The 57,277-nt window shown below is 66.5% G+C and carries 50 protein-coding genes, 2 pseudogenes and 2 riboswitches (2 of these 54 only partly in view); of the genes and pseudogenes, 23 read left to right on the top strand and 29 right to left on the bottom strand.

Going from position 1 to position 57,277, the window contains the following annotated elements:
• Positions 1–403, bottom strand: partial view of a glycine cleavage system aminomethyltransferase GcvT gene (gene gcvT / locus AC1RQG_RS17625; protein ID WP_493133314.1) — the start only. The gene continues 719 nt to the left of window position 1, outside the view; 403 of the gene's 1,122 nt are visible here — the first part of the coding sequence; its start codon is at positions 401–403; its stop codon lies beyond the left edge, outside the window.
• Positions 404–479: 76 nt separating this feature from the next.
• Positions 480–584: riboswitch (glycine riboswitch) on the bottom strand.
• Positions 585–602: 18 nt separating this feature from the next.
• Positions 603–689: riboswitch (glycine riboswitch) on the bottom strand.
• A 165-nt stretch (positions 690–854) separates the two neighbouring features.
• Between gcvT and AC1RQG_RS17620 the strand changes: the two genes are divergently transcribed.
• Positions 855–1,415, top strand: a complete 561-nt coding sequence (locus AC1RQG_RS17620) for an ATP-dependent Clp protease proteolytic subunit (RefSeq protein ID WP_493133313.1) — start codon at positions 855–857, stop codon at positions 1,413–1,415.
• 449 nt (positions 1,416–1,864) lie between these two features.
• Positions 1,865–4,168, top strand: coding sequence for a DUF1631 family protein (locus tag AC1RQG_RS17615; protein WP_493133312.1), 2,304 nt, complete (start codon positions 1,865–1,867; stop codon positions 4,166–4,168).
• A gap of 105 nt (positions 4,169–4,273) precedes the next feature.
• Here the strand turns inward: AC1RQG_RS17615 and hmpA are convergent, their stop codons facing one another.
• Positions 4,274–5,455 carry an NO-inducible flavohemoprotein gene (hmpA, locus tag AC1RQG_RS17610; protein ID WP_493133311.1) on the bottom strand — a complete coding sequence of 394 codons (1,182 nt, stop codon included), beginning with the start codon at positions 5,453–5,455 and terminating at the stop codon, positions 4,274–4,276.
• Positions 5,456–5,649: 194 nt separating this feature from the next.
• Between hmpA and AC1RQG_RS17605 the strand changes: the two genes are divergently transcribed.
• The 7 genes from AC1RQG_RS17605 (at position 5,650) to AC1RQG_RS17575 (ending at position 15,956) form a co-directional block, all read left to right on the top strand.
• Positions 5,650–6,282 (top strand): phosphatase PAP2 family protein, encoded by a 633-nt coding sequence (locus AC1RQG_RS17605; RefSeq protein ID WP_493133310.1) that lies wholly within the window; start codon positions 5,650–5,652, stop codon positions 6,280–6,282.
• Between the two features lie 180 nt (positions 6,283–6,462).
• Positions 6,463–9,990, top strand: a complete 3,528-nt coding sequence (smc, locus tag AC1RQG_RS17600) for a chromosome segregation protein SMC (RefSeq protein ID WP_493133309.1) — start codon at positions 6,463–6,465, stop codon at positions 9,988–9,990.
• Entirely contained in the window at positions 9,987–11,129 is a 1,143-nt protein-coding gene (locus AC1RQG_RS17595; RefSeq protein WP_493133308.1) for a cell division protein ZipA C-terminal FtsZ-binding domain-containing protein, read from the top strand. Before smc ends, AC1RQG_RS17595 begins: the two co-directional genes overlap by 4 nt.
• Positions 11,130–11,139: 10 nt before the next feature.
• On the top strand, positions 11,140–13,545 hold the full coding sequence (gene ligA, locus AC1RQG_RS17590; RefSeq protein ID WP_493133307.1) for an NAD-dependent DNA ligase LigA: 2,406 nt from the start codon (positions 11,140–11,142) through the stop codon (positions 13,543–13,545).
• Positions 13,542–14,459 (top strand): UTP--glucose-1-phosphate uridylyltransferase GalU, encoded by a 918-nt coding sequence (galU, locus tag AC1RQG_RS17585; RefSeq protein WP_493133306.1) that lies wholly within the window; start codon positions 13,542–13,544, stop codon positions 14,457–14,459. The genes ligA and galU overlap by 4 nt, the downstream gene beginning before the upstream one ends.
• A complete protein-coding gene (gene def / locus AC1RQG_RS17580) occupies positions 14,456–14,992 on the top strand; it encodes a peptide deformylase (protein WP_493133305.1) in 537 nt (178 codons plus the stop codon). The genes galU and def overlap by 4 nt, the downstream gene beginning before the upstream one ends.
• Before the next feature lie 10 nt (positions 14,993–15,002).
• Entirely contained in the window at positions 15,003–15,956 is a 954-nt protein-coding gene (locus tag AC1RQG_RS17575; RefSeq protein ID WP_493133304.1) for an ion channel, read from the top strand.
• Between the two features lie 6 nt (positions 15,957–15,962).
• Here AC1RQG_RS17575 and AC1RQG_RS17570 read toward each other — a convergent pair whose 3' ends face one another.
• The 5 genes from AC1RQG_RS17570 to AC1RQG_RS17550 form a co-directional block, all read right to left on the bottom strand.
• Positions 15,963–18,176 (bottom strand): DUF3141 domain-containing protein, encoded by a 2,214-nt coding sequence (locus tag AC1RQG_RS17570; RefSeq protein ID WP_493133303.1) that lies wholly within the window; start codon positions 18,174–18,176, stop codon positions 15,963–15,965.
• A gap of 58 nt (positions 18,177–18,234) precedes the next feature.
• Positions 18,235–18,588, bottom strand: coding sequence for a phasin family protein (locus AC1RQG_RS17565; protein ID WP_493133302.1), 354 nt, complete (start codon positions 18,586–18,588; stop codon positions 18,235–18,237).
• Between the two features lie 109 nt (positions 18,589–18,697).
• Complete coding sequence (locus AC1RQG_RS17560; protein ID WP_493133301.1) at positions 18,698–19,117, bottom strand: hypothetical protein; 420 nt, start codon at positions 19,115–19,117, stop codon at positions 18,698–18,700.
• Positions 19,118–19,245: 128 nt separating this feature from the next.
• Positions 19,246–20,136: a pirin family protein gene (locus AC1RQG_RS17555; protein WP_493133300.1), complete on the bottom strand. Its 891-nt coding sequence runs from the start codon at positions 20,134–20,136 to the stop codon at positions 19,246–19,248.
• A 56-nt stretch (positions 20,137–20,192) separates the two neighbouring features.
• On the bottom strand, positions 20,193–20,792 hold the full coding sequence (locus tag AC1RQG_RS17550; protein ID WP_493133299.1) for an FMN-dependent NADH-azoreductase: 600 nt from the start codon (positions 20,790–20,792) through the stop codon (positions 20,193–20,195).
• A 113-nt stretch (positions 20,793–20,905) separates the two neighbouring features.
• Between AC1RQG_RS17550 and AC1RQG_RS17545 the strand changes: the two genes are divergently transcribed.
• Complete coding sequence (locus AC1RQG_RS17545; protein ID WP_493133298.1) at positions 20,906–21,811, top strand: LysR family transcriptional regulator; 906 nt, start codon at positions 20,906–20,908, stop codon at positions 21,809–21,811.
• 27 nt (positions 21,812–21,838) lie between these two features.
• Here AC1RQG_RS17545 and asd read toward each other — a convergent pair whose 3' ends face one another.
• Complete coding sequence (gene asd / locus AC1RQG_RS17540; RefSeq protein WP_493133297.1) at positions 21,839–22,684, bottom strand: archaetidylserine decarboxylase; 846 nt, start codon at positions 22,682–22,684, stop codon at positions 21,839–21,841.
• A gap of 412 nt (positions 22,685–23,096) precedes the next feature.
• On the opposite strand from asd, the gene AC1RQG_RS17535 reads away from it, so the two are divergent.
• Both AC1RQG_RS17535 and AC1RQG_RS17530 read left to right on the top strand, forming a co-directional pair.
• A complete protein-coding gene (locus tag AC1RQG_RS17535) occupies positions 23,097–23,387 on the top strand; it encodes an H-NS histone family protein (protein ID WP_493133296.1) in 291 nt (96 codons plus the stop codon).
• 285 nt (positions 23,388–23,672) lie between these two features.
• On the top strand, positions 23,673–24,293 hold the full coding sequence (locus tag AC1RQG_RS17530) for an LON peptidase substrate-binding domain-containing protein (protein ID WP_493133295.1): 621 nt from the start codon (positions 23,673–23,675) through the stop codon (positions 24,291–24,293).
• A 45-nt stretch (positions 24,294–24,338) separates the two neighbouring features.
• Here the strand turns inward: AC1RQG_RS17530 and AC1RQG_RS17525 are convergent, their stop codons facing one another.
• The 5 genes from AC1RQG_RS17525 to AC1RQG_RS17505 all read right to left on the bottom strand — a co-directional run bounded on the left by AC1RQG_RS17525 (position 24,339) and on the right by AC1RQG_RS17505 (position 29,317).
• Positions 24,339–25,286 (bottom strand): DMT family transporter, encoded by a 948-nt coding sequence (locus AC1RQG_RS17525; RefSeq protein ID WP_493133294.1) that lies wholly within the window; start codon positions 25,284–25,286, stop codon positions 24,339–24,341.
• A 44-nt stretch (positions 25,287–25,330) separates the two neighbouring features.
• Positions 25,331–25,732 (bottom strand): DUF1294 domain-containing protein, encoded by a 402-nt coding sequence (locus AC1RQG_RS17520; RefSeq protein WP_493133293.1) that lies wholly within the window; start codon positions 25,730–25,732, stop codon positions 25,331–25,333.
• A gap of 4 nt (positions 25,733–25,736) precedes the next feature.
• A complete protein-coding gene (gene trpS, locus AC1RQG_RS17515; protein WP_493133292.1) occupies positions 25,737–26,759 on the bottom strand; it encodes a tryptophan--tRNA ligase in 1,023 nt (340 codons plus the stop codon).
• A 462-nt stretch (positions 26,760–27,221) separates the two neighbouring features.
• Positions 27,222–28,049, bottom strand: coding sequence for a substrate-binding periplasmic protein (locus AC1RQG_RS17510; protein ID WP_493133291.1), 828 nt, complete (start codon positions 28,047–28,049; stop codon positions 27,222–27,224).
• 2 nt (positions 28,050–28,051) lie between these two features.
• Entirely contained in the window at positions 28,052–29,317 is a 1,266-nt protein-coding gene (locus AC1RQG_RS17505) for a TCR/Tet family MFS transporter (protein ID WP_493133290.1), read from the bottom strand.
• 223 nt (positions 29,318–29,540) lie between these two features.
• On the opposite strand from AC1RQG_RS17505, the gene AC1RQG_RS17500 reads away from it, so the two are divergent.
• Positions 29,541–29,840 carry a hypothetical protein gene (locus AC1RQG_RS17500; protein WP_493133289.1) on the top strand — a complete coding sequence of 100 codons (300 nt, stop codon included), beginning with the start codon at positions 29,541–29,543 and terminating at the stop codon, positions 29,838–29,840.
• Positions 29,841–30,003: 163 nt separating this feature from the next.
• A complete protein-coding gene (locus AC1RQG_RS17495) occupies positions 30,004–30,492 on the top strand; it encodes a chemotaxis protein CheW (RefSeq protein ID WP_493133288.1) in 489 nt (162 codons plus the stop codon).
• A 33-nt stretch (positions 30,493–30,525) separates the two neighbouring features.
• Here the strand turns inward: AC1RQG_RS17495 and AC1RQG_RS17490 are convergent, their stop codons facing one another.
• From AC1RQG_RS17490 to AC1RQG_RS17480, 3 genes are all read right to left on the bottom strand, one after another.
• The gene (locus AC1RQG_RS17490) at positions 30,526–31,230 is read right to left on the bottom strand and encodes a ribonuclease HI family protein (RefSeq protein ID WP_493133287.1); all 705 of its coding nucleotides are present in this window, start codon (positions 31,228–31,230) and stop codon (positions 30,526–30,528) included.
• An 80-nt stretch (positions 31,231–31,310) separates the two neighbouring features.
• Entirely contained in the window at positions 31,311–31,985 is a 675-nt protein-coding gene (locus tag AC1RQG_RS17485) for a YXWGXW repeat-containing protein (protein WP_493133286.1), read from the bottom strand.
• 182 nt (positions 31,986–32,167) lie between these two features.
• Entirely contained in the window at positions 32,168–32,428 is a 261-nt protein-coding gene (locus AC1RQG_RS17480; RefSeq protein ID WP_493133285.1) for a hypothetical protein, read from the bottom strand.
• A gap of 208 nt (positions 32,429–32,636) precedes the next feature.
• On the opposite strand from AC1RQG_RS17480, the gene AC1RQG_RS17475 reads away from it, so the two are divergent.
• From AC1RQG_RS17475 to AC1RQG_RS17435, 9 genes are all read left to right on the top strand, one after another.
• Positions 32,637–35,990, top strand: a complete 3,354-nt coding sequence (locus AC1RQG_RS17475) for a penicillin-binding transpeptidase domain-containing protein (protein WP_493133284.1) — start codon at positions 32,637–32,639, stop codon at positions 35,988–35,990.
• A gap of 115 nt (positions 35,991–36,105) precedes the next feature.
• Positions 36,106–37,470, top strand: a complete 1,365-nt coding sequence (locus AC1RQG_RS17470) for a hypothetical protein (protein WP_493133283.1) — start codon at positions 36,106–36,108, stop codon at positions 37,468–37,470.
• 11 nt (positions 37,471–37,481) lie between these two features.
• Positions 37,482–38,114 carry a hypothetical protein gene (locus tag AC1RQG_RS17465; RefSeq protein ID WP_493133282.1) on the top strand — a complete coding sequence of 211 codons (633 nt, stop codon included), beginning with the start codon at positions 37,482–37,484 and terminating at the stop codon, positions 38,112–38,114.
• Positions 38,115–38,117: 3 nt separating this feature from the next.
• Entirely contained in the window at positions 38,118–39,356 is a 1,239-nt protein-coding gene (locus AC1RQG_RS17460) for a hypothetical protein (protein WP_493133281.1), read from the top strand.
• Entirely contained in the window at positions 39,353–40,423 is a 1,071-nt protein-coding gene (locus AC1RQG_RS17455; RefSeq protein WP_493133280.1) for a hypothetical protein, read from the top strand. The genes AC1RQG_RS17460 and AC1RQG_RS17455 overlap by 4 nt, the downstream gene beginning before the upstream one ends.
• A gap of 91 nt (positions 40,424–40,514) precedes the next feature.
• A complete protein-coding gene (locus tag AC1RQG_RS17450; RefSeq protein ID WP_493133279.1) occupies positions 40,515–42,803 on the top strand; it encodes a hypothetical protein in 2,289 nt (762 codons plus the stop codon).
• 34 nt (positions 42,804–42,837) lie between these two features.
• On the top strand, positions 42,838–45,144 hold the full coding sequence (locus tag AC1RQG_RS17445; protein ID WP_493133278.1) for an SUMF1/EgtB/PvdO family nonheme iron enzyme: 2,307 nt from the start codon (positions 42,838–42,840) through the stop codon (positions 45,142–45,144).
• Between the two features lie 100 nt (positions 45,145–45,244).
• Positions 45,245–45,589 carry a zinc ribbon domain-containing protein YjdM gene (locus tag AC1RQG_RS17440; protein ID WP_493133277.1) on the top strand — a complete coding sequence of 115 codons (345 nt, stop codon included), beginning with the start codon at positions 45,245–45,247 and terminating at the stop codon, positions 45,587–45,589.
• A gap of 90 nt (positions 45,590–45,679) precedes the next feature.
• Positions 45,680–46,078, top strand: coding sequence for a DUF488 domain-containing protein (locus tag AC1RQG_RS17435; protein WP_493133276.1), 399 nt, complete (start codon positions 45,680–45,682; stop codon positions 46,076–46,078).
• Positions 46,079–46,113: 35 nt separating this feature from the next.
• Here AC1RQG_RS17435 and AC1RQG_RS17430 read toward each other — a convergent pair whose 3' ends face one another.
• The 13 genes and pseudogenes from AC1RQG_RS17430 to tssK all read right to left on the bottom strand — a co-directional run.
• Positions 46,114–46,734 carry a uracil-DNA glycosylase family protein gene (locus AC1RQG_RS17430; protein WP_493133275.1) on the bottom strand — a complete coding sequence of 207 codons (621 nt, stop codon included), beginning with the start codon at positions 46,732–46,734 and terminating at the stop codon, positions 46,114–46,116.
• Between the two features lie 4 nt (positions 46,735–46,738).
• Positions 46,739–47,365, bottom strand: a complete 627-nt coding sequence (locus AC1RQG_RS17425) for an FmdE family protein (RefSeq protein WP_493133274.1) — start codon at positions 47,363–47,365, stop codon at positions 46,739–46,741.
• A gap of 54 nt (positions 47,366–47,419) precedes the next feature.
• Positions 47,420–47,716, bottom strand: a complete 297-nt coding sequence (locus tag AC1RQG_RS17420) for a cupin domain-containing protein (protein ID WP_493133273.1) — start codon at positions 47,714–47,716, stop codon at positions 47,420–47,422.
• 193 nt (positions 47,717–47,909) lie between these two features.
• Complete coding sequence (locus AC1RQG_RS17415) at positions 47,910–48,593, bottom strand: hypothetical protein (protein WP_493133272.1); 684 nt, start codon at positions 48,591–48,593, stop codon at positions 47,910–47,912.
• Between the two features lie 159 nt (positions 48,594–48,752).
• Entirely contained in the window at positions 48,753–49,400 is a 648-nt protein-coding gene (locus AC1RQG_RS17410) for a M949_RS01915 family surface polysaccharide biosynthesis protein (RefSeq protein WP_493133333.1), read from the bottom strand.
• Between the two features lie 74 nt (positions 49,401–49,474).
• Positions 49,475–49,693 (bottom strand): annotated as a pseudogene (locus AC1RQG_RS17405) (phage baseplate assembly protein V); the annotation flags it as partial.
• Positions 49,694–49,818: 125 nt separating this feature from the next.
• On the bottom strand, positions 49,819–50,133 hold the full coding sequence (locus AC1RQG_RS17400) for an Imm72 family immunity protein (protein WP_493133271.1): 315 nt from the start codon (positions 50,131–50,133) through the stop codon (positions 49,819–49,821).
• Positions 50,134–50,155: 22 nt separating this feature from the next.
• Positions 50,156–50,281: pseudogene (locus tag AC1RQG_RS17395) on the bottom strand (DotU family type IV/VI secretion system protein); the annotation flags it as partial.
• A 116-nt stretch (positions 50,282–50,397) separates the two neighbouring features.
• Complete coding sequence (locus tag AC1RQG_RS17390; protein ID WP_493133270.1) at positions 50,398–51,519, bottom strand: hypothetical protein; 1,122 nt, start codon at positions 51,517–51,519, stop codon at positions 50,398–50,400.
• A gap of 2 nt (positions 51,520–51,521) precedes the next feature.
• Entirely contained in the window at positions 51,522–53,084 is a 1,563-nt protein-coding gene (locus tag AC1RQG_RS17385) for a hypothetical protein (protein WP_493133269.1), read from the bottom strand.
• Positions 53,085–53,107: 23 nt separating this feature from the next.
• Positions 53,108–55,918, bottom strand: a complete 2,811-nt coding sequence (locus AC1RQG_RS17380; RefSeq protein WP_493133268.1) for a type VI secretion system Vgr family protein — start codon at positions 55,916–55,918, stop codon at positions 53,108–53,110.
• Positions 55,918–56,682 carry a type IVB secretion system protein IcmH/DotU gene (gene icmH, locus AC1RQG_RS17375; protein WP_493133267.1) on the bottom strand — a complete coding sequence of 255 codons (765 nt, stop codon included), beginning with the start codon at positions 56,680–56,682 and terminating at the stop codon, positions 55,918–55,920. The genes AC1RQG_RS17380 and icmH overlap by 1 nt, the downstream gene beginning before the upstream one ends.
• A 16-nt stretch (positions 56,683–56,698) precedes the next feature.
• Positions 56,699–57,277 carry the end of a type VI secretion system baseplate subunit TssK gene (tssK, locus tag AC1RQG_RS17370; protein ID WP_493133266.1) on the bottom strand. 780 nt of this gene lie beyond the right edge of the window, so the window shows 579 of its 1,359 coding nt (coding positions 781–1,359); its start codon lies beyond the right edge, outside the window; it ends in the stop codon at positions 56,699–56,701.

The following is a 57,277-nucleotide window of genomic DNA, read 5'->3' as shown; positions in this document are numbered from 1 at the left end:
TGTTGGTGGCTTCATTTTGCGCCTGCATCCAGGCCACGTCCTTCTCGGCCGTGCCGGCGTTGACCACCAGGCGGAACCAGCTTTCGTTGATGAAGTAGACGATCAGGTCGTCGATCACTTTGCCTTGCGGGTTGAGCATGCACGAGTACAGGGCCTTGCCCGATACTTGCAGCTTGTCGACGTTGTTGGCCAGCAGACCGCGCAGGAAGGCGCGCACCTTGTCGCCCTTGATGTCGACCACGCACATGTGGGCCACGTCGAACATGCCGACGTCGGTGCGCACGGCATGGTGTTCTTCGATCTGCGAACCGTAGTTGACGGGCATGTCCCAGCCGCCGAAATCGACCATGCGGGCGCCCGCGTCGCGGTGGGCTTGATTGAGCGGGGTGGCTTTGAGCGTCATGTATTCCTCGGTCCAGAAGTGAAAGGGTTAACGGAGCAGACAAGGAAGAGCCATCGCAGCTTCTCCACGTGTGTTCGCAGACCCCTCTGTCCTTGGTACCTGAGAGATAACGGGATGGTTCCCGTGCGCCCCTTCGGTGGGCCGCCGGCGTGTGCCGCGGCCGCTCTCCAGAGTTGAGCCAGGGCGCTTGCGCGCGCCGGTCCCTTGATCAGTCCTTTTGCCTGAGAGTTTTTGGGTAGTGCCCCTTCGGCGGCTGCGCAGGTCAGCCCTCTCCCGATCAAGACTCGGGAATATATGCCAGAAGGGCCTTGCTGTCAATAAAACCAGTAGTCGCGCCGCCGGCGGTGTTGCGCTACCGGATGCGCTGCCGGGTGCGCACGAATGGCGGCCGGCGGCGGGCCGGAACGCCGCCGTTTTGCTAGAATTGCCCAAACAACCAGTGGGTGCGGCCATGAACGAACAGCACGACCAATTCGAAGGGCATGCCTGGTTCACCTTGTCCGGCGACGTCAACAGCGATATGGTGCGGCGCGTGTTCGACGCGGTGGCCGACATGACGGAGGACCGGATCGGCACGGCCCATATCCTGATCCAGTCCAACGGCGGCTACGTGAGCGACGGCATTTGCCTGTACAACTACCTGAGCAACCTGCCGATCCGCTTCATCACCTACAACGCCGGCGCCGTGGCCTCGATCGCCGTGATCGTGTTCCTGGCCGGCGAGCGGCGCTACGCCAGCGAGACGGCCCGCTTCATGGTGCACAAGTCGCACGCCAGCGCGCCGCACGGCGCCCGGCCCGATGCGCTGCGCATCATCGTGGAGGGCTTGCAGGCCGACGACGCGCGCACCGAGCAGATCATTCGCGAGCATGTGCGGCTGACGGACGAGCACTGGCAGATCCACGCCTACTCCGACCTGCATCTGACGGCCAGCGAGGCGCTGGCGGTGGGCCTGGTCGATCTGGTGCAGGACTTCGCCCCGCCCAAGGGACAGCGCGTGACCAATATCTGACCGCGATCGGACCGCGATCCGACCGCGATCAGCCCCCAGATCCGACCGCCATCAGCCCCCGATCCGACCCCGATCCGACCCCGCAGCTCCAAGTCACCGTCAACTTTCGGCGGGACCTGCCGTTATCTCTTTTGTCCTCCGTAATCATCTGTTGCGATTTTCGCATTAGGCGTGTGCGCCGGGCGGGCCGGCGCGGCGATCCCATGGGCCGTGGCAGAGTTGATACGGTTAGGAAAGTATCATGGGATAATGGACCCGGAATGGACGGCAGGCGTGAAAATGTGGGAAATATCTCCGATTATTTCAATTTGCCCATTGCCATGTGGCAATACTGTGCAAGAATATGGTAAAGCGGCAAAATCCCCGATCCGGTCGATTGGCGGGCAGCAAGCGCCGCGCAAGTCAACCCGTCAGCAGGCGAGCGAATGATGGCAACCTCAACAACCACTGTGGCACCGAAAAAGACGGTCTCGCCGCGGCATGCCTTGTTGGAGGAGCTGATCGGCATCGCCGTCAAGCAGGCGGGCGACCAGTTTCCGGACTTCGCCAACCGCCTGGCCGCCGCGCTGATCGACGCCACCCAGGGCGACGCGTCGCAGATGCAGCAGCGCATCAAGGCCGGCAACCTGCTGCACAACGGTAATGCCGCGTTCCAGCACCTGGCCACGACCACGCTGGAGAAAGCGCTGCGCAAGGAAATCGCGCTGCTGTCGCCGGCCGTCAAGCCCAAGGCCCGCAAGCAAACGGAAGCGCTGAGCCTCGTGCCCTACGAGGAAATGGACACCAAGGTGGCGCTGGGCAGCGTCAGCAAACCGTTCGAAACCCTGTACGCGGACGCGCTGCAGACGCTCAATGTGCGCCTCGCGTTCCTGCTGGACCGCGAGATCCTGCGCGGCAACCAGAATCCGTTCCGGCCGGAGGTATTCCTGTCCGCCTTGCAGCAAGCCTGGCTGGACTTCGACCCGTCGCCGGAATCGGCCGGGCTGTTGCAGCCGCTGCTCAAGCCGGGCATGTTCATCGAGCTGGGCCCGATGCTCGAAGCGCTCAACCTGACCTTGCAGCGCCAGGGCGTGCTGCCCGGTTCCGTCGATGGCTACAAGAGCCGCAAGGCCGACCGCGCCGCGCCCACGGCGCCGCCGCGCGTGCGCGCCAACCAGGCCGTGCTGGCCCAGCAGCTGCGCCAGTTCTTCGGCGCCGCCGAGCCGCAGGAGGACGTCGACCTCACCATTCCCGATCTGCCCAATGTGCCGATGGCGCCCGACAGCGCGTGGACGCAGGGCGCCGCGCAAGGCTTCCACGGGGCCATGCGCAATGAAAGCGCGCAGCGGCTGTCGCAGGTGGCGGCCAAGCGGCCCTTGCTCAATATCCTGGGCCAGTTGCAGAAGAAGGCGGTGCCGACCGGCCTGGCGCCGGCCGGCGTCGGCGTGGGCACGGCGGTGCCGGGCGGCGCCAGCGCGGCGGCCGGTTTTGCCGACATGCTGCACGGCTACGGTGACGCCGGACCCGGCAATGTCTTCTATCTGCCCGCCATCAAACAGACGCTGCCCCAGGGCAGCCTGTCGCGCACGGACGAAAGCACGATCGACTTGCTGTCGGCCGTCTTCGACACGGTGTTCCGCGACCAGAACATCTCGCAGGAGATCCGCGACCTGATCCGCTTCCTCCAGATTCCCGTGCTCAAGGCGGCGCTGGTGGACAAGAATTTCTTCTTCCAGGAAGCCCACCCGGCGCGGCGCCTGATCGACCTGTTGTCGCGCATGGGCTGGGAGCAGCGCAAGGGCCCCGACGATCCCTTGTTCCAGGCCATGCAGCGCAGCGTGGACCGGGTCGGGCGCGATTACGACCACGAGCTGTCCGTGTTCACGGAGGCGGTCAACGAACTGGAGGCATCGATCAAGGCCGAGGAGGCGGCGGCCGCCACCGCCATCGCCGAGCCGATCGCCGTCGCCCTCAAGCAGGAGCGCATGGCCGAGGCCAGCAAGTCGGCCAGGAATGCCGTGGCGTTGCGCATCGGCACCGGCGAAGTGATCGCCGTGGTGGAGGCGTTCCTGGAAAACAAATGGGTGTCGGTGCTGACCATCGCCTACAGCGTGGAGCAGGACAAGCCGGGCGCGGTGGAGAACGCCACGCGCACCATGGACGACCTGATCTGGAGCGTCAAGCCCAAGGTCAGCGCGGACGACCGCAAGCAACTGATCGCCAAGCTGCCCGGCCTGCTGTCGACGCTCAACAAGTGGCTCGACGTGATCAAGTGGCAGGACGCGGACCGGCTGCAATTTTTTGCCGAGCTGGCCGAGTGCCACGCGTCCATCGTGCGCGCGCCGCTGGAGCTGAGTCCGGAGCGTCAGGTGGAGATCGCCATGGAGGCGGCCCAGCGGGCCACCGAGCGCCGGCTCGAACTGCAGGCCAAGGCGGCCGCCGAACCGCCGCCGCCCGCGCCCGATGACGACGCCACGATCGAGGTGGACAGCCTGACGCGCGGCATGTGGCTGGGTTTCACGCAGGAGGACGGCAGCCAGCGCAAGGTCAAGCTGGCGTGGATCAGTCCCTTGCGCACGCTGTACATCTTCTCCACGGCCGCGCGGCAGGAAGCGTTTTCCATGTCGGGCGAACAACTGGTCAAGCATTTCCGCGACAACACTGTGCAACTGATCCGGGCCGATGGCGTGGTGTCGGTGGCGCTGTCGCAAGTGCTGGAGCAGGGCGCCGTCAACGACGAGGCGATGGAGGGCGCCGAGACGGCGGTTGCTTAGTGGATGGTCGCTGTACCTGAACTGCGAGCGTGAAAATACGAGAAGGCCGGCGGCGCCATGGGGGCGCCGCCGGCCTTCGTCGTTTCAGCGGTGGGCAGCGCCGCGTCAGTTCAGCGCGGCGGCCGGGCCGAAGAACTCATAGTGGGTCTGCGCTTCCGGCACGCCCAGTTCGCGCAGCGCGTGCTTGACCGTCTTCATGAACGGCGTGGGGCCGAGGAAGTAGGCGTCCACGTCGCGCGTTTCCGGCAGCCACTTGGCCAGCTGGGCGCTGTCGATCAGGCCCACGGCGTCCGGCGCCGGGTGGGCCTCGTGCGGTTCGGCGTACATGTAGTAGCGGCGCAGGTTGGCGTGCTGCTCGGCCAGCTGGTCCACCTGGTCGCGGAAGGCGTGCACGGCGCCGTTGCGGGCGGCGTGGATGAAGTGGATCGGACGGCCCGACTTGACGGCCTTGCCCAGCATGGCCAGGGTGGGGGTGATGCCCACGCCGCCACTGATCAGCACGATCGGGCGGGCGTTGTCGGCCAGCGTGAAGTTGCCCGATGGCGGGAACAGTTCGACCGTGTCGCCTTCCTGCACCTGCCCGTGCAGATAGCCCGACATCTTGCCGCCCGGTTCACGCTTGACGCTGATCTGGTAGTCGCGGCCATTGCTTTCGGCCGACAGCGAATACTGGCGGCGCTGCTCGCTGCCATCGACCATGGCGCGGATGCCGATGTACTGGCCCGGCTGGAATTCCATCACGGGCTGGCCGTCGGCCGGACGCAGCACGAAGGTGGTGATCTCGGCGCTTTCCACGCGCTTTTGCGCCACGATGAAGGCGCGCGCGCCTTCCCAGCCGCCCGGCGCGGCCGCCTGGGACTGGTAGGTCTGGCCCTCGATGCCGATCAGCAGTTCGGCCAGCTGGCCGTAGGCGGCGCCCCAGGCTTCGAGCACGGCGTCGGTGGCCGTCTCGGCGCCCAGCACTTCGCGGATCGCCTTGAGCAGGCTGGCGCCGACCATCGGATAGTGTTCGGGCAGGATGCGCAGCGCGACGTGCTTGCTGACGATGGTGTTGACCAGCGGTCCCAGCGCTTCGAGTTTCTCGATGTGCTTGGCGTACATGAGGATGCTGGTGGCCAGCGCGCGCTGCTGGTCGCCGCTGTGCTGGTGCGCCTGGTTGAAGAAGGGCAGCACTTCAGGGTAGTCCTGGAACAGCGTGCGGTAGAAGTGACGGGTCAGGGCTTCGCCGCCTTGTTCGAGAATGGGGACGGTGGCGGTGACGATGGCGCGGTGGGCCTGGGACAGCATGGTGACTCCTTTCAGTTAAACATGCATGTAGTATACCACTTCATTCTTGATCTGGGTCAAGAGAATCCGTATTTCATTTACTTCTATTTTTACGCAATATTGACGCACGGAAATATCCCGCGCGGCGGTGGCGATGTGGTTAAATGATGTTGCGCTGCAATGCGCATGCGACGATATTCTTTTTGGTGGTGTGAATGATCTTGTGGCAAAGCTTGAGCGTGTTGGGCAGTCTGGCCGTGACCGGCCCCATCGGCGTGGCCATCGCCGTCTGGCTGCTGGCCGGCAAGTCGTGGCGGCTCACGCTGTCGTGGTGTTTGTTGTTTGGCGCCGGCATGGCGCTGGTGGTGTTGACCAAGGTGGCCTTCATCGGCTGGGGCGTGGGGGTGCCGTCCGTGGAGTTCGCCGGCTTCAGCGGCCATGCGATGCGCGCCGCGGCCGTGTTCCCGGTCGCCTTCTACCTCGCGTTCCGGCGCCGGGACGCGCCGCACCGCCGGCTGGCGTTGACGATGGGCATACTGGTGGCGGTGCTGATCGCCGTGGCCCGGGTGTATGTGATGGCCCATTCCGTGTCCGAGGCCGTCACCGGCTGCCTGTTGGGCCTGATGGTGGCGGCCGCCTTCATCTGGCACGCCAGCACCGAGAACCATCTGGCCCTGAGCCGTGTGCTGATGGCGTTGTGCATCCCCATCCTGCTGGTGGCGCCGCGCGTCGAACCCATGCCCACCGAGCAATGGATGACGCAGCTGGCGCTGTTCCTGTCCGGCCACGACCGTCCCTACACCCGCAGCCAGTGGCGCCGGCCCGGCCCGCGTGGCGTGTTGCGCTGAGACGCGCCGCGTAGCGGGGCGGACCTAGTGTTTTTGGCCAGAATTGATGGCCGAAATGGTATGATAAGCCACTTTTCATTGGGGGTATGCACGTCGGCGGCCAGCGTGGCCACACTCCCCAACCCGACCAACCATCGTTTGCTTGATTAATGCCGCTGCCGGCCCAGAACAGTTCACAACGTGCGTCTATCTTCCATCAAATTGTCGGGATTTAAGTCTTTCGTCGATCCCACCAATTTCCAGGTCCCCGGCCAGCTGGTCGGCGTGGTCGGCCCCAACGGATGCGGCAAGTCGAACATCATCGACGCCGTGCGCTGGGTGCTGGGCGAGTCGAAGGCGTCGGAACTGCGCGGCGAGTCCATGCAGGACGTGATCTTCAACGGCTCCACCCACCGCAAGCCGGCCGGCCGCGCGTCGGTGGAGTTGGTATTCGACAACAATGACGGCAAGGCGTCCGGCCAGTGGGGCCAGTATGCGGAAATCGCCGTCAAGCGCACGCTCACGCGCGACGGCACCTCGACCTACTACATCAACGGCCAGCCCGTGCGGCGGCGCGACATCCAGGACATCTTCCTCGGCACGGGCCTGGGCCCGCGCGCCTACGCCATCATCGGCCAGGGCATGATCGCGCGCATCATCGAATCGCGCCCGGAGGAACTGCGCGTGTTCCTGGAGGAGGCGGCCGGCGTGTCCAAGTACAAGGAACGGCGCCGCGAGACGGAGAACCGGCTGCACGACACGCGCGAAAACCTGTTGCGGGTGGAGGACATCCTGCGCGAGCTGAACGCCAACCTGGAAAAGCTGGAAGCGCAGGCGGCCGTGGCCACCAAGTTCCACGCGCTGCAGGCGGACCAGGAGGAGAAGCAGAAACTGCTGTGGCTGCTGCGCAAGCTGGAAGCGGAGAACGAGCAGAAGAAATACTTCCGCGACATGGAGCAGGCCCAGACCGACCTGGAGGAACAGACGGCCAAGCTGCGCCATGTGGAATTGTCGCTCGAACAGATGCGCCAGGCCCACTTCGCCGTGGGCGACCGCCTGCACACGGCCCAGGGCCACCTGTACCAGACCAACGCCGAGATCGGCAGCCTGGAGGCGCAGATCAAGTTCGTGCTCGAATCGCGCACCCGCCTGCAGGCCCAGCTGGCGACATTGACGGCCCAGCGCGACCAGTGGCAAAGCCAGGCGCGCGAATACACGGAACAGATCGAGGAGGCGGAATTCAACCTCGAGGAATTGTCGGCCAAGGTCGAGCAGTCGCAGATGATGGCCGAGCAGAAGGCCGAAGCCTTGCCGGCCATGGAGCAGGCCTGGCGCGAAGCCCAGGGCAAGAGCACGGAATCGCGGGCCCGCATCATGCAGGCCCAGCAGCAGCTGGAGCTGGAGTCGGCGCACCAGCGCAACGCCTCCAACATCCTGTCGGGCCTGGCCACGCGACGCGAACGTCTGCAGCAGGAGAAAAACGGCCTGAGCCTGCCAGACAGCAGCCATCTGGCCAACCTGAAGATGCAGCTGGAGGAAAAGCAGCAGGCGCAGGAAGAACTGGGCTACCACCTGGAGGAGGCGCTGGAGCAGCAGCCGAGGCTGGAGGAGGAGCGCCAGGGCGCGCAGGCCCAGGTCAACACGGAAACGGCCGCCAACGCCCAGCTCGAAGCGCGCCTGAACGCGCTGCGCCAGATGCAGGAACGGGTGCAAACCCAGGGCAAGGTCCAGCCGTGGCTGCACAAGCACGAGCTCGACGCGTTGCCGCGCCTGTGGCAGAAGCTCAACATCGAAGCGGGCTGGGAAACGGCGCTCGAATCCGTGCTGCGCGAGCGCACGTCGGCGTTGCAGATGTCGAACATCGACTGGGCCAAGGCCTTCTTCAGCGACGCGCCACCGGCCAAGCTGGCCCTGTACGCGCCCTCGACGGCGGTGCCGCCGGCGCCGCTGGAGGTGCCCGGCCTGACGCCGTTCCTGAACCTGCTCAAGCTCAACGATCCCGGCCTGCGCGCCGTGTTGCAGGACTGGCTGCACAATGTCTTTTCGGCCGAGGACACGGCCAGCGCCTTCGCCGACCGCGCCAAACTGCCGGCCGGCGGCTGCTTCGTCACGCGCCAGGGCCATGTGATCACGCAGGGCAGCGTGCGCTTCTACGCGGCCGACGCCGAGCAGGACGGCATGCTGGGCCGCCAGCAGGAAATCGACAACATCACCAAGCAGTTGCGGGCCCAGCAGATGCTGGCCGACGAGGCGCGCGCGCGCGCCGTGCGGGCCGACGCGGCCGTGGCCAACCACGCGCGCCAGCTCACCGAGTACCGCGCCCGCAGCCAGAGCCTGACCCAGTCCGTGCACACGCTGCAACTGGAAGTGGTCAAGCTGTCCGAGGTCGAGGCGCGCTTCAACCAGCGCAGTGGCCAGATCGAGACGGACCTGGCCGAGATCGCGGCCCAGGAGGCCGAGCAGATGCAGGTCAAGCTGGAGTCGGAGGAGAAATTCGAGCAGCTCGACATGGCGCTGGGCACCCTGCAGGGCGAGCACGAGGATGGCCAGACGGCCTTCCTGCAGCAGGAGCAGCGGCTGGCCGACGCGCGCGAGCAGTTGCGCGACCTGGAGCGGGCCGCGCAGGAAGCCCAGTTCGCCGAGAAGTCGCAGCGCAGCAAGATCGAGGAATTGCGCCGCAATATCGCCACCGCCACCACGCAGGCGGCGCAGGTGGCGGCCAGCCTGGAGGCCGGACAGCAGGAGCTGGCCAGCCTGGAGTCGGGCGCGGCCAACGATGGCTTGCAGGACTTGCTGCAACGGCGCACCGAGCAGGAGAAGGCGTTGTCGGACGCGCGCCACGAACTGGACCAGATCACCCAGCAGCTGCGCTCGTCCGAGGAGCAGCGCATGCAGGCCGAACGCAGCCTGCAGCCGCAGCGCGACAAGATCATGGAGATGCAGCTCAAGGAACAGGCCGCGCGCCTGAACCAGGAGCAGTACGCGGCCCAGCTGGCCGAAGTGAACGCGGACGAGACGGCCCTGTCCGAGAAGCTGCATCCGGACATGAAACCATCGTACCTGCAAGGCGAGGTGACACGGCTGAGCAACGCCATCGCCGGCCTGGGCGCCGTCAACCTGGCCGCGCTCGACGAGCTGGCCCAGGCGTCCGAACGCAAGCAATTCCTGGACGCGCAGAACGCCGACCTGACCGAGGCCATCAACACGCTGGAAGATGCGATCCAAAAGATCGACAAGGAAACGCGCGAACTGCTGCAAGACACCTTCGACCGCGTCAACGGCCACTTCTCCGAGCTGTTCCCCATCCTGTTCGGCGGCGGCCAGGCCAAGCTGATCATGACGGGCGACGAGATCCTCGACGCCGGCGTGCAGGTGATGGCGCAGCCGCCGGGCAAGAAGAACGCCACCATCCACCTGCTGTCGGGCGGCGAGAAGGCGCTCACGGCCACGGCGCTGGTATTCTCCATGTTCCGCCTGAACCCGGCGCCATTCTGCCTGCTCGACGAGGTCGACGCGCCGCTGGACGACGCCAACACGGAACGTTTCTGCCGGATGGTCAAGCGCATGTCGGACCAGACCCAATTCCTCTTCATTTCGCACAACAAGATCGCGATGGAGATGGCCAATCAACTGATCGGTGTGACGATGCAAGAGCAGGGCGTATCGCGCATCGTGGCGGTGGATATGGAAGCCGCCGCCAATTTTGCTTCCGAGGCACAAGCAGCATGACAGATCTTCAACTGAGTTTAATCGGTGCCGGCGGCGTGTTCATCGTCGGCGTGTTCAGCTACAACAAGTGGCAGGAATACAAGGCCAAGAAAAGCGTGGAACGGGCGTTCGCGTCCGACCACGACGATGTGCTGATGCGCGCGGGCGATGCGCCCGTGGCGCGCCAGGAGCCGAGTTTCTCGCTCGACGGCGCCGCGCCCGGCGTGGCCGGCGGTGAAGCATCGGCCGCCGCCGCCGCGCTCAGTGCGGTGGCCGGCGACGCCCGGTACGGCGAAGGCCAGCCCGCGCCGGCGGCCGAGCAGGCCGCGTCCACGGCCGAGGCGGCCGCCAACCTGGCTGAGCAGGCCACCAACCTGGTCGATCCGCTGATCGACTGCCTGCTGCCGCTGGCGCTGGAAGGCCCGGCGCGCGGCGAGAAAATCCTGCCCGTGCTGCAGACCTTGCGTCTGGTGGGCAACAAGCCGGTGCACTTCATCGGCCTGGCCGTCAGCGGCGACTGGGAACCGATCGTGCACGGCGGGGTCTATACGAAATTGCAGGGCGGCGTGCAGCTGGCCAGCCGCACCACGGCCCTGAACGAACTCGAATATTCGGAACTGGTCACGCGCCTGCGCGCGATGGCCGACGAGATCGGCGCCGAGCCGGAAATCCCGGACATGATCGAGGTGATGGCCGAGGCCCGCAACCTGCACCGTTTCGTGGCCGGCCACGATGCGCAGCTGGGCGTGAACCTGCAAAGCAATGGCGCGCCATGGGCCATCGCCACGCTGCTGGGCGCGCTGGAGAAGAAAGGCTTCGACGTGCGCCCCGATGGCCGCTTCGTGATGCCGGACGGCGAGGGCGGTCATCTGTTCTCGCTGTCGACCAACGTGACGCTGGCCGAGGAAACCACGTCGCGCCTGACGCTGCTGCTGGACGTGCCATGCGTGGCGCCGGCCCGCGACGGCTTCGGCGCCATGGTGGCATGCGCCAAGTCGCTGGTGGCGCGGCTGGACGCGACCATCGTCGACGATTACAACACGCCGCTCAGCGACGCGGCACTGGAAGACATCAAAGGCCAGGTGCAGGAATTCTACGCCGAGATGGAAGCGTCCGACATACCGGCCGGCTCCTCGCGCGCGCTGCGCCTGTTCAGCTGAAAGCAGGACCATGAGCAACACGCAACACAACCCGGACATGACGGAAGCCGCGGCCCGGATGGCCGCCCTGGGCGCGGAGCTGAACAAGCATCTGCACGCCTATCATGTGCTGGACGCGCCCACCATCCCGGACGCGGAGTACGACAAGCTGTTCCTCGAGCTGCAACAACTGGAGGCGGCCCACCCCGAGCTGGCCCAGCCCGATTCGCCGACCCTGCGCGTGGGCGCGCCGCCGCTGCCGCAGTTCGAGCAGGTCACGCACGCCGTGCCCATGCTGTCGCTGAACAACGGCTTCAACGACGACGACATCGTCAACTTCGACCGCCGCGTGCGCGAAGGGCTGGACGCGGTGCAGGTCGACTACGCGGCCGAGGTCAAGTACGACGGCCTGGCCATCAACCTGCGTTATGTGGACGGCGTGCTGGTGCAGGCCGCCACGCGCGGCGACGGCTACACGGGCGAGGACGTGACGGCCAACGTCAAGACCATCCGCAGCATCCCGCTGCGGCTGGACACGCCGCACCCGCCGGCCGTGCTCGACGTGCGCGGCGAGGTGCTGATGTTCAAGGCCGATTTCGAACGGATGAACGAGCGTCAGCGCGCCGCCGGCCACAAGGAATTCGTCAACCCGCGCAACGCGGCGGCCGGCACCCTGCGCCAGCTCGATTCGCGCATCACCAGCCAGCGCAAGCTGAGCTTCTTCGCCTACGGCATCGGCGCGCTGGAAGGGGCGCCCATGCCCGAGTCGCACTCTGCGCTGCTGGACTGGTACCGCACGCTGGGCCTGCCCGTGGCGCGCGAGGCGTCCGTCGTGCGCGGCGTCGATGGGCTGCTCGGCTATTACCGCGCCATCGGCGCCAGCCGTCCGGATCTGCCGTACGAGATCGACGGCGTGGTGTACAAGGCCAACCGCCTGCAGGACCAGCGCGTGCTCGGCTACGTGTCGCGCGCGCCCCGTTTCGCGCTGGCCCACAAGTTTCCTGCCGAGGAGGCGCTGACGACGGTGCAGGCGATCGAAGTGCAGGTCGGCCGCACCGGCGCCATCACGCCGGTGGCGCGGCTGGCGTCCGTGTTCGTGGGCGGCGTCAACGTCACCAACGCCACGCTGCACAACGAGGACGAGGTGCGGCGCAAGGATGTGCGCGTGGGCGACACGGTGATCGTGCGCCGCGCCGGCGACGTGATTCCCGAAGTGCTGGCGGTGGTGTTCGACAAGCGCCCCGAACCGCCGCCGCCGCCGTATGAACTGCCCAAGCATTGCCCCGTGTGCGGCTCGCACGTGGTGCGCGAGGAGGACGAGGCCATCGCGCGCTGCTCGGGAGGCCTGTTCTGCTCGGCCCAGCGCAAGGAGGCGATCCGCCACTTCGCCGGCCGCCGCATGATGGACATCGAAGGCCTGGGCGACCGCTACATCGACAACCTGGTCGAGGCGGGCCTGGTGCATGGCGTGTCGGACCTGTACCGGCTGACGCTGGACGACCTGCTGAAGATGAAGCGCCTGGCCGACGAGCGCGACGGCACCACGCCCGAGACGGTCCAGCAAGGCAAGGTGGCCACCAAGTGGGCCGAGAACCTGCTGGAGGCGATCGCCGCCGCCAAGCGCCCGCCGCTGGAACGCTTGCTGTTCGCGCTCGGCATCCGCCACGTGGGCGAATCGACGGCCAAGACCCTGGCCGAATGGCTGGGCCGTTTCGAACTGGTGCGGCGCGCCCCGGTGGCGCTGCTGCGCGTGCTGCCCGACATCGGCGGCACGGTGGCCGAGTCCATCGCCGACTTTTTCGCCGAACCGAAGAACCAGCAGGCCATCGACGCGCTGCTGGCCGAGGGCGTGCAACCGCAAGGCGAGCACGCGCCCAGCGCCAAGCTGCGCGAGCGGCTCGACACGGTCAAGCTGCTGGCCGCGCTGGCCATCCCCAAATTGACGGAGCCGCGCAGCAAGCAGCTGGTGGAGCAGGGCGTCACGCTTGAGGCGCTGGCCTACCTGAAGATATTCGACGTGTTCGGCCTGCCGGCCGCCGTGGCCGACGCGTTGCGCGACTGGATGGAGCAGCCCGGCCACCGCGAGCAATTGCTGGCGCTGGACGCCCTGCGCAACGACCTGCTGGCCCAGTTGCCGGAAGCGGCGGCCGTGGTGGACGGCGCCCTGAGCGGCAAGACCTTCGTGTTGACGGGCACGCTGCCCAACCTGAGCCGCGACCAGGCGGCGGCCCTGATCGAGGCGGCCGGTGGCCGCGTGGCCGGTTCCGTGTCGAAGAAGACCGGCTACGTGGTGGCCGGCGCGGACGCCGGCAGCAAGCTGGCCAAGGCGCAGGAACTTGATCTGGCGATTCTCGACGAAGCGGGCTTGCTGGCACTATTGGCATTACACGGGCAGCCCGGCGCGGCTGCCGCAACAGACAACGGAAGTGTGGCATGACGAAGAAGATTACCAAGGCAGTATTCCCGGTGGCGGGACTGGGCAGCCGTTTCCTGCCCGCGACCAAGGCGCAGCCGAAGGAGATGCTGCCCATCGTGGACAAGCCGCTGATCCAGTACGCGGTGGAGGAGGCCGTGGCGGCCGGCATCACGGAGCTGATCTTCATCACGGGCCGCAACAAGCGCGCCATCGAGGACCACTTCGACACGGCCTACGAGCTGGAATCGGAACTGGAGGCTGCCGGCAAGACGCGGCTGCTCGAATTCGTCCAGAACGTGATCCCCAAGCACGTCAATTGCATTTACATCCGCCAGTCGGCGCCGCTGGGCCTGGGCCACGCCGTGCTGTGCGCGCGCCCCGTGGTGGGCGACGATCCGTTCGCCGTGCTGCTGGCCGACGACTTCATGGACACGCCCGACGGCGTCAAGCCCGTGCTGGCCCAGATGACGGACTTGTACGCCTACGAGCGCTGCAGCGTGCTGGCCGTGCAGAACGTGGCGCGCGCTGAAACCAAACAGTACGGCATCGTCAGCGCGTCGGCCTACCAGCCCAACCTGGAGCTGGTGCACGGCATCGTCGAGAAACCGCAGCCGGACGATGCGCCATCCACGCTGGCCGTGGTGGGGCGCTATGTGCTGTCGAGCCGCATCTTCGGCTACCTGGAGAACATCGGCGCCGGCACCGGCGGCGAAATCCAGCTCACCGACGGCATCGCCGCCCTGATGAAGGATGAGCGGGTGCTGGCCTATCGCTACCAGGGCCAGCGCTACGACTGCGGCTCCAAGCTTGGCTACCTGAAGGCCACCACGGCCATGGGTTTGAAGCACGCCGAAGTCGGCGACGCCTATTGCGCCTTCCTGCGCGAAGTACAGTGCCAGCTCACCACGGAGCGGGCGGCGGGGGACCAGCCATGACCGTGCGCGAGATCCTCAAGATGGGCGACCCGCGCTTGCTGCGCGTGGCCGAGCCGGTGCGCGAATTCGGCACGCCCGAGATGGAACGCCTGATCGCCGACATGTTCGACACCATGCACGCGGCCAACGGCGCCGGGCTGGCCGCGCCGCAGATCGGGGTCAACCTGCAACTGGTGATCTACGGCTTCAAGCAGAATCCGCGTTATCCGGACGCGCCGCAGGTGCCCGAGACGGTGTTGATCAATCCCGTGCTCACGCCGCTGTCGGACGAGAAGGAGGAGGGCTTCGAAGGCTGCCTGTCCGTGCCCGGCCTGCGCGGCAGCGTGCCGCGCTGGACCCGCCTGCGCTACGTGGGCGTGGACCAGTTCAACCAGCCCATCGTGCGCGAGGTGGACGGTTTCCACGCGCGCGTGGTGCAGCACGAGGTCGACCACCTGCACGGCATCCTGTACCCGATGCGCATCACGGACTTTTCCCGCTTCGGCTACACCGACGTGATGTTCCCCGAGCTCGATCCGAACGACGACGATTGAGCGGGACACAATGAGCGCAAAGCCAGTCAAGGGGCCGTTGCGGCCCAAGGTGGGCGCCGAACGCGGCACCTTCCGCATGGGGAATTCGCGCATCAAGCGCATCGGGCTGCCGCGCTGGTACTGGGCCGACATCTACCACTGGATGCTGACGCTGACATGGCTGCGCTTCTTCCTGCTGTTCTCCGCCATCTATGTGCTGACCAACCTGCTGTTCGCCAGCGCGTTCTACCTGGTGCCCGGTTCCGTCGCCAACGCGCGCCCGGACTCGTTCTTCGACGACGTGTTCTTCTCGATCGAGACGCTGGCCACGGTCGGCTATGGCTACATGAATCCGGGCAGCACCTACGGCCACGTGGTGGCGTCGCTCGAGATCATGCTCGGCATGGTGGAGGTGGCGGTGGTCACGGGCCTGTTGTTCGCGCGCTTCTCGCGGCCCACGTCGCGCATCATGTTCTCCGATTCGGCCGTCGTCACGCCCTTCAATGGCGTGCCCACGTTGATGCTGCGGGCCGGCAACGAGCGCTCCAACCTGATCCTGGAGGCGTCGGTGCGGGCCTCGCTGGTGCGGCGCGAGACGACCCAGGAGGGCCAGCTGTTCACGCGCTTCTACGACCTCAAGCTTGAACGCGAGCAGACCACCGTGTTCGCGCTCACGTGGACCATCATGCACCGCATCGACGAGAGCAGCCCGTTGTGGGGCAAGACGCGCCAGGACCTGATCAACGAAGGCACCACGCTGACGGTGGGCGTGTCCGGCACCGACGACACGCTCAACGATTTCGTCCACGCGCGCCAGAGCTATTCGGCCGAGCACATCTTCTTCGACCACCACTTCGCCGACATCCTGTCCGACAAGCTGGAGGGCGACATCCGCATCCTCGACTTCAGCAAGTTCCACGACATCCACCCGGACGGCAGCGACGGCGGCACCATGCCCGGCGCCGCCGTGGCCCATCCGGGCTGACGGGGCTCACATCTCCGGCCCCGGTTCGGCGGCGACCGGCGACGCCGTTTCATCGACCTGCAGGATGGCCGCCACGTGCTGCAGCCGCAGCCGCTTTTCCTCCTTGATCGGCCCGCTGCGCGCCAGCAGGCCGCGCGCCAGGTGCAGCGCCTCGCGCCGCTGGGCCAGCGTGGGCAGCAGCACGCGCAGGCCTTGCAGCGCGCGGTCCTCGTCCAGCCGCACCAGATAGGTTTGCAGGTTGACCGCGTGCTTGAGCTGGTTCAGCGTGATGGACTTGTCCAGGCCCCGTTCGCGCATCAGCTGGCGGATGCCGTCGTACGGCCGCTTGTCCACCACGCCCACGCCGCTGGCTACGTAGATCACCAGCCGCAGGAAGCCCGACTCCTGGCTGCCCCGTTCGAACCATGTCTCGCGTTCGGCGCGGCGCAGGCGCAGCAGCTCGTCCTGTTCGCGGCTGCGACCGCGCGGGCGGTTCAGGTGCGGCGCGGACGGCGACAGCCCCACCAGCGCCGCCGTCAGCGGCGATTCGTAGACGGCCTTGAACAGGTTCTCGCAGGCGCTGTCGCGCAGGTCGCGGTAGCTGTCCCACAGCTGGCCGATCATGGCGCTGGCCTGCCGCTCGGCCTGCAGCAGCGGGTTGTCCGGGGCCACCGGCCGGCGCTGCGCGCGCACGGCCTCGGCCAGCGGCGCCGCGGCCTTGACGAACGGGTTGCTGTCCGAGATCAGGTGCCGCTCCAGCCGCGCCGAGTTGAGGTTGCGGTACAGCGCGGCCGTCGTCTCGTTGGTGACGGCGCGCACGGCCGGCGACACGAAGCGGTCGTACATGGCCTGGTTGGCCTGGGCCACGCGGCGCACCACCTCGAACGCGCGCTCGTCGTCGCGGCCCTCGCCCAGGGCCAGGATGTCGCTCACCTCGCGCGGCTCGAAGCGGATCACGTAGCGCCCGCTGGCGAACTCCAGGCCCGGCATGTCGGGGTGGGTGTCGGTGATGATGGCCTCGTACAGGCCGGGCGGCAGCACGTCGATCAGGTCCAGCGCGTTGGCCAGTTCCGTGTGCTCGCGGTTGGCCACGCCGGCCGACACGAAGATGCCGAGGTGGCCCACGTGCTCGTGCAGGAAGTAGACGATGGTCTGCTCGTTGTCGCGGATTTCGCCGGCGTTGGCGTACAGGTCGGGGATCCAGTTCAGCGCCTGCTGCGGCGGCGTGATGTTGTCGCCCCAGGAGGCGAACACGATGATGGGCGAGCGGATGTGGCGCAGGTTGATCTGGCTGCGGCCGTCATCGTGGAAGATCTCGCCGGCGCTCAGGCGGTTGCCGACGAACAGGTTCTGGGTGATCCACTCCATCTCCTCCTTGTTGAGCAGGAAATGGCCGCCCCACCAGCGCTCGAATTCCAGGAAGCGCTGGCGTTCCGTGTCGACCTTGGCATACAGGCCGTAGGGCTTGTGCCAGTAGGTGTTGGCCGGGTCCAGTTGTTCGAAGTTGTTGACCAGGTGGGCGCCGTCGAACTTGCCGTTGCCCAGGTCGCCGGCCAGCGAGGCCGGCCAGGTGCCGCCCAGCAGGCCGCCCGTGTAGCGCATCGGGTATTTGCCGTGCACGCCCGACCAGTACGAGATGGGCGAGCCGGCCAGCAGGATGGGGCCCACCAGTTCCGGCTCCAGCGCGGCCAGCATCATCAGCGCCCAGCCGCCCTGGCAATTGCCGATCACGAAGGGCTTGCCGGCGTCGCCCGGGTGCAGCTGGTTGACCTTGGCCAGGAACACGCGTTCGGCCGCCGTCACGCATTCGATCGTCTGGCCCGGCACCGGCTGCGGGAAGAACATCACGAAATAGCACGGGTGGCCCTGGCGCAGCGCGATGCCGATCTCGCTGTCGATCTTGGAGCCGCCGATGCCGGGGCCGTGGCCGGCGCGCGGGTCGATCACCACGAACGGGCGCTTGTGCGGGTCGGTGGCCGGGCAGTCGGCTGGCGGCTTGATGGCGGCCAGCGCGTAGTTGGCCGGCCGTTCCAGCTTGCGGCCATCGACGATGATGTCGTAGTCGAACACCAGCACGGGCGGCTTGCCCGACTGCTCATGCTCGGCGTAGATGTTGCCGCGTTCGCGCAGCACGTCGAAGGTGAGGATGGCCCGTTGCCACGCGTCGACCCAGTAATCGAAGACGGACGAGGCAAGCGGGGGCATGGCCGGCGAGCCGGCTGGCGGGTCGGACAGGGACATGGGACACTCCCGGAAACGCGATCGGTGGCCGGTCAGCCGGCCGCAGGGGTTACTGCCGCTACTGCTTGTGGTTGCCGGCCCGCTGGGCCGCGCGGCTGAGCGCTGTTTGCGTCTCCAGCGTCAGTTCGGCCAGCTGGCGGCCGTAATCGGCGGCGCGCTCCAGCGTGGGCGCCACCTGGGCGCTGGCCGTGGCCAGCCATTCCTGCGGCGTGCTGGCCGCCAGCCGCTGGTGCATGGCTTTCGGGTATTCATCGAGCACGGCGCGGAGGGCGTCCATGTTGAGGGCGGTCAGCTTGGCCATGCTGTCGACCCCGCTCTGGGCCAGCGCGGTGACGAAATCGACCTGCGCTTCCACCTGGGCGCGGCTGGCCGCGGGGAGCTGCGCGGTGAACTGTTCTGTTGCTGAAACCATGGATGCCTCCTTGGTAATTTGCGGACAGTGTGTCGGAATGGAGCGTGGTCATTGTGGCATGCTGCGCGGGCGGGGGCAAGCGGCGCGCGCTATGCGGCATCAAGCCGGCTCAGGTCGCGCCCAGCAGGTCGCGCGCGTTCAGCAGCGCGTAGACGATGTCGGGATGGCGGTCCAGGCAGCGCCGGATGGCGGCCGGGATGGCCTGGCGCGTCTTGCGGCACAGGCCGGGGCGCTCGGCCAGTTCGATCGCCAGGCCGCGCACCGTGCGCACCCCGCGCACGCTCGGCGTGATGCTGACGGCCATGCCCAGCAGTTGGTCCATGCGCGTCGTCATGCGCTGCAGTTCCTCGTAGCTGGCGATGGCTTCGATGCGGGCGACCAGGCGCTTTTCCTCCTCGCGCGTGAGGCGCAGGATGCGCACGTCCGTCTCCGGCGCCGCCGCCAGCGCGTCGAGCAGCCCGTCGCGCCCGCAGACGCAGGCGCCGGGCGGACACTCCTGGCGTATCGGGAAGGGCAATGCTTGCGGCATGGCGGCACGGGCGAGAGCGGACGGAACCCGATTCTACCCCGATCACCGCAGATTCGAGAACCGGGGTCAGGTCATGAGTTCGGGCAAGTTGCCTGAACTCATGACCTGACCCCGGTTTGGCTGGCGCGTCAGCCTTGGGCTTCCTCGCCCAGGCGGCCGGCGCGGAAGTCTTCCACGGCCGCGAAGATCTCGGCCTGGGTGTTCATCACGAACGGGCCGTATTGCGCGATCGGCTCGTTCAGGGGCCGGCCCGACAACAGGATGGCCCGGCTGGCCTCGGCCGCACGCAGCGTCACGCCGTCGGCGCCGGCCGTGTTGGCGAGGATGGCCATCGCCTTCGACGGCACCGCCCGCTCGCCCACGCTGACCGCGCCCCGGTAGGTGTACAGGAAGGCGTTGTGGCCCTCGGGCAGCAACTGGCTGAAGCTGGCGCCGGCCGGGATCTCCAGGTCCAGGTACAGCGGTTCCGTCACCTCGCGCTGCACGGCGCCGTCCACGCCGTGGCTGCGGCCGGCGATCACGCGCACCGTCACCCCCTCGGGCGTGGTGAAAGCCGGGATGTCGGCGGCGTCGAAGTCGCGGTACCACGGCGCGCGCATCTTGTCGCGCGCGGGCAGGTTCAGCCACAGCTGGAAGCCTTCCATCACGCCTTCCTCCTGCTCCGGCATTTCCGAGTGGATCACGCCGCGCCCGGCCGTCATCCATTGCACGCCGCCGCTGGTGAGCAGGCCTTCATGGCCGGCGCTGTCCTTGTGCCGCATGCGCCCGGTCAGCATGTAGGACACGGTTTCGAAACCGCGGTGCGGGTGCGACGGGAAGCCGGCGATGTAGTCGTTGGCCTCGTCGCTGCCGAAGGCGTCGAGCATCAGGAACGGGTCGAGGCGGCGCTGCAGGGTCTGGGTCAGGACGCGGTTGATCTTCACGCCGGCCCCATCCATCACGGCCTGGCCGTGGATGATGCGCTCCACCGTGCGGTCTTGCCGCACTTGCTCGGGTACTGCGGTCGTAGTCTGACTCATTATGTTCTCCAGTCCGGACGCGCCGCCCCTTGGCGGGCGGCGTCGCGTTACAGGGTTTATACCAGCACGGCGTTGATTTCGGCGTCGGCCTGGGCTTGCGCCTTGGCGACCGCGTCGGGGCCCAGGCCCATGCCTTCAGCGTACACGAATTGCACGTCGGTCAGGCCCAGGAAGGCCAGGAAGGTCTTCAGGTGCGGCAGCTGGGTGTCGGACGGCGCGTCGCGGTGCATGCCGCCGCGCGCCACGGCCACGTACACCTTCTTGCCGGTCAGCAGGCCGACGGGGCCGGTGGCCGTGTACTTGAAGGTCACGCCGGCGCGGGCGATGGCGTCGAACCAGCTTTTCAGTTGCACGGTGATGCCGAAGTTGTACATGGGCGAGCCGATCACGATCACATCGGCGGCCTGCACCTGGGCGATCAGGGCGTCGTCGAGGGCCACGCGGGCGGCCTGCTCGGCGTTGCGCTGCTCGGCCGGGGTGAACAGGGCTTGCAGGGCCGCTTCGTCGAGCACCGGGTGGGGCTGGGACGCGAGGTCGCGGCGCGTCACGCTGACGTTGGCGGCGGTGGCGCTCAGCTTGGCGACCAGGGCGTCGGCCAGGCGGGTCGATTCGGAACCGATGCTGCGGGCGCTGGAGTTGATTTGCAGGATGTTCATGGTGTGCTCCGTTTCTGTGGGGTTGTTGTTACGATGGGAGAACTTTATCAGTTCCAAAATCGTGCCGGAAGCCGTTAAAATGGATAACATTAGTCCACCAATGGAACAATCACATGGAAATCGATCCCGCGGATCTACTGCTGTTCGCCCGCATCGTCGAATGCGGCAGCCTGAGCCTGGCGGCCGCGCGCGTGCAGTTGCCCAAGTCCACCGTCTCGCGTCGGCTGTCGCTGCTGGAAACGCAGCTGGGCGAGCGCTTGCTCCTGCGCACCACGCGCAAGCTGGTGCTGACCGAGTTCGGCGCCAGCCTGCTGGAGCACGCGCGCCGGGTCACCGAGGAGACCGAGGCGGCCGCCGCGCTGGCCCAGCACCGGCAGGGCGCGCCGAGCGGACTGCTGCGCGTGTCCATGCCGGCCGACTTCGCCAACCTCGTGATGGGCGCCTTGCTGGCCCGTTTCATGGCCGCGTATCCGGCCATCTCGCTGGAACTGGACTTGTCGCCGCGCCGGGTCGATCTGGTGGCCGAGAATTTCGATCTGGCCATCCGCATGGGCGCGCTGCCCGACGACGCCACGCTGGCGGCGCGCCGCATCACGCTGAGCACGCTGGGCCTGTACGCGGCGCCGGCCTACACGGGCTTGCGCGGCTTGCCCGAGCATCCGGACGACCTGTTCCAGCACGATCTGTTGAGTTTGCCGCCGCGCGTGAACGGCCTCACGCGCTGGACGCTGCAGCGCGGCAAGACCTTATGGGAGCGCGATTTGCCGGTGCGGATGATGGCCAATTCGCCGGACTTGCTGGTGCGCATGGCGCGCACGGGCGTGGGGATCGCGGCCAGCACCGAGCAGCTGGCGCAGCCTTATCTGCACACGGGGGAGCTGGTGCGGGTGTTGCCGGACTGGTGTTTTCCGACGGTGACGGGCTGGGCCGTGTTCCCCGGCCGCCGGCTGATGCCGGCCAAGACCCGGGTGTTTCTCGACATGCTGGAGGCGGGCTTCGCGGCCGATGCCGCCGTGTGACGGCGGGCGCTTAGCCGACCTTGCCCGTCATGTGACGTTGCCCATCATTTCGCCCAGCTGGATGGCGGCGGCCGGCTGCCAGCCGGGATTGAAGCGGATCGTGTCCTTGGGGAACAGCATGACGACCGTGGAGCCGAGCAGGAAGCGGCCCATTTCCTCGCCTTTTTTCAGCACGATGTTCTGGTCCGCGTAGGTCCACTCGCGCACGGTGGACGTGCGCGGCGGGTTGACCACGCCATGCCAGGTGGTGGCCATGCTGCCGACGATGGTGGCGCCCACCAGCGTCAGCACGAACGGGCCGTGCGCGCCCTCGAACACGCACACCACGCGTTCATTGCGCGCGAACAGGCCGGGGATGCCGCGCGCCGTGGTTGGATTGACGGAGAACAGGGCGCCGGGAATGTAGATCATGCGGGTCAGGCGGCCGTCGCAGGGCATGTGGATGCGGTGGTAGTCGCGCGGGCTCAGGTACAGGTTGGCGAAGCTGCCGTGGCGGAATTGCTCGGCCAGCGCGCGGTCGCCGCCGAGCAGGGCGGTGGTGCTGAACTGGTGGCCCTTGGCCTGGAAGATCTGGTCGTCCGCGATGGCGCCGAACTGGCTGATGCGGCCGTCGACGGGGCACACATAATCAGCCGGCGCCAGCGGGCGCGCGTCCGGGCGCAGCGCGCGCGTGAAGAAATCGTTGAAGCTGGCGTAATGGCTGATGTCGGGATCGAGCGCTTCGTCCATGTTCACGTCGTAGCGGCCCACGAACCAGCGGATCAGTCCGGTGGTGGCGGAGCCGCCCCTGGCGCCGGCCACCCGTCCCGCGAAATTGGTCAGCGCTCCCTTGGGAAGCAGGTATTGAGGCAGCACGGCAAGGCGGTCGGACACGATAGTCAATCCATGGCGAATAAAGGGTGACGCATTATAGCGTTGCCCCGCGAGAAAAATGCATCTCCCGCGCTAGGGCATCCCATCTAGTGCGCGCCGCGCCGCGCCGGCGGGATGGGCGCGCTTTAACTGGATTTAACTACTTGAGTATTGCGCCGAAACAAACTCGTGGGACGGGCGCTATCGCGTGCTATTCCCGCCGCGGATTGAAATACAATCAGATAGTTGTAGAAATTATTCCCAATTCTATTTATATTGGTATTTGTTGTGTATATCGCCATAAAATTTCGCCGATCTTATGGTAAATTGACACCTCGTGAATTCTCTCACATTGTAACAACGTGAGTTATGCCGAAGCGCCACGAAAGACGAGTTTAAACATTCGCTCTCAACCGATCAAAAGGATATTAATATGACGACGTACCAGGAATACAAAGCAAAGATCGCGGAATTGGAAAACCTGGCCGAAACCGCACGCAAGAATGAATTGCAGGCAGCCAAGGAGCAAATCGCCGCCATCATGCGTGATTATGGTCTGACGCTGGCCGACCTGGGCGCGGTGACGAAAGCCAAGCCGGTCAAGACGCGCGCCCCCGTGCCCACCAAATACCGTGACGACGCCACCGGCCAGACCTGGACCGGCCGCGGCCGCGCACCGAAATGGTTGGAAGGCAAAGACAAGGAACAATATCTGATCAAGTAATGGCGGACCGGGATCGCGCGCGCTGGCGAGAATAGCCGCCAGCCCGATCCCGTTGCGATTGCCGTCGATGTCGCCGGCGCGGGCGCGTGCAAGCGTGGCCGCCGGCGAGCGCCGGCATTATCCGTCTTAATGCCGGCGCGGTATATTCATGCCGCGTATTACCCGCTTTCCGTTACCTGCCTCGCTGTTGCTTTTGTGGTGAAAGCGAGTGCGCCGCCGCGCCTTTCTTGCGTTATCACTTGTTTAGGGCAATGCCGTTCGCGCCGATCTGTGCGATGATGCGGAATGCTTGCCATTTCACTATTCCCGCTGAATACAGTGTTATTCCCCGACGGACACCTGCCATTGCAGGTGTTCGAGGTGCGCTACCTGGACCTGATCAAACGCTGCATCGCCGAGGACGAGCCGTTCGGGGTGGTGCCGTTGCTGGAGGGGAGCGAGGTGCAGTTGCCGGAGCAGGAGCAGGTGCTGTCGAGCGCCGGCACCATGGCCCGCATCGTCGACTGGTCGGCGCCCATGCCGGGCCTGCTGCGCGTGTCGTGCGTGGGGACCACGCGCTTCCAGGTGTGCAGCGCCGAGCGGCTGCGCCACGGCTTGTGGGTGGCCGATGTGGAGCCGCTGGACGGCGACCGGGTCGTGCCCGTGCCGGAGGAGCAGCAGAACGTGGCCGACGCGCTCGGTTCCCTGATCCGCTCGCTGGAGAAGAAGCAGATTTCCACCGCCAATATGCACCTGGCGCCGCCGTACCGGCTCGACGAGGCGGGCTGGGTGGCCAACCGCTGGTGCGAGCTGCTGCGGCTGGACTTGCGCGACAAGCAGCGCCTGCTGCTACAGGATAACCCCGTGCTGCGGCTGGAACTGATCCAGGATCTGCTGAGCGAGAACGGATTGCTGGCCAGCCAGTAGGGCGGCCAGTATGGCGGCAAATGACGCGGCAATAAGCCGGCGTCGCTAGTGCGCCTCCTCCAGCGCATGCACGCGCACCGACCACACGACCCCCACGATCAGCAGCACGATGGCCGCCACCTCCAGCGGGCGCGGCAACTGCTGCTTGTAGATGAAGCCGTACAGCAGCGCGAACAGCGTTTCGAACAGGATCAGCTGGCCCGACAGCGTGACGGGCACGCGCCGGCTGGCCACGTTCCACAAGTGGTTGCCGATCACGGACGCGCCCAGCGCCAACGCCGCGTTGACGGCCCAGAACGTGCCCCAGTGGCGGCCGCTGGCCGCGCCGGCCGCGCCCGTCACGTCGGCATGGTGGAGCGCGAACGCGGCCAGACCGAGCGCCAGTGCGATCAGGCCGCTGGACAGGCCGTACAGGGCCGACCATTCGCCGCTGCTGAAGTGGGCATTGCGCTTGAGGTAGCGCGCGTTGTCGAGCGTGTACCAGCTCCAGCACAGCAGCGCGCCGGTGGCGCACAGCACGCCCACGACCTTCTGGCCGGCGGCGATGGCGGGGCCGCCGCTGTCATGGGTGAACACGTCGACGTTGATGCAGACGATGCCGGCCGCGACCACCAGCAGCGGCAAGGCCAGCCGGCGCAGCGGCACCGAGCCGTGGTCCTTGTGGCCCATCAGTGTGACGGAGATCGGCAGCACGCCGATGATGAGCGAGGTGGGCGCCACGCCCGCCAGTTTGACGCCCATCGACAGCAGCATGTAATAGACGATGTTGCCGGCCAGCGCGTGGCGCACCAGCGCCAGGTAGTCGGCCCGGTCGAGCCGGCGCAGCAGGCTGCCCAGGCGCGGCAGCATCAGGCCGGCCGCGATGGCGCCATAGGCCACGTAGCGGCCCACGGCCAGTTCCAGCGGCGAATAGGCCGCCATCAGTTCCGGCACGATGAACACCATGCCCCACATCGCGCCGGCCAGCAGGCCGCACAACACGCCATTCCACATCGGCCAGGAGTCTTTCTACGTTGAGGGGGACGGACGGGCGGCGGTCACACCGCTTGCCAGCGCGCCAGCCAGGTGAAGGCGGCCACGTTGGCCGCCACGGTGCACCAGAATACCGCGCGGAACGCCGTCTTGCTGGATTTGTGGCGCAGCCACTGCTGGGCCAGGATGGCGCCCGGCCAGCCGCAGGCCAGTCCCAGCAGCAACAGCGTGCGTTCCGGGGTGCGCCAGCGGCCGCGCACGGCGGCAGCCTTGTCGAGCGCGTAGAGGGCGAAGCACAGCAGGCTGGCCGCGCCATACACGAGCGCCACCCACGATGGCAGTCGCCACAACCACGTGGCGGCCAGGTAGAGCAGGGCGAAGGCGGCCAGGGGCAGATAGGCGGCGGCGCCGCCGGCCTGCGCGCTGGCGCGCCGGCCGGACTGGCGCGGCGCGCGCGCTTTGGCCATGGGCTTAGAAATAGCTGAGGCCCAGCGCGGCCTTCACTTCGTCGGCGGTGCGGGCCGCCACTTCGCGCGCGGCGGCCGTGCCATCCTTCAGCACCTGCATGATGTAGCCACGGTCCTTGGCCAGTTCCTCGCGGCGCGCGCGGATCGGGGCCAGCATTTCCTGCAGCACCAGTTCGAGGCGCTTCTTGACGATGCTGTCGCCCAGGCCGCCGCGCACGTAATGCGCTTTCATCTCGGCCAGCGCGGCCTTGTCGGGGTCGAATGCGTCCAGGTAGATGAAGGCCACGTTGCCCTCCAGGTGGCCGGGGTCTTCCACGCGCAGGTGCAGCGGGTCGGTGTAGACCTTCTTGACGGCGGCCGTGATCTCGGCGGCCGAGGCGCCCAGGTTGATGGTGTTGCCCAGCGATTTGCTCATCTTGGCCTTGCCGTCGATGCCGGGCAGGCGGCCGATCTCCGGCACCAGTGCCTTGCACTCGACCAGGATGTCCTGGTTGGCGAGGCGGTTGAAGCGGCGCACGATTTCGTTGGTCTGCTCGATCATCGGAATCTGGTCCTCGCCCACCGGCACCAGCGCGGCCTTGAAGGCCGTGATGTCGGCCGCCTGGCTGGCGGGGTAGGTCAGGAAGCCGGCCGGGATGTCGCGCTCGAAGCCGCGCAGCACGATCTCGGCCTTCACGGTCGGGTTGCGCTCGAGGCGGGCCACCGTCACCAGGTTCAGGTAGTAGAAGGTCAGTTCGGCCAGCTCGGGGATCTGCGACTGGATCAGGATGGTGGACTTGGTCGGGTCGATGCCGACGGCCAGGTAGTCGAGCGCCACCTCGACCACGTTGCGGTGCACCTTGCCGGTGTCGTCCATGTTGTCGGTCAGCGCTTGCGAGTCGGCCAGCATGATGTACTGCTTGTAGTCGTGCTGGTAGGCCACGCGGTTGCGCAGGCTGCCCACGAAATGGCCGAGGTGCAGGGGGCCGGTGGGACGGTCGCCGGTCAGGATCACGGCGGGGGAAGTGGACTTGGCTGGCAGACTCATCAGGGTTCCTTTACGTTACCCCCGTCCGGCGCGCCAATAAAAACGCCGCCTGGCGGAGGCGGCGTTGATAAAAACATCATTCACTATGGATAAACAGTGGCCGCTCGCTGTCAGCGGCACCACCAATTCACATTCGAACGAGGCATAGGGTTCAATTTCATGCGCGTATGGTTGCAGTTCGGCGCCGGTCTGTCAAGTTGTTGTGCCGGCTCAAACGTCAGACGCGGGCGGGCAACTCGCGGCCTGCTCCGGCGATCTACCAGATAGGACAGCGGCGAGGCACATTATGTCATTTCCATTATCCAACGATGATCTGTTTTCCCTGGAACAGCGCATTGACGACAAACTGGTAAATCTGAAAGTCGAGCTGATCATTTGGATCGTCTGTGTGAAGGTGGCGGAGACGGCGTTGCTGTGCGCCATGCTTATATCGTCGTGTTGATCGCGGCGTCTTCGGTATTTTCAGTGCGGTCGCACGCTCGCAGCCAGAATATCTGGCCGGTGATAACGTTTGAACCCTTCCATCACCGCCCCCGATTTGGCCGCCTGCTCCAGCATTTCGCGCAGCGCGCGCTGGTCTTCCGGCGTGAGCGACAGGCGCGAGATGTAGGCGCCGCTCTGGCCCCAGGGCAGCTCCGGTATCGGCTCCAGCCGCAGTTTGTCGAGCATGCCGCTCACGCGCGGCTCGTGGGCGATGGCGCCGGCCAGGATGGTCGGCCCCATGATGGTCATGTCGACCGCGCCCATGTTGAGCAGGCGCGCCACGGCGCTCACGTCCACCTCCGTGAACAGGCGTCCTTGCTTGGCCAGCTCCTTGACCAGCGCCGAGTACTGTTCGCCATGGTCGAAGCCGCGCACCACGGCCACCCGCAGTTCACGCCGTTCCAGCAATTCCTTGGCGCTGGTGATCGGTGGCCGGTCGCTGGCCAGCGAGATCAGCGTGGCGCGGTGGCCCATCATCGGGACGAAGATGCCGATCTTGTCGCGCGCCTCCGTGCGCGTGGCCGGCACCAGCATGTCGGCCTTGCCGGCCTCGAACATGGCCACCTGGCGCGCGCGCGGCACGATGGGGAACAGGATGGTGCAGCCGTTGCGCGGGCCGATGACGCGCAGCAGATCCGGATAGATCCCGCTCACGTTGCCCGCCTCGATGATGACGCTGGCGCCGGTGGGCGCGACCGGCGCGCTGATGTCGCGTGAGCAGGTGGCGCCGGCGGCGCCGGCCAGCAAGGCCAACAACCAGGCCAGGCCGGCGCGCAACGGGGACGGTGAACAAGGTAAGCGCATCATGTTCAGGCCTGCATCTGCGCTTGCTGGCGCAGCCGGGTCAGGTGGAAGTAGCGGCGCGCCACGAGGATGGCCAGTGCCTGCATGGCGGCGCAGGCGAAGAAGGTGGTGCCGATGCGCCAGTCGCGCGCCGGCAGGTCGCTCACCTTGGCCACGATGGTGTTGCCCAGCAGCGGCATGACGATGATGCCCAGGCTGCTGATCGATTGCAGCGATCCCATCAGCTCGCCCTGTTCCTGCGCCGGCGTGGCCTTGGAGATGATGCCCTGCAACGCCGGGCCGGCCGCGAACGCCAGCAGATTGCACAGGATGAACACGTACATCATCCAGCCCTCGGTGGCCAGTCCATACAGCATGTAGGTGATGCAGCCCGAACCGAGGCCCACCAGCATCAGCCGCACCTCGCCCAGGCGGCGGATCAGCACGCCCAGCAGGCCGGCCTGCACCACGGCCGCCGCCAGTCCCACGCAGAACAGCGCGATGCCGTTCTCGCGCGGGCTCCAGCCGAAGCGGAAGTGGGTGTACAGCACCCACGTCGAATGCAGCATCATCTGGGCGAACGTGACCAGCGCATAGACGATCACCAGGCCGCGGATGTCGGTGCGCCGCGCCAGCTTGACGACGGCGGCCAGCGGATTGACCTTGGCCAGCTTGAACGGCTGGCGCCGCGCCTGCGGCAGCGATTCCGGCACCACCAGGTAGCCATAGATGAAATTGGCGGCCGACAGCCCGGCGGCCACGTAGAACGGCAAGTGCAGGTTCACGCTGCCCAGCAGCCCGCCCAGCATGGGGCCGCAGATGAAGCCCAGTCCGAACGCGGCGCCGACCTTGCCGAAACTTTTGGCCCGGTTGTCCGGCGTGGAAATGTCGGACGCGTAGGCCGAGGCCACCGACATGCTGGCCGACGACATGCCGCCCACCACGCGGCCGATGAACAGGCAGGCCAGGTTGGGCGCCCAGGCCGTGGCCAGGAAGTTGAGGCACATGCCGGCCATCGAATAGAGCAGCACGGGGCGGCGGCCGATGCGGTCGCTGAGCGCGCCCAGCATGGGCATGAAGATGAACTGCATCAGGCCGAATGTGGAACTGAGCGCGCCGTACCACCACGCCTGGCCGGCGCGGCCGTGCACGAACTCGCCGACGAGGATGGGCAACACGGGCACCACCAGGCCAATGCCGAGCATGTCGATGAACACGCAGACGAGGATGAAATTGAGGTTGCCGGCGGGTACGACGGGTGGGGCAGGGGCGGTGGCGTTGGTGGTGGTCATAGGCAAAGAATGGGTAAGCGGAGCGGGACCGGCGGCGCGCTGCGTGCGGCCCGCTTCGTCGATGCAATTGTGGCATGAAACGGAGGCGCACCATAGAGGGCGACGGCAATTCGTTGTGGAGCCGCACAATCGCGGGTTTTGGCGAGGAGAAACCTTATTTGCTTGCTAATTTGTATTGTGTTGTGCAAAATACTACAACAAATAACAACATTGGGAGTCGTCGATGCGCACCATGTTAGCCGCCAGCCTGATCCTCGTCTGCGCCTGCGCCCAGGCGCTGGACGACACGCCGACCCAGAACGTGGTCATGGGCCCGCGCGCCGAGGATACGCGCACGCCGGCGCCGGCCCGCCTGCGGCAGGAGCGGCCGGCCGCGCATCGTGGCCACGTGGCGGGCGAGGACGAGCGCCGTGCCCGCCCCGCACCCGCTGCGGCCCCGGTGGCCACGTCGGGCCGGCAGGGCGTGCAGCCGTGGCTGACCATCCGCCAGGGCGTGCCCACCGAGCGCGGCGCGCAGCGCTGAGTGGGCGGGGCCGGCGCGTGAGGGACGGACCGGGTTTGACCGCCGGTCAGACGGCGAAGCTTTAATAGATGCAATTACAGTTGACTTGCGGTAACATTGCTCCCGTTAAAGTGTCGCCCACGCCTGGCTCGTCCGGGGTGCGGCCCCCAACCAAGGAACCGATATGTCCCTCATCACCAGCGACGCCCAGGTGGCGTCCCCTGCGGCCGAATACCTCGCCTTTACCCTGGGCCAGGAAGAGTACGGCATCGATATTCAGAAAGTGAGCGAGATCCGCAGCTACGAAACGCCGACCCGCATCGCCAACGCCCCGGAGTTCGTGCGCGGCGTGGTCAACCTGCGCGGCATCATCGTGCCCATCGTGGACATGCGCATCAAGTTCAAGCTCGGCACGCCCAGCTATGACCAGTTCACCGTGGTGATCATCCTCAACATCGGCCACCGTGTGGTGGGCATGGTGGTGGACCGTGTGTCGGACGTGACCACGCTCACGCCCGAGCAGCTCAAGCCGGCGCCGGACATCGGCTCGGCCCTCGATACCGATTACATCATCGGCCTGGGCACCATCGACGAGCGCATGCTCATCCTGGTCGATATCGACAAGCTGATGTCGAGCGCCGACATGGGCTTGCTGGACGCTGCGGCCGCCTGATCCCGCCGTCCGCCCCCGCGCGCGCCGGCGCGCTCAGCGCGCGCCCGCCGCGTCCGGCCCTTGTCCGGTCCAGGATGCGATGGCCTGCTGCGAAAGCCGGTCCGCGTCGCCGTTGCGGTGGCGCGGCACCCAACGCAGGCTGACCCCGCCCGTTTGCCTGAACTGTTGCAGCAGCGCCAGCACCCGCTGGCGGTGCGCTTCAAGTCCCTTGGCGCCGGCGGCCGGCGCCAGATTCACATCATCGATCACCACTTTGCTGTCGCCGTAGACCACCAGCTGCGCGATCCGCAACGGCAGCGCCGCTTCCAGCAGCGCGATCAGCGCCTGGTATTCGGCCTCGCCGCTGTTGCCATGGCCGGCCGGGCGGCTGATCTCCATTCTTTCCCCATCCGGCCCGCACAACAGGGCGCCTATGCCCAGCCGGCCCGGATTGGGATGGGCCGAGCCGTCGAACCACGCGCGCCATGCGTCGGCCGGTGGCGCACTGGCCGCGCGTTTGAGGGCGAGACGGGATTGCTGCAGGCGCAGACGCGCGTCGCGCGCCGCCAGCGCTGCGTCGCGCAGGCGGCTGCGCGTCGCCAGCAGCGCGGCCAGGCCTTCGGCGCCGGCCGCCTGCACCAGCGTCTGGCGCAAAGCGTCCAGTTCCGGCATGCCGGTGCGCGCGGCCAGCCGGCGACTGGCCGCGCGCTCGCCTTTGTAGGCCGCGGCGGTCAATTGTTCAAATTCGGATGGGTTCATGCGCGACGCGGATTGTGACCAGGGGCGCCAGCATAACCGATCCGGCGCCCGTCGCGTGGCGTGCGATACGGGTGGCGGTGTCAGTCGCGGTGGCGATTGTCGGGGTGGCGGTCGTAGCGATTGGGCACACCGTCGCCGTCGCGGTCATGGTCGTAGCGGTTGGGGATGCCGTCGTGATCGCGGTCGCCATGGCCATGGTGGCGCTCCCACCGGCCTTCCTCGCGGTACCAACGCCCCTCGCGCTCGATCCAGCGTGGCTGCGCGTACATGTAGCCCGGCCGTTCCGCCACCCAGCCGCCTGCGACCCATTCGTGGTGGTGGCCGCGCCACTCCCAATAGCCGGGAGCCCAGAAGTAGCCGGGACGCGGATGGGGGACGTGTTCATAACGGGGCGGAGGCGGCGCGACGGTCACGTAGTCGTAACCGACCTGCTCCGGCTCCACCATCACCCAGCCGCCGGGGTCGAGGCGCCAGGCGTCGCCATCGCGCAGCCAGACGGCGCCGCGATATTGGTAGCCCCGACGCTCGGGTTCCCAATGGCCGGCAAGCCAGGCGTGACGATAGCCATCCCAGTTCCAGTAGCCGGGCGCCCACACGTAACCGCGGCGGGGCGCGGGCACGCTTTCGAAGCGGGGCGGGGGCGGCGCATTGCCGATCACGATGCTGACGCCCACCTGCGCCGATGCGGCCGGGGGAAGGAAGGCGGCGGCGCTGATGGCGATCATCGCGGCGGCGTAAAAGGTGGGCTTGATCATGATGTTCTCCGTGGTGCGATCTGGCATACGGAAACTATATCAAGCGGGGCGGGACGCAAAAATGGTTGATGCAACTTCTTACAACTGACACAAACCGTGCGCGCGGGCGCGACGGCTGCGCTTCGCCTGTCACACCGCGCTGACTGTGCGGCGCCGGGGCAGGCGAAGGGGCGGGCGGGCCATCACATTTTGCCCGCGCTGTGGCCGGCGGCGATGGCGGCCTTGTTCTCGTCGAGCAGCGATTGCTTCTTCTCGTCGGCGGTCAGGCGCTTGGCGCTGACCACCACCACGGGCGTGTTGAGCGCCAGCGCGGGCGCGACGCTCGCCATGGCCACGGCCGGGGCGGGGGCGGCGGCTTCCTGCTTGTCGAGCACATAGTTGGCGGCGCAGGCCAGACCCAGCGTGGCGACGAACAGGGCTTCGAAGTTTTTGACGATCCTCATGGCGCTTCCTTTCGGTGTTCGGTGGAGTGAGTGTTGATGTGCTCACTGTATCCAGTCGGTCCTCGCGCCGCCACGGCCTTGCGACGAGCGGCGTGTTTTGCGGCGCGAACTGCAAAAAAAGGCGACCAGTTGTGCGCCGCAGCGGACGCGCTTTCCCCGGCCCTCCGCTAGAGAACCGCATACCTTCCACAGCCAGCGCGGGGGCCAGATGCGGCGCACCATCACTAATCTATTGCAAGCCATGGCGGCCTGGCGGCGCGCCCGGCGGCGGCAGACCAATCTGCGCGCCGGCGCCGGCCTCGGGGACGATCGGCGCCGGCAGGGCCGCCCGCCGGAGATGGCGGCGCCGCTGCGCGTGGTGTCGTCCCATCCGCAAGCTGGCCCGAGCGCGGCATTGGTGGCGAACACTGCGCGCCACGGCTACGCGCTGGCGGCCGGCGGCGCGCTGGCGTGCGTGGCCGGTGCGGCGCTGATCGCCGGCCACGCGCGCCATCTGGCGGCGGCCACACAGATAGTCGACAGCGTGGGCGCGGCGCATGTGTCGGCGGCTCTGCAACCGGCGTTGCCGGGAGCGCGCTTCCAGGTGCCGGACACGCCCGGTGTGCGCATGCAGTTGCAGGCCGATGGCGCGCTGCTGCTGGCCGTGGGCATGCAGGCGGCGGCGCCGGTGCGGGTTGACCTGTGCAGCCAGTTGCGCGCCGGCAGCGACGCGCGCATGGCGCCGCTGCGCCTCGGCTATCGCTTCGACGACGTGCGGCGTTGGGTCGAGCGCAGTGCCGATGCCGCGCCGGGTCTGCACAACGTGCTGCTGGTGGACGCGCCGGCGCCGGGCGCGGCGCCGATGCCGGAGCTGCAGCTGAGCGGCCAGTTGCGGGCCGACTTCGCCAACCCGGCCAGCGAGCCGCTGCAATTGCGCTGGCACAGCCTGCAGGGCGACGCGCGCTGGGTCAGCGATGCCTCGCTGGGTCAGATCGAGCAGGGCAAGGATGGGCTGGTGAGCGTGCGCGAGCAAGGCTGGCTGACCTGGGACAACGGCGCGGCGGCGCTACGGCTGGAGCGCCGCAACAACGCGCTATGCCCGCAGGCCGGCGAATTGCTGGTGCAGTTGTACCGGCTCCCGTCCGCTACCGCGCCCGCGCAGCCGCGCGCGGTGGTGACGGCCTTTCCGGCGCGCGCCCGCCCGCTCAGCATCGCGCTGCCGCCCGGCGATTACCTGGTGCCCGATGCGCCGCCACCGCCGTTTGAGGACCAGATGCTGTTCGAGCGCCTGCGCGAGCGCGGGCTGGTGCGGGTGCGCGCGGATGGCGCGATCGACCTCGCGCCGCGCGATTTGCCGCAATGGCTGGCCAGCCCGCCGCCTGCGCGCGCGGCCCGGCTGGCGGGCTGGGAGGACGTGGTCGCGGACGCGGCCACCGTCAAGCTGCTCAAGCGCCTGTATCACCAGGCCGACGGCGACTACGTCCGGCAGCAGATCGACATTTATAACGACGAGCGGCGTTTGCTTGCATGGCGCGTGCAGGATGGGACTGCGGGCGCGGCGCAATGGCGCGCCAGCGCACTGTCGGTGGCGGGCGAGGCGGATCTGGACGACGTCGCCACACCGTTGGCGCTCAGCGCGCAGATGCCGGCCGCCGCCGCGAACCTGTTCGCTGAACTGCCGCAAGGCTGGCAGCCTTGGACGCGCGTGGCGCGCTGGCCGCAGGGCGCTTCGGCGCGCACGATACGGCTGCAAGCGGCGTTGCCCAGTCCCGCGCGGGCGGGCGACACGCTCCAATTGCTGGTGATCGGCCAGGTGCAGGGTGTGGCCGGCGCGCGCGCGCGCACACAACCGGCCTGCACGGGACGGGCCTGTGCGGCGCCCGGCGATGTCGCGCTGGTGACGCTGGAGCCGGCGCCGGGCGCGCGCAGCGTGCAGCTGGAGGTGTCGGCGCACATGGTGCGGGCGCCGGAGGACCGCAAGTACCGGCGCCTTGGCGTTGTCGATGGTCGTCCCGTTTGGCAGCCATGGTCCGGGCCGGGCCGGATGGCGGCCTCCACACCGCCGGCGGCGATGCCGGTGCAGCTGCAGGACCGCAACGGCACGCCGCTGTGGGCCGATGGCGCGCCCACCCAGGCGGCGCTGGACGCGGGCATGGCCACGCTGCTCGGTGTGAACGCGGGCCAGGCCAGCGGCATCGCCGGCATGCTGGCCCGCCGTCCGGCCAACGGTGGCGCTTCCTCGCAGGCCCGGCTCACGCTGGATCTGCCGTTGCAGGCGCTGAGCCAGAATGTGCTCGACTGCGTGGCCATGCGGCGCGGCCATTGGGATGGCACGCGCTGCGCGGGCGGCGAGGCCGCGCCCGAGGGCCGTCATGCGGGCATCGTCATCCTCGACACGGAAACGGGCGATCTGCTGGCCGCCGCCGGCGCCGGCACCGGGACGGTCGACGCGGCCAACTGGGCCGAGGTGCGCGACTTCGACCGCGCCAATCCGGCCCGCAGCGCGCTGCGGCTGCCCGCTTTGCAGCATGACGGCGGCGCCCACCAGAGTCCCGGCTCCACGTTCAAGATCGTCAGCGCGCTGGGTCTGGAGCTGGCCGCCCAGCACGACGCGCGGTTGGACAGTCTGCTGGCGGGCCTGCCGCTGGCGGACATCAACCGCATGGCGGCGCAGCGTGGCTTCGGCTTCCAGACCGAGGCGGCGACCTATCCGTTCAACACCCGGCTGGCCCACATCACCAACTACAAGGAGCAAAGCGCCGCGCGCCGCGCACAGGACGGGCGCCTGGGGCTGGCGCAGGCGCTGACGTTCAGCCTCAACACCTGGTTCGCCTGGTCGGGTGAATTGAGCGACGCCAGCCTGTTCGGCCGGCCCGATGGCGGCGCGCCGGACCTGCAGGCGCTGGACGCCGATGCGCTGGACGCCGTGCGCCCGATTGTGGCGGCCGCGCACCGGCTCGGATTCGGCCAGCCGCTGCGACTCGATGGCGGCCTGCTGCCGCCCGATTTCAACTGGCAGCCGTGGGATGCGCTGCAGGCCACACCGGCCCACATCGACCCGATCCACACGCGCCATGAGCTGCGGCAGATGACGATAGGTTTGCGCATGCAGGCCACGCCGCTGCAGATGGCGCTGGCGGCGGGCGCCGTCGGGCAGGGCGCCGTGATCACGCCGCGCATGCTGCTGGCGCTGGACGGCCGGGACAGCCGCGTCGCGCCGGGGCGGCCGCTGGGCATACGGCTGGACCGCATCCGCGCCGGCATGAAGGGGGTGATCGACGTCGGCACGGCCGCGGGCGCGTTCGGCGGGCCGGCGCTGGCCGCGCTGCGGCCCCACCTGTACGGCAAGACCGGCACCGCCCCCACCGGCGACGGCACGGCCACGGTGTGGTTCGCCGGCTGGCTGGAGCCGGGCAGCCTGCCCGGACAGGCGCACCGGCTGGCGCTGGCCGTCTTCGCCAGCCACTCGGAAGCCACGGGCGGCGCGCACGCGGCGCCGGTGGCGGCCACCATTCTGGCCACCCTGGCGGGGCAGGACCGGCGACCGGGTCGGGAACAGAACCGGGAACAGAAGGGGAAATAGCCCTGTTCACGCAGCTTGGCGCCGGCCGATCTGTGGCATGATTTTGAAGCGACCGCCGGTGGCCGTTCATCCTGAAGCGGCCCGGCGCGCATTGACATTGAGTTGACAGGAAAGTATGCGCTTGCCAGGAACCCGGTACCAGGAGCATGGCTGGGAGCAGGTGCGCAAACTGCTGGGACACTGCTCGTTGCAGACGTTCCGGCAGATGGACATGCATCTGGTGCTCGATTCGGCGCAACACGACGCGCTGCGGGACGCCTACGTTGATACGTTGGCGGCCTGCCTGCGCGCGCGCGCGCGGCTGGCGCGCGCCGAGGCGCCCGGCAACAGCTACGGCGACAGCGTGTGCGAGCTGGCGCTGAGTCTCGCGTTCGAGCTGCACGCCCATCCATCGTACTGGCAAGCGTTCATGGCCACGCTGGTGGCCGAGCATGCGCGCGGCGGCGCGCGCTGGGACGATCCGGCGGCGGAAGCGGCGCTGCGCAAGAAGGTCAACGATATGTACGCGGGACTGCGCGACAAGGTCGATGCCGACAACTATATCGTGGCCACGGGCCGCGACTGCTCGCCCAACCGCATCTACACCTACCGCATGCTCGACACGGCCTGGCACGCGCTGGCGCAGTTGTTGGCGGACGTTGCGTCGCACCGCGAGCGGCTGGCCGTGATCCTCGACCGCGCACCCGGTGCCCTGCCGGCGGACGCACGACACTTGAAGATCGGCGCCTGCCAAGGGGAATGGATCATCCGCTGGAGTGCCACCGAGGAGCGCTTTGGCGGCGCGCCGGGACCGCTGCACACGCGCTCCAAGCGTTTCTCCAGCCTCAAAAACAACCCGGCCCGGATCGCCGCCATGCTGGCTGAAATCGGCGCCTACGAGGAGTTGTCGTCCAATCAGGATCGCGGCGACCCATGGCAGGACGATGCCGGCGAGGCTGCGCTGTGGCTGGAAGACTATTGGCGTGTGATCGGCGAGTCGGAAGCCGAAGAAGGGCGCGACGGCGCAAACGGCGTGACGGACCGGATCCTGCCGGAGCCGCAGCCGGACGACGCCGAGCTTGCGGGGGCGCAGGAGCCGCAGGAGGGCGACGCCGACGATACCAACGGCGACGCCGACGCCGACGACGCGGTGACGCTGGCGGACGAAGCGGCGCAGCTGGCAGCGGAACAGTCCACGGCCACCGCGCTTTCCCTGCCCCCCCGCTATCTGGAAATGGCACGGGCGGCGCAGGATGCGGGTAGCTGGGCCCTGCGCGTGTTGCGCGAGACGACGCTGCCGATCCGGCTGGCCGTGTATCACAAGCTGCTGGGATCTGACGACGACAGCTATCCCGATGCCTGGCTGGACGCGGCCACCGGCGCGCTGCCCACCTTGCAGCAACTGGCGGCGCTGGACGGCATTTCCATGCCCACCTTGCGCAAACGGCGCGACGAGGCGATCGCCAGGCTGCACGCGGCCAGCACCGGAGCCGCGCGATGAAGGAGAACGATATGCATAACACACCACTGGATGACCGCTTGCGCGAGCGTCTGCTACTGTCGCGGGCCGTGCCCGGCGACCGGCTGATGCTGGCCGACGCCACCTTGCTCGCGGCGCTGGATGGCAGCCGTCCGCTCACCGCGAACGAGCGCGCGGCCCTGCAGCAATCGCCGCTGACCATGCGCCGTTTCCGGCAACTGGCCCTGGTGCGTCGCGCGGCGTCAACGGGCGTGGCGGCCAGCGAGGCGGTCGCCGCAGCGCCGGAAGTGACCGGGGCACGGGCGGGCAACGCCGCCGCCAACGACGCCAGTTGGTATGGCAGTCCCGGCATGCTGCGCGCCGCCGCCAGCGACGACAGGCTCGACATGCTAAGCACCGACGATGGTTACTGGACCCTGCATTTCCTGTCCGAAGGCGGCGGCTGGCAAGTGGTGCTCAAGCTGGCGGGCGAAGCGCCGTTCGCGGCGCGTTTGCTGCGCGAGCAGACCATGCTGCGCGTGGTGGACGGCGGCGGCGCCATCGTGCTGCAGGGCCGCCTGGACGCGGACGGGGAATGCGAAAGAACCTGGCCATTCGCCACCGCGCCGGCGCCGCATTTCCACCTGTACGGCGCCCGATTCGCCGTCGAACCGGTCGCGCCCTGAACCATGCGACTGTTCCGACGCCGCCGCCATCAGCCCGCCGATACGAGCGCGCTGGGCCGGCATGCGATCGCCCGGCGTCTCGATGCCGGCGATATTGCGCCGGCTGCGTGCCGGGTCGTCATCTTCAACCCGGGCGGCCAGGCGCGCCGGGGGAGCGCCGGCAAGATCAACTGCGCGGAAGGCGAGACGGTGTTCTGTTTCCACCCCGGCCCGTACAGTGTGGACCTGACGCCGTTCGCCGCTGCGCCGGAGCTGGGCCTGCGGCTGCGATTCGTGATCGACGCGGCCGATCCGCGCGTCAGCCAGCAGCGCTTCGACCTGTTCCTGTACAGCGAGGCGGAGCCGGTGCTGGCGCTGGACGACATGCGCGCACGCATAGACAAGGCGTTGCAGACAGAACTGGCGCAAGGTGCGCTGGAGCTGCCGCCATGCACCACGCTGGACGAGTGGCAGGCCTTCCGCGCCGGCCTCAATCAACTGCTGTACACGCGCTTCGGCATCACTGTGGACGACTGTGTTCCGGTCGACCTTGGCGACCATGTCGATTACGCCGACATACTCACGGAACGGGCATTGCAGGCCGCCACGGTGGCAGAGGCAAGCCGCGACGTGCCCGCCGCCACGGATGCCGATACCGCCACCGATGCCGGCGCAGGTGCCGGTGCACTTGCAGGCGCCTGTGCTGCTGCCAGTGCAGGTGCAGGTGCAGGTGAGCATCCGCCTGCCGCGCAGCTGCCGCCGAAGCCGGGGATGGCGTCATCAGCCGGGCTGCCGCCGGCGGTGTGCGACGCCAAGGCGTTGCGCCGTCTGTTCCTCGAGCTGCCGGCGCTGGCCACCGCCATCCGCTTGCTGACCTTACCAGCGGGCCAAGCGCCATTCCAGGCCCAGCAAGCCTTGTTGCGGCGGCTCGCACTGCTCAAACTGAGCGTGGACACCATGCCGTCGCTCGCGTGGGCCGCACCGGATCAGCCGCTGCCGGTGGACCAGCAAGCTCGCCGCAGCCGTAACAGTACAGCCGCCGTGGCTGCGCTCGATGAAGCATGGGCACTGTTGGCCCGGCTGCAATTGGCCGTGCCGGTACAGTGGGCTGAACTGTCCGATGAGGCGGACCGCATCTGCGCCAATCTCGACTATGAACTGGCCCTGCGCCGCGCGCCGTACGAGCCGATCCACGAGGACGAACTGGTCGACGGACCAGATGACGCGTCCGCGCAGACCAACCGTCGGGAGCCCTCGCTATGACCTTGCCAACGACCGCGCGATGCCTGGCCCTGTTGGCCGATGGCCGTCTGCTGACCATCACGGCCAGCCGTCGCCCGCGGGCCAATCGCGCCGATGTGAAGTGTGTGGTGGCCGGTGCGCCCGCCGTGTGCGAACGCATGCAGGAAGTGGTACGCCTGGCCCGCCACACGGAGGCGAGCTTCGACAGCCGCGACCAGGTGGTGCTCAGCATGGACACCGTGCCGGAGCCGGACGAGCGCGACTGGGAACTGGCCGCCGTGCTGGCCGACCGCATGGTGCGTGGACTGTACCGGCACAGCGGCGGCGCCGTACTGGCACACGGCCGGTCGGACGCCTGGCATCTGGGCAGGGTGCAGGCCGGCGCGCCGCTTGCAATCGAGCACGTCCGCCACCATCTGCCCCTTGCTTCCGCGCTGGTGGTGGGCGCCGGCACCGACTTGGCACCTGCGGCGGCGCCCGATGTTGCCTGCCTGTCCATTTCCCACCTTGGCGGCCTGCATGGCCACCCGGATCCCGCCGCCGCCGTGTCCAGCGCCACGGCCTGGTTCCCGCTGCACAGCGGCGGCGTGAACGACAGCCTGGATTGGGTGGAGGTGAGCGTCTATCCAATCGGGCAGGGTGGGGCGGACGAGGAGGAGACGATCACCGCGCCGGGCCTGGACCTGAGCGCGCATCTGGCCGTGCGGCGCGCGCTGGCCGGTGCCCGTCATTACGACGGCCGGGGACTGGGGCGCTGGCGCACCGTGGTGCGTTTCGGCCAACCCCGTTTCCAGGGGGCGTCGTACGAACTGGCGCTGGTGATGGCGGACCGCCTCGCGCGCGGGCGCGAGTGCGTGCCGCGCGGGCGCGTCATCGCCACCGGCTGCTCCAGCGCCTGGCATGCGGGCCAGGTCGACGCGGTGGACGGCCACGCGCCCAAGCTGGCGTTGATAATGAAGCAAGCCGTGGCCGGCGACCGGGTACTGTTGCCCGCCGCCTGGCAGCGGCACTTGCCGGAAGGCTTAGCCGCCGCGCTGCGGGCGCGTGGCGCCAGCCTCGCTTGCATAGAACGAATTGGCATGATCTGAATCGTGCGCAAAATGCGTACCGGCGCGCCCCTGCTAAAATCGTTGGCGGGCTGGGGCGGTTCCGGAAGTTGAACCCAAGAAGGAGTCTGGCATGTTCCAAATGTTTGGTTTTGGCGGCGTCAAATGTCCGCGCTGCGGGCACAAGAATGACGAGCAGTCCGGCTATTGCGCCGATTGCGGCCTGACGCTGGGCGCCCCGCGCAACGAGCCTGTGCTGCGCGACAACCGCTGGATACCGGGCGATGACGAACTGGCCGTCTATTTCGGCGTGCGCGCCCTGTCCGGCATCTTCACCAAGACGCTGCGCGTGCCCGCCACCGCCCGCGCCTACATCCTGCAGGCCGACAAGGCGACGGAAGTGCCGCAGGGTGAATACGAGATCGAAGGCTTCTTCACGCGCCTCAACCACTTGCTGCGCAACCAGCACGCGGAAATCCTCATCACCCGCAGCGCGCCGCTGCCGGTGGAATTCGCGTTCGACGATCTGCACACGGCCGAGCATCTGAAGATCGCGGCCCGCTTCACGGTCGGCATCCGCATCGAGAACGTGCCGGCCTTCGCCCAGCACTTCATGACCACGCCGGGCACCGTCACCACACGCCATCTGCACGACTTGCTGGCGCCATCGGTGCGTCAGCTGGCCGTCGAATTCGTCGGTGCGCGCTCGATGCGCGACATGGCCCACAATCCCGACCTGCGCGCCCAGCTCGACGAACGGCTGCAGGCGGCGCTCAAGCTGCGCCTGGCCGAATACGGCCTGGCCGTGGCGCAGGTCGAAACGGCCGCCTTGCGGCACGACAAATTCGACCACAACCGCGAACGCATCGGCACTCTGTGGCTGGTGGCCGACGAGCGCCATGTGCAGCTCGAACACGTCAAGCAGCTCGACCAGATTTATGACGACGAGGAGTGGCAGGCCATCTGGCGCGAAGAACAGAAGATGCGCACCCAGTACCGGCGCGCGGAACTGCGGCAGGACGCCAGCGTGGAAAAGGCCGAACTGACGCTGCAGGAAGCGGAGCGGGTGCAGGCCATCCGCGCCCGTGAAGTGGATCTGTATGCCCGCATCATGGAGTCCAAGACGCGCAAGGTGGCGCTGGAGAAGGGCGCCGGCACCACGCTGGCGGAGCTGGAGCACGAGCTGGCCCGGAACCGCGCCGGGCGTGCGGGAGACGAGGCCGAGTGGGAGCACGTGCGCGAACTGGCCCAGATCAAGATGCGCACCGAGCTGGAAATCGCCCAGCAGGAGGCGGCCGAACAGCGGCAGCTGGCGCAGCAGCGCTTCTCGCATAAGCTGCACCAGCAGGCCATCGAAAACCAGATCGCGCAGGCGCTGGCCATCGAGGACGAGTCGCGTCGCCGCGCCGAACTAACCCGCTTGCGCCAGCGCGAGGCGGAGGACAAGCAGCGCGAGGCGCAACTGGAGGCCGAACACCATCTGGCCCGCCATCAGGGGCTGGTGCTGGCCAATCTCGCGCGCCGGCGCGAGGCCGAGCGCATCCAGGAGTGGGAAGACCAGATGCAGCTGGCGCGCCAGCGCGAACTGCTGCGGGGCGACGCCGTCAAGGATGCGTCGAACGCCGTGCAGGTGGCCGAGATCAGCCAGAAGATCGAGGATTTGCGCCGCGCCGGCGCGCAGGCGGACGCCATCGCCCAGCACGAAAAGCTGCTGCGTACGATAGAGGCGGACAGCCTTCACACCCGCAACAACCAGGCCAACGCGCGCCAGGCCATGCTCGACCAGCTGGCCGTCGATGAGCAGCGTCAGGTGCTGCAGGAACGCGAGCGCGAGGCCCAGTGGCAGCGCGAACTGAAGGCCATGGCCCATGAGCGCGACGAAAAATTCGCGCGCTGGAAGGGCGAGTACGACATGCTGCTGGCGCGCCAGGCGCACGAGATCGCCCACGTGGAGGCGATCGGCAAGTTGAGCGAGATGGGCATGGTGGCCACGGCCGCCGCGTCCAACGCGGAAGCCGTGGCCCGCGTCATGCAGTTGCAGATACAGGGCGGTATGACGCCCGAGCAGATCCAGTCGCTGGCCGCCGTGGTGGCGGCCGAACACAGCGTCACCCCGGCAGAGGCGTTGCGGCGGGCGCGCGAACAGGTGCTGGAGGAGCGTGCCCACCGCGATGCCGACATGGACAAGGACCGGCGCCACCAGCTCGACCTGCTCAATTTGCAAAACGCGGCCAGCGCCGTCGCGTTGACGACCCAAAGCCAGCTTGGCGTGGGTGTGGCGCGCGCCGGCGCATCGGCGCCGGCCCAGGCGGCCATGGCCCCGGCGGCGTCCGTGCGTTGCTGCCGCAACGGCCATCCGGTGCGCCAGGACTCCCCGCATGACAAATTCTGCGCCGAATGCGGCGTGCCGCTGACACCGTGACGGAGCAGATGATGGAGCAGGAACGCCACCTACAATGATGCAAACCGCAAGAGAAAAGATTCGCGAACTGCGTGCACTGCACGAGGACGGCCTGTTAAGCCTGCAGGAGTTCGATCGCCGCAAGAACGCCATCCTGGACGCCGAGTATGCGCCGCCCGGCGGCAGCGCTACGCCCGTGCTGGCGCGCCAGGGCACGGAGCTTGGGCTGATGGGCGGCCAGGAAATCGGGCCGCAGAACCGCCGCTACCGGCTGGAGCGGTTGATCGGCATGGGCGGCATGGGCCAGGTGTGGCTGGCCACGGACCTCGCCACGCATGCCGAATTGGGCCACAGCGATCAGGTGGCCCTGAAGATCCTGCCGCCGCAGCTGACCCAGAGCGCCACCCACGCCAAGCTGCTGATCGAGGAAGCCACCCAGGCCCGCAAACTGGCGCATGAAAACATCGTGCGCGTGTACGAATGGGCGCAGGATCCGGCCACGTCCAGCTATTTCATCATCATGGAATACCTGGAAGGCCAGGATCTGGACGCCATTCTCGCCCGCGAAGGCCCGATGGCGCTGGAGCGCGTATGCCAGTTGCTGCAGCCGGTGGGCGAGGCGTTGCACTACGCGTGGGACAAGCACAAGCTGGTCCACCGCGACATCAAACCCGGCAATGTGTTCCTGACCCAGCGCGGCGAGATCAAGCTGCTGGACTTCGGCATCGCCTCGCGCGCGCGCAGCGCCGGCAGCAGCCTGGGACTGGAGGTGCCCAACGCCGGCACGGCCGGCTACCGGGCGCCCGAGGCGGGTACCCATCAGCGCCAGCCCAGTCCCAGGCTGGACGTGTACGCCGTGGCCGTGATGATCTACCAGCTGCTGGAAGGACGGATGCCTTTCGAGGACGTGCGCAGCGCCGACTTTCATCCATCGGCGCCGGCCGCGCTCAACCTGCGCCAGTGGCAGGTGTTGCAGGCGGGTTTCGCGTTCGCGCAGGAGCGCCGCCCGGCCAGCGTGGCCGAATTGCTGGAGGCGTTGCGGCGCGCGGCCGGTCCCAGCGACGAGGAACTGGCGGCGCAGGCCGCCGCCGCCGAGCAGGCGCGCGCGCGCGAGGCGCAGCGCCAGCGGGAGCTGGCGGCCCAGGCCGAACAGGCCCGCCTGGCCGAGCAGCAGCGCCAGGCGGAGCTGGCCGCCAAACGGCAGGCCGAGGTGCAGGCGGCGGCCCAGGCGGCGGCCCACGCGGCCGCGCTGGAGAAGATACGGCTCGATAAGCTGCGCCGCGAACAGGAGGCGCGCCAGCGCGCCGAGGCCGAAGCGGCCGCAAAAATACGCAAGCAGCAGCTGCGCGAGCAATTGCTGGCGCGGCGCGAGGCCGACGCCGCCGCCGCCCGCGCCGCGCGCGAGGAGCAGCAGCGCAAGGCCATGCAGCTCAAGGCCGAAGCGGCTTATCGCGCCGAGCAGGAGCGGCACCGCAAACAGCAGGCCGAGCGCAACGCGGCCGAACTGGCGGCGCTGCTGCCCACGGCCGGCAGCCCCGTGGCCGATCCCAGCGGCGTGCTGCGCGACCGCTTCCTCGACGGCACCGGCGTCGGCCCCGAGCTGGTGCTGATTCCCACAGGGCGCTTCCAGATGGGTTCTCCCGAGCACGAGCGCGCGGCCGCCGTCAAGGCGGGCGCCCAGCAGGCATGGCTGGAACGCGAACAGCCGCAGCACTGGGTCGGCATCGAGCATTCGTTCGCGCTGGGGCGTTATCCCGTCACGGTGGGGCAGTGGAAGCTGTTCGCGCGCGCCACGGGTTGGGAATCGCTGTCCGACACCGACTGGCGCCAGCCCGGTTTCGTCCAGACGGACGAGCATCCGGTGGTGGGCGTGAGCTGGAACGACGCGCAGCGCTACGTGCAGTGGCTGTCCGAACGCACGGGGCGGTTGTACCGCCTGCCCAGCGAGTCGGAATGGGAATACGCGTGCCGCGCCGGCACCAAAACGGCGTTTTCGTTCGGCGACGAGATCAGCACCGAGCAAGCCAACTACGACGGCAATTACACCTACAATGGCAGCCCGCGCGGCGAGTTCCGCCAGGGCACGACCAAGTGCGGCAGCTTCGCGCCCAACCCGTGGGGCTTGTTCGACATGCACGGCAACGTGTGGGAGTGGGTGCAGGACGTGGTGCACGACAATTACCAGGACGCGCCGGCCGACGGCTCGGCGTGGGAGCAGGGCGGCGACCAGGTGCGGCGCGTGCTGCGCGGCGGCTCATGGCTGTACAACCCGCGCTATCTGCGTTCGGCCGTGCGCAATGGCTATTCGGCGGTGCTGGCGAACGACATCGTGGGCTTCCGCGTTGCGCGCAAATTGACGTAGATGACGGCCGTTGGTTGGGAATTTGGGTGATGAAGCTGTATAATGCTGGTTTTTGCCAGCAGTTGCCCACGCAGTTGCCCCATTCTTCAGGAAAAATACGATGAGCGCCTTACCTCCATGCCCCAAATGCCATTCCGAATTCACCTACGAGGACGGCGGCCAGTACGTGTGCCCGGAATGCGCGCACGAGTGGAGCGCGCAAGCGGCCGAGGTGGCTGAGGAAGGCGCCAAGGTGTACCGCGACGCCGTCGGCAACGTCCTGCAGGATGGCGACACCGTCACCGTCATCAAGGATCTGAAATTGAAGGGCGGCGGCGGCACCGTCAAGGTTGGCACCAAGGTCAAGAACATCCGCCTGGTGGACAGCGACCACGACATCGACTGCAAGATCGACGGTTTCGGCGCCATGAGCCTGAAGTCGGAGTTCGTCAAGAAAGTGGTGTGATGTGCGGGCGGCCCGGTGCCGCCCACGTGCAATGACGGCGGCCTGCGGGAAGCCGTTAATGAGATGGTCACCATTGGGGCGGAGCGGATTATGTTGAATGATCGTCCAGGACTCAAGCATAAGCCGCCGACCATCGTGATCAAGCGGGCATATGACGACCCCAGCCCGGACGACGGCTACCGGGTGCTGGTCGATCGCGTCTGGCCACGCGGGCGCAGCCGGGAGACACTCGCATTGGCGCAGTGGCTGCGTGAGGTCGCGCCGAGCGACGCGTTGCGCAAATGGTTCGGCCACGATCCGCAGCGTTGGGAAGAGTTCCAGCAACGCTATCTGGCCGAATTGCAAACCGACGAACAATTGGCGCGCATGCGCAGCCTGCTGGCCGACGCCGCTGGCCAGCCCATTACGCTGGTGTATGGCGCGAAGGACCCGGAACACAATCAGGCACTGGTGTTGCGAGACGCGTTATTGCGGCTGCGGCAAGGCTGAGCCCATTTCCATGCGCATCGCATGCGCGGACGTGGTCAGGTTGCAGTAAGCGATGCGATCCGTTCGCGCAGCGTGGGCAACAGTTCGCCCTCGAACCAGGGGTGGCGCTGGAACCACGGTGTGTTGCGCGGCGAGGGATGGGGCAACGGCAGGTAGCGCGGGCCGAACTCGCGCCAAGCCCGCACCGTCTCCGTCAATGAAGACTTGCGGCGATTGCCCAGAAAATGCCGTTGCGCATGCAGGCCGATCAGCAGGGTCAGTTCTATCGCGGGCAGGGCCGCCAACAGCTGATCGAGCCACAGCGTCGCGCATTCCCGCCGCGGCGGCAGGTCGCCGCTGTTTCCCCGGCCCGGATAACAATACCCCATCGGGATGATCGCAATGGTCGAGGCGTCATAAAAGGCGGTCGCATCGAGACCCAGCCACCGGCGCAGGCGCTCGCCGCTCGGGTCATCCCACGGGATGCCCGAGGCGTGCACGCGCGCGCCGGGCGCCTGTCCCACGATGAGGATGCGCGCCGATGCGCCGGCCTGCAACACGGGCCGGGGCCCGAGCGGAAGGTGGGCTTCGCAGGCGCGGCATTGACGGACGGCCGTCAAGAGCTGGTCCAGCCCGGCGTACGCCGGTGTTGCCGATGGACTGCGCTGCCCGTTCATGCCGTCACTGCGCCGCCGGTGGCGCGACGGGGGTGACGGCGAACAAATCAGGGTCGTCCGCATGATCGATCAGGATGCGCTTGACGCGACCCTGCCACAAGGCGGCGAATGCGCGCCGGTCGTCCGGCGTGGCGAGGCCGTCGAGAATCTTCCTCAACAGGACACTCATGCCCGGGTCGGCCGGAACCCGGTGCATGTGCATGCTGAGCCGGACAGCCGCACCGTTGTCGCCACGTTCGAACACCACCTCGCCCTCGTCGCCGGTGGCAAATTGCAGCAGATGCTGGCGCTGGAAATGGCCGCCGATACCCTTGAAGCCGCCGATGCCCGCCGCGCCCGTGATCAGGCCGACGACGCTGCCGATGACGCCGCTCACGCCTTCGTCCTGCGCCGCCGCGAAGCGCACCCGCAGCGCGCCGCGCTCCGGGGTACCGTCGGGGTACAACGCGCTCAAGGCACGCCGCGTCATGAGGTAGGCGCCGGCAACCGTCGGGCACGAGTGCCCGGCCAGCTTGACGGCGTCGATATAGCGGTAGGTGATCATGCCGTCGGTGCAAGCACCGAGCAACTCGGCCAGGCCGTCATGCACGGTGATGGTGGGGGCCTGGTCGAAGAAATCAGGGAAGCTCATGGTACGTCTGCCTTTCGGGATAGGACGGCGCGGGCCGCAAACGGGGAGGGGGCGCTAGCGCGGTCCGCTGGCTGCGGCGTCCTTGACCCAGAACACGATGACCGAAGTCTTGTCGGTGAAGCGCTCCGCATGCTCGGCGCCGGCGGGAATCACGCACCATTCGCCGGGCCGCACCGGCCGCTCGGCGCCATCCAGGGTCAGGTAGAGCGTTCCTTCGCTGACTGTCACGTAGTTGGTCGTTGGGTGCGTATGGAGCGGAGAACTGATGTGCTCGCGGGTGGCGACGGTGACGTCGCAATTTGCGTCGCTGAGCTTGCCCAGACCAAGCAGGGCCTCGGGGATGTGTGCCATGAAGAATTCTTTGTAAAGTGGGGGCGGATACGGGCATGCACTGCCAGCTTGTCATTGTAAGGCAGATGGGCTGTACCACACGTCATACTGGGATGTGTCAGATCAACTCGAAACCACTACGAATGACAGCCCCGACACGCAGTCGCACGTTCTCGCTTCCCGGGGACACCGTGGCTATGTGTACATATAGCCGTTAGTCCAATTTGAATTTTCCATCTGAAATACTGATGGCATGGTCCTTGTCGTCGGGATTCGTCAACCATCGGAACTTGATCGAATATTTTTGCAGATTAATGGTCAGAGCCTTTGAGATGTCATCGCCAGCTTCAGTGTCGAGTGCAATGGACTTCAAGCAGCTTTGCAGGAGAAAGTCATCTTGCATGGACACTCTTTTTCCATCATATTCAAGTAGCACCAAATGGTCTTCGTGCCCGGCGCCGCAGTAACTGGCAGATTGTGTCATCTTGGATGGAACTCGGCTGATGAAGACGAGGTGTTGGTGATCTCTTGCCGGCTGTGAAAAGATAGGCACGACTTGGTCGCTTCGGTTCAGAATCTGTTTAGTCAGCTTGTCGAGGGATTTTTCCTCAATCACCTGGTCGCACCTTGGCCCAGCGTGGCTCTTGTTTTTTCCGATGCAAATAGTCTCTTTTCGTTCAAGCTGGAACGCCATCGGATTGCCGGCAGGGGCGGCCGCAGACACCATAAGTGGGAATGCAAGCGCAATAAGGCTCGGCAGCCTACTTACTGTTGACATAATCCGCAAAGCAGACTCCTGAATACATCCAAAGCACATCCAAAGTGTCAGGTCCGTCATTTGGGCACTAACACAAAGCTCTTGAGTTAAATCAAATTGTTTCCGGGGCAGGCGTTGCATGGGGCATCGCAATCAAATCGACTGGCAATATACTGACCTGACAAGCTGTCGTGGCACGCAGTCCGACGGGTGCTCATCAGACTTGACCTGCCATTCTCGCGGACCGTGCATTGCGTCCGCTCTCTATCCGGACCAATTGACTAGTATCGCAACTGCCGCTCATTTGCGTGAATCAAACGACACCTTCTTCCATATTTGTTCCATGTGCCGCTTATACGCTGAGTATCTAGGCAGCAAGAGCGGTTTGTCGAGCTGATGCTCACCGCCGATTGGATCTGCTCCTTGAATTTTCAGCTCTGATTCGCCACGAATTGCGAGTTTGAGCGATCCGTCCCGCATTATTACTTTTACAGTGTATGGATCAATCCCACCCCCACAGAATAGTTTGTAAGGGATAGTTATTTCAGCTTTTCCGTCGCCGTTGACATCGCTAATGCTGACAGCTGCCGTGAAGAAGTCCGCAGCAGCGTCGAGACCGGGGCATTCGACAAAATCATACACGGTCCATTCTTCGCTCCAACTGCTTTGTCGTTGCGAGTAATAGACCGCGTGCAGTTCAATATGTTCGATTCGGCCCGATTTTGGATTAGAAGGCGAAGGGCCAGCTTTTCGGCTCAAAGCCAGGATATGCTCGCCGTCCCGGTCACGCACACGTCGCGCCATGGCCAGTTTGCCGCTGACAGGGATGTGCTGCGAGGCTAGATATACTGAGTCTTCTGGCTCACTGTCGGGGGCGCGGGCATCGCAGGCAGTGCTCGCGCCCAAGAGGAGCCAGATTGACAGCGTGGATTTCAAAATTTTCTTCATCATTCATCGCATCAACGCAGAGCGTTGCCTTTCTTTTTCTTGACTGGAATCCCGAAAGCACTATTGAGTTCATCGGACAGCGTGCCCGCGTGGTTGACGCCGGAGTCGACGCCGGCCGCATACGGCGGCTGGTCCGATCCGGTGTACAGCTGCGCCACCACCAGCGGGCGGTCCATGTCGTTGTCGATGAAGTCGACCGGCACTTCGGTGCCGATGCGGGGCGTGAATTGCGAGCCCCAGTTCGGCCCGGCCAGCGCTTCGGCCACCCGCACCCAGGTGCCGCCGCTGATGTCGTTCTCGCCTAATTCTTTAAGCTCGAGCATTCGAGATTAGTGACTAAACATGCGCCCTTGCCATGACGGATTTGCCCGTTGGCGTCGAGTTTGAAGAGCCGCTGATCCCCTCCGTTTGGGGCGCGTCAGTCTTCGGCTAGAACCCAGCGCACTTCGCGGCCTTGATGGAGTGGCAGTTGATCACCTTTTTGCAACGTGACACTTGCTTGCAGATAAGTCTCAACCAGCCATTTTCCGCTAGCGCGTGCGATGCTTCCACTCTCTGCCCAGACCAACTGCCCTGTTTCTGTAATTGCGGGATGCTCCTTCGGCAGCGCTGCTGGCATGTTAAAGCGGTAGTACGCCTCTTCTTCTGGGATCGTGCCGTCGCTGTAGCGGTCATCTGGCCACAGCAGGCGCCAGGTTGTATCGACAGCAAAGCTATCATCCAACGTCTCCATGGTTATTTGTGGTGCCTTCGAGCTGCACGTGCACGCTGCCGCGCGCGCGCAGCGCTTCCAGCCGGTGGAAGAAGTTTTCGCCGGCCAGCTGTTCGCCGAACAGGGCCAGCTGCAGCGGGCGCCGTTCCCAGGCGTCGCGGATCGCGAATGTAAGCGTCTGCTCAGCAACGTCTTGAGTTGAGTCTCCACGCAAAAGCAAGCGCCACGTCGCATCAAAAGACAAATTGTCATCGGTGTCTTCGACCTTGATCTGTGAGCGCCCGTCTAACGCGATTGCGTTTGATTTGTGTCCCATTGCCAGATGGTTGCTCCATAGTCGCCCTCGATGTTTGGCATCATTTCATCCTTAGCGAAATAACGGCGCGAGCCGCGCTTTGCGGGAGTGAAATAGTAGCCAGGTTGCAAGCAGACAGATCCCCCTTGGATACGTTGCTGCCCAATGGGAAACGATGGCAGGACATTGTTTTCCGACCAGTCCATCGCCTCGCCATGAACCTGTTCGACGTAGAGCCAACTGCACGGCCGGCTAGTGAAAGCGTTGCGTGCAACTAAGCTTGGGGTCAAGTCAACTTTGGATGCGCTCTTCGTGAAGAAAGGATCCTTCGTTAGCCGCGAGTCGTTTAGATGGTTTTGCACAAAGGCGTGCATGCGATTGTTATTGATCCAGAGGTCGCTGCGACCCACCGCTGCTAAGGCTTCGAGTCCCAGGTCGTTGAATGTATTGCACTCCAGTAGTTCACCTGCGGGTGTACCCGTCCAGCAAAACTGGGGGGTGCCATGTGGATCGTCCACCGGCAAATACACGCCGGTACGTGCGGGTACTGCGCCGCTTTCCCCTGTAATATCGTCGCGCAGTCGGAGTAAGGGAGCGTTCGTCAACACCTGAGAAAATTTGAGATAGTGGCATGTCAGTCTGAAATCGTTCCAACGGCTGCTGATTCCGTGCTGGTACATGGTTTGGTCAATATTTCCGGCGTAGAGAGAGATTTGCTCGAAGCGGGATTCGAAGTCATCCTGTTCGTCTGGTGTCATCCAGTCCAGCGACAGCTCTGCCAGCCCACGTCCACATTGATTTGCGCCTGTCACTGAATAGGCCTCAAATGTTCGCTTAGCGATGTCTGTAGCGATGGACAGCTCAAAGTCAGCCAAAAATGGCCAGCCATAGTTAGCCCAGTTTCCAGAGGTGTTACGCGCGCCCCAGCGTTTGTCGGTGAGCAGCGCATCGCGATTCTGCAGCTTCGCAAGATCGAGCGTCGGGTCGATGGATGCCATCAATGCCAGGATCCGCTGGTGCAGCCCTTTCAAATACTCGAGCGATGCAAAGTGGTAAAGCAGGGATACCTGTATTTTTTGGGTGGTACTAATTTGGAATGGAGCGTTCTGCATGATTAATTGACCAGTTTAGTAGTTTGTCCCGGCAGTGAAGGCAGGCCGATACGCTCGCCCAAACCAGCGCCACCAAAGTCCGTGTAGCCCCAACCGGTATCGAAAGGGCCGCTGATATTGGGGTGATTGATCGCCTCGCGCAGGCCGACATAACGTCGTTGTTCCTCCCTGCTCAGCTGGAAGTATTGTTCTTGGGTGATAGCGTTCTGCAAGCGACTAGCCTTGCCTCCGTTGAGCGTGTAATAGCGCATTGCGTCGTTGCGCCGATCGCCACGGGGTACGTTGAAGACGATTTGCTCCCAACCTCCTTCCAGATGGTGGTTAGGGAGACTTTGCTTCAATTGGGTCGAGGCTTCACCGTGCCATGCTTTCAGGCTCTCGCCCGGTTTGATATCGTACACGACGAATTGACCATTGACGTTCCAGTCCGGCCAAACTGCCAGATGGCGGCGCCATGCTGCCCTTGGATCTACCTGGGCCTGCAGCCGTTTGAACACTTCTTCTGTTACCCAGCAGTCGCTCATGGCGCGGCTGTTGGGGGCGAGAATGCGGTATAGGCGTGCTGGACCCCTGATCTCGATTTCAGCCAAGGTCGCAAAGGATTCAATGTTTTGTTTGCTCAACGGTGGCCAGCCTAATTTGACGTTGTCGGCGACAAAACCTTCATAGTCTTCGGGGTTGAGCGGAGGAAATTCGAGGGTCTTGCCTTTGCTTAGCCAAGATGGCGGTGGTTCAGCATTGCGCATCAAAGTTACTGCCGATGCCTCGGGGAGCGCGCCTCGATAGTGAATATTGTTGGCGTTTAGGATGCCACGCTGGCGCTCCATCGATTCGCGCTCCAGGCGCATGACGATGGTGTCCAGAATATCCTGCACCGGGCGCAGTGCCTTACCGAGATATTGATCCGCGACGTGGCGAATGTTACGTACTTCCTCAAGGCAAGCCTTTGCCTTTGCGCCTATTTTCGGGATATACGATACCTTGTTCACCATATCTTCCAGCACCTTGATGCCGCGGTCGAAAGCCTGGAGCAGCGCGCCGACATTGACTTTGCCGCGCAGGGCCTTGATTTCGACCGCCAGCCATTTGAATACCTCGTCCACCTTATGCAGGCGCAGATACTTTTGCACGTCGCGTCGCCGAAGGAATGTGATCACCCAAGTCATCGCCAACTCGACCGCTCGGATCGTGGCGTCGCCACCCATGCGCCGGACAAAGCCGAAGAATATCTTCAATACACCTTTGACCAGCGAACCTAAAGTGGGGAACAGACCGATCAAGGTCAACGCCAGGGCCACCCAGGCCCAGGTATCCTTGATGTCCTTGCGCAGCTTGTTGCAGTTTGCGATGAGGTCGCGCACGTCGCACACCTGGTCGACCAGCGGGATCATCGAAATGGCTGCATCGATCACCAGTTGTCCCGTTGAGCGTTCCTCGTTGAAATCGCCTTGCATCGCTTCCCAAAACCACTCGAAAGGATTGGTGCTGGGCTCCTCGGCTTTCTGCTGGTCGTTGGTCATCCACGCCAGCGCATCCCGCAATTGGGTCGAATTGATATCAGCCATGCGGCGTCCCTTGTATCGATGCCTTAGGCATTGCTCAAATCCTCCAGCGGCGAGGCCGGCTTTTCCTTTTCCGGCGTGCGCGGTTTATAGATGACTTTCTTCACCGGTTTGTGTTCCACGTTGTCGTGACGGGCCTTCCCCTGGCCGTCCAACTTGCCATTGACGACTGAACCGCCCTCGAAATGAATTTCGTACTCCGCTTCGGCGATACCGAGCGCGGTTTCTGGTTCGAGATAGTGCAGCGCAATCCAGTCCGTTTGCGTCGTCAGCGCGCTAGGGAGCGGAGCTATGTTGGCTGTCTGGCGGCCGGCACTTTCAAACACATGCTGCCCGCCCTTGACCGTGAAATTGCCCGGACAAGCGAAGGTAATATCGCCGCCTTCCAGCGTGATCGACGACTGGCCGGCCTGCAGCACGATCTTCTGGTTGGCCTTGATCTCGATGCTGTCGTTGACCGAGATGACCTTGATCGACTTGTCGGCCAAAATCTCCAGCTGGTCGGTGTGCGCCTGCAATGACACCGGCCCGTTGGCGGCGATCGCCTGGATGCCGCCGCTGTGGCTGAAGTAGCCGGCCGCGTTGGCCGCCACCGACGATAGCGTGTACGCCGCCGTCATGTGCACATCACCTTGGGTGGTCCAGTGCAGCTGCTCGCCCGCGAATAGCACCGTCGATGCCGGCGTGGCCCAGTTGATGCTCGCCGGCGCGTCCATCAGCACCAGCGGGTCGGCGAATTTCTCCACCGGCTGCGCGGCGTCCAGCGTGCGCGTGCCGCTCTGCGCCTTGCTGGCTTCCTGGCCGTTGACGGCGCCGTCATGCTTGCCCTGGTCCTTGGGATCGATGCGCGACAGGAGCGCCTGCTGCGCCTTGGCCGCCTCCGCGCTGGTCATGGCCTGCTGCTTGGTGGCGACGTCGCCCAGTGCCTTGCCCAGTTCCCGCGCCGCTTGCAGCGAACGTACGGCTTCCGCCGCGTCCATCTGGGTCGAGGCCACGCCGCTGCCTTGTGCGGCGCGGGCGCTGGTGGTCAGCAGCACGCCGGCGCCGCCGCGCACCACGGCCCAGGCGTCGGTGCGCAGTTCGAAGCCGCTGCCGCGATAGGCGCCGCGCTGCGCGCTGCCGGCCGCTTGCTGGATCAGGTAGCCCAGATTGAGCTGGGTGGCGGCGCTGCTGGTGGCCAGCCGTGTGCGTACCTGGCCCGGCGTGTCGTCCAGCTGCCACTGGTTGTAGCCGCCGCCGTCGAAGTTGTGGCTGTGGATGCCGGACAGCGCGCCCGCGTGGTTGACGCCGGAATCGACACCGGCCGCGTACGGCGGCTGGTCCGATCCCGTGTACAGCTGCGCCACCACCAGCGGGCGGTCCATGTCGTTGTCGATGAAGTCGACCAGCACCTCGGTGCCGATGCGGGGCGTGAATTGCGAGCCCCAGTTGGGCCCGGCCAGCGCCTCGGCCACCCGCACCCAGGTGCCGCTGCTGTCGTCGCCCGGCGCGTTGCCTGTGGCGTCGGTGTCGTGCGCGATGCCGCCGGCGTTGGCGCCCTGGCCGCGCTGCCAGGCGAACTGGATGCGCACCTGGTGGTCGCGCGTGGTGGTGGCGACGCTGTCGGCGATGCCGACCACGATGGCGGTCTGCGGCCCGAGCGCGGTGGCCGCTTGCGGCGCGGCGATCGCGCGCGGCACGATGGCCACTGCTTCGCGCACGCAGCCGAAGGCGTTGCGGTAGGTGCCGGCTTCGATAGTCGCCGCCGCACCCCTGACCTCGGACTTGAAGTTGTTGCGCGCCTCATGCCGCACCCACAGCACGGTGAAGCGGTTGTCGTCGGCGTAGCGCTCATGTTGGGTCAACGCGAAGGCGTGGCCGGGCGCCAGCTGACGCACCGAGCCTTCGCCCTCGAACACCTTGTTGTCGAGCTCCAGCGCCTGCAGCATCAACTGGCTGGTCAGGTCAGGCTCGCCGGTGGCGCTGGCGATGCGTTCGCCGCCGCCGTCATGCACGGCCAATGGCGGCAGCTCGCCCGCGTCCAGCGACGACCATTGCTCGGCGCCGGGCGCCAGCAACTGCGCCGGATCCCAGCTGCTGATGCTGACTGCGTTGGGCTGGAGCTGGCGCCGCGCCGCAAACTGGTCGATTGCGTCGGCACTGTCGGTGGCGCGCACGCCGTGGAAGCGCAGCTCGGCGTCGCCCGGCATGTCGGGCGCCCTGGCTTTGCTGTCGAAGATGACGAGGCGGTGTCTGGCCTGTCCATCCGGGCTTTGTTGGTCGGGCTGGTCGTGTTCGAAGCGCCAGCTCAGGCCCTCGGAGGCCAGCAGGCGCTGGAAGAATTCCAGGTCGCTTTCGCGGTACTGGGTGCAGATGGCGCGCGGCGCCAGCGCTTGCGTGACGTCGAATTCGAAGCGAAGTTGCGGGTAGTCGGCCAGCAGTTCGGTGACGATGTCCTGCGCGTTCTTGTCCTGGAAGATGTAGCTGTCGCGGCGCAGCCGCAGCAGTGCCAGCGCCGGTTCTAGCAGCAGCCGGTAGCGCGCGGTGCCGCCGTCGGCGCCCAGCCAGGCCGCCTCGGTGCAGATGCCGTGCCAGGCGCGCCGGCTGCCGTCCACCAGCAGCAGCGTCACCGTCAGCTCCTCGCCGATGAACTGGTTCAGGTTCAGGTCGGTGGAGGTGCTGAGCGCGTCGACTTCAAACGCATACAGTTCGTTGACCGCTTCGCGGCCCGAGAAGCGCTCGGCCATCAGCGCTTGCGGCAGCGACGCGTCCTGCGCGCTGGCCAGCGTCAGCAGCCGCGCGTGCTGGCTCAAGCCGGTGCCGAACAGGCCGGGGGGGATCAGTGCGGCGATGTCCATCAGGGCAGGGTGATGGTGAGGTTGGCCTGGCGCGGCGCCAGCTTGACGACGTCGTTATAGGCCGCCACCCGCTGTTCGGTGCCGCGCTGCAGCGAGGTGCGCAGGCCGAGGTAGCCCAGCACGCAGATCAGGCCGAACACCGAGCACAGGACCCACAGCGGCAAATCGCTGCGCAGCTTGTGGACGATCTGGTCGGGCCGCTCGGCGTGTGGCGCGAAGCCGCCGCGCTTGCCCTTCATGTGGGCGATCTCCTGGCCCAGGCGCGCGGTCAGGTAGCTCAGCTTCTCGGAACCTTCGAGGATGTAGCGGCCCTGGAAGCCCAGCAGCAGGCACATATGGTAGACCTCGAGCGCCTGCACGTGCACGCTGCCGCGCGCGCGCAGCGTTTCCAGCCGGTTGAAGAAATTCTCCCCGGCGAGCTGTTCGCCGAACAGGGCCAGTTGCAGCGGGCGCCGTTCCCAGGCGTCGCGGATCGCGAACGACGAGCGCAGCACGATCTCGTCGACGGCCGCGCAGAACGCGTATTTGGCGGCGTCGACGTCGTCCGGCGAGGCGCCTTGCTTGCGGGCGTTGCGGCCGAAATCGTCGAGGAACGTGGTCATCTTCTGTGCGAATTCGGCGTTCTGCTGCGGCCCGTTGCCGTTCTTGAGCATGAATAGCGCATAGAAGCCGTCGTACATCAGGTCGAGCAGGGTTTGCGGCGCGGTGCTGGCGGCAGCCGGCGGGGCGGCGCCCATCAGGGAAGGTGCGGTAACGGCGTTCATGGTGACTAACCTCGGTTCAGGATGCGACGGCGACCAGTTCCAGCTTCAGGTCGTGCATGCCGCCAGGGACATAGATGGAAATCGATTGCGCCTGCAGCATGCGTTCGTACATCTGGCCCTTGGCCTCGATCGCGAAGTAGCAGGCATCGGGCCGCACCGGCACGGCGGCCGGCACCTGCGGCGCGTGCTGCAGCCGCACACCCGGCATGGCCGAGAGGACGAATTTTTCGACGTCGTCCGGTGCGCCGACCTTGAAGCGCAGCGGCACCACATCCACCAGTTCGCTGGCCGGCATCGCGGCCGAGACGGCGAGATAGAAGGTGGTTTGGGCGTCGATCTTGCCCGAGTCCAGCATCCCGTGGTGGAACGAGGGCTTGGCCTCGTGCAGCGCGATGGCGAAATAGCGCGACGAGATCACCGTGTCCAGCAGCTCGCGGATGATCTGGTACAGCGTGGCGAAGGCCGGGCCGGCATCGGCGTGCTGGTAGGGCGGCAGGTCGGACAGGGTCCAGCTTTTCGAGAACGTCATCAGCGCGCCGGCCAGGTGCAGCAGCTGTTCGTACAGCCGTTCGGGGTGCAGCGCCGGATGCTGGAA

The organism is Rugamonas sp. GW822-FHT03B10 (genome assembly GCF_058801745.1).
Note: the sequence above shows the minus strand (reverse complement) of the source record. Positions and strands in the feature narration are given on the sequence as shown.

Coding starts and splice junctions, on each gene's coding strand:
- AC1RQG_RS17620 (WP_493133313.1), top strand. CDS start 855: ATGAACGAACAGCACGACCAATTCGAAGGGCATGCCTGGTTCACCTTG.
- hmpA (WP_493133311.1), bottom strand. CDS start 5,455: ATGCTGTCCCAGGCCCACCGCGCCATCGTCACCGCCACCGTCCCCATT.
- AC1RQG_RS17605 (WP_493133310.1), top strand. CDS start 5,650: ATGATCTTGTGGCAAAGCTTGAGCGTGTTGGGCAGTCTGGCCGTGACC.
- AC1RQG_RS17595 (WP_493133308.1), top strand. CDS start 9,987: ATGACAGATCTTCAACTGAGTTTAATCGGTGCCGGCGGCGTGTTCATC.
- ligA (WP_493133307.1), top strand. CDS start 11,140: ATGAGCAACACGCAACACAACCCGGACATGACGGAAGCCGCGGCCCGG.
- galU (WP_493133306.1), top strand. CDS start 13,542: ATGACGAAGAAGATTACCAAGGCAGTATTCCCGGTGGCGGGACTGGGC.
- def (WP_493133305.1), top strand. CDS start 14,456: ATGACCGTGCGCGAGATCCTCAAGATGGGCGACCCGCGCTTGCTGCGC.
- AC1RQG_RS17575 (WP_493133304.1), top strand. CDS start 15,003: ATGAGCGCAAAGCCAGTCAAGGGGCCGTTGCGGCCCAAGGTGGGCGCC.
- AC1RQG_RS17570 (WP_493133303.1), bottom strand. CDS start 18,176: ATGTCCCTGTCCGACCCGCCAGCCGGCTCGCCGGCCATGCCCCCGCTT.
- AC1RQG_RS17565 (WP_493133302.1), bottom strand. CDS start 18,588: ATGGTTTCAGCAACAGAACAGTTCACCGCGCAGCTCCCCGCGGCCAGC.
- AC1RQG_RS17560 (WP_493133301.1), bottom strand. CDS start 19,117: ATGCCGCAAGCATTGCCCTTCCCGATACGCCAGGAGTGTCCGCCCGGC.
- AC1RQG_RS17555 (WP_493133300.1), bottom strand. CDS start 20,136: ATGAGTCAGACTACGACCGCAGTACCCGAGCAAGTGCGGCAAGACCGC.
- AC1RQG_RS17550 (WP_493133299.1), bottom strand. CDS start 20,792: ATGAACATCCTGCAAATCAACTCCAGCGCCCGCAGCATCGGTTCCGAA.
- AC1RQG_RS17545 (WP_493133298.1), top strand. CDS start 20,906: ATGGAAATCGATCCCGCGGATCTACTGCTGTTCGCCCGCATCGTCGAA.
- AC1RQG_RS17535 (WP_493133296.1), top strand. CDS start 23,097: ATGACGACGTACCAGGAATACAAAGCAAAGATCGCGGAATTGGAAAAC.
- AC1RQG_RS17530 (WP_493133295.1), top strand. CDS start 23,673: ATGCTTGCCATTTCACTATTCCCGCTGAATACAGTGTTATTCCCCGAC.
- AC1RQG_RS17525 (WP_493133294.1), bottom strand. CDS start 25,286: ATGTGGAATGGCGTGTTGTGCGGCCTGCTGGCCGGCGCGATGTGGGGC.
- AC1RQG_RS17520 (WP_493133293.1), bottom strand. CDS start 25,732: ATGGCCAAAGCGCGCGCGCCGCGCCAGTCCGGCCGGCGCGCCAGCGCG.
- trpS (WP_493133292.1), bottom strand. CDS start 26,759: ATGAGTCTGCCAGCCAAGTCCACTTCCCCCGCCGTGATCCTGACCGGC.
- AC1RQG_RS17510 (WP_493133291.1), bottom strand. CDS start 28,049: ATGATGCGCTTACCTTGTTCACCGTCCCCGTTGCGCGCCGGCCTGGCC.
- AC1RQG_RS17505 (WP_493133290.1), bottom strand. CDS start 29,317: ATGACCACCACCAACGCCACCGCCCCTGCCCCACCCGTCGTACCCGCC.
- AC1RQG_RS17500 (WP_493133289.1), top strand. CDS start 29,541: ATGCGCACCATGTTAGCCGCCAGCCTGATCCTCGTCTGCGCCTGCGCC.
- AC1RQG_RS17495 (WP_493133288.1), top strand. CDS start 30,004: ATGTCCCTCATCACCAGCGACGCCCAGGTGGCGTCCCCTGCGGCCGAA.
- AC1RQG_RS17490 (WP_493133287.1), bottom strand. CDS start 31,230: ATGAACCCATCCGAATTTGAACAATTGACCGCCGCGGCCTACAAAGGC.
- AC1RQG_RS17485 (WP_493133286.1), bottom strand. CDS start 31,985: ATGATCAAGCCCACCTTTTACGCCGCCGCGATGATCGCCATCAGCGCC.
- AC1RQG_RS17480 (WP_493133285.1), bottom strand. CDS start 32,428: ATGAGGATCGTCAAAAACTTCGAAGCCCTGTTCGTCGCCACGCTGGGT.
- AC1RQG_RS17475 (WP_493133284.1), top strand. CDS start 32,637: ATGCGGCGCACCATCACTAATCTATTGCAAGCCATGGCGGCCTGGCGG.
- AC1RQG_RS17470 (WP_493133283.1), top strand. CDS start 36,106: ATGCGCTTGCCAGGAACCCGGTACCAGGAGCATGGCTGGGAGCAGGTG.
- AC1RQG_RS17465 (WP_493133282.1), top strand. CDS start 37,482: ATGCATAACACACCACTGGATGACCGCTTGCGCGAGCGTCTGCTACTG.
- AC1RQG_RS17460 (WP_493133281.1), top strand. CDS start 38,118: ATGCGACTGTTCCGACGCCGCCGCCATCAGCCCGCCGATACGAGCGCG.
- AC1RQG_RS17455 (WP_493133280.1), top strand. CDS start 39,353: ATGACCTTGCCAACGACCGCGCGATGCCTGGCCCTGTTGGCCGATGGC.
- AC1RQG_RS17450 (WP_493133279.1), top strand. CDS start 40,515: ATGTTCCAAATGTTTGGTTTTGGCGGCGTCAAATGTCCGCGCTGCGGG.
- AC1RQG_RS17445 (WP_493133278.1), top strand. CDS start 42,838: ATGATGCAAACCGCAAGAGAAAAGATTCGCGAACTGCGTGCACTGCAC.
- AC1RQG_RS17440 (WP_493133277.1), top strand. CDS start 45,245: ATGAGCGCCTTACCTCCATGCCCCAAATGCCATTCCGAATTCACCTAC.
- AC1RQG_RS17435 (WP_493133276.1), top strand. CDS start 45,680: ATGTTGAATGATCGTCCAGGACTCAAGCATAAGCCGCCGACCATCGTG.
- AC1RQG_RS17430 (WP_493133275.1), bottom strand. CDS start 46,734: ATGAACGGGCAGCGCAGTCCATCGGCAACACCGGCGTACGCCGGGCTG.
- AC1RQG_RS17425 (WP_493133274.1), bottom strand. CDS start 47,365: ATGAGCTTCCCTGATTTCTTCGACCAGGCCCCCACCATCACCGTGCAT.
- AC1RQG_RS17420 (WP_493133273.1), bottom strand. CDS start 47,716: ATGGCACACATCCCCGAGGCCCTGCTTGGTCTGGGCAAGCTCAGCGAC.
- AC1RQG_RS17415 (WP_493133272.1), bottom strand. CDS start 48,593: ATGCAACGCCTGCCCCGGAAACAATTTGATTTAACTCAAGAGCTTTGT.
- AC1RQG_RS17410 (WP_493133333.1), bottom strand. CDS start 49,400: ATGAAGAAAATTTTGAAATCCACGCTGTCAATCTGGCTCCTCTTGGGC.
- AC1RQG_RS17400 (WP_493133271.1), bottom strand. CDS start 50,133: ATGGAGACGTTGGATGATAGCTTTGCTGTCGATACAACCTGGCGCCTG.
- AC1RQG_RS17390 (WP_493133270.1), bottom strand. CDS start 51,519: ATGCAGAACGCTCCATTCCAAATTAGTACCACCCAAAAAATACAGGTA.
- AC1RQG_RS17385 (WP_493133269.1), bottom strand. CDS start 53,084: ATGGCTGATATCAATTCGACCCAATTGCGGGATGCGCTGGCGTGGATG.
- AC1RQG_RS17380 (WP_493133268.1), bottom strand. CDS start 55,918: ATGGACATCGCCGCACTGATCCCCCCCGGCCTGTTCGGCACCGGCTTG.
- icmH (WP_493133267.1), bottom strand. CDS start 56,682: ATGAACGCCGTTACCGCACCTTCCCTGATGGGCGCCGCCCCGCCGGCT.